The sequence below is a fragment of the Actinosynnema sp. NPDC091369 genome, from assembly GCF_044757065.1.
GTDB lineage: Bacteria > Actinomycetota > Actinomycetes > Mycobacteriales > Pseudonocardiaceae > Actinosynnema.
Map to the genome: position 1 here is coordinate 1 of NZ_JBIVUG010000020.1, position 56,778 is coordinate 56,778.

Below are 56,778 nucleotides of genomic sequence, written 5' to 3' on the forward strand. Positions count from 1 at the left end.
TTTCGTTCTGGCTGAAGCTTAGCTCGTTCGTTTTCGCGGTGTCAAATCGGCCGGTTTCGGCTTCTCGGCTCCGCGACAAACTCGCTTCGCATTCACTTTGTCTTACCGTCCGGAACCGAGGCAGCACTCTGTGCTGCTGATTCTGTCCCGGGGGCTTGTGTTCGCCGCGCTCCGTTCCGGTCTCTCTCCGGCCCGTTCCGCGCTGGCAGAGAGAAAGTTACACCCCGGCCCGCGCGGAGACAAATCGGGGGGTCGCTTACCGCGTCTCCGCAGCTAGGCGTGGTGCGCTTCCCCAGGACGGTGGATGCTGGGCCGGTGCAGCTCTCCCCTCGGCTCGGCCGGTACGCGTTCCACGTCCTCGTGGTCGCGGCTTGCTACTACGTGGGTGCCCAGCTCGGTCTCCTCCAGGCATTGGTCAACGACCAGGTGACGCCGTTGTGGCCGCCGACCGGTGTCGCGGTGCTCGCGCTGCTGCTGGGCGGGCTGAGGATGTGGCCGGGTGTCGCGCTGGGCGCGTTCACGACGAACTCCACGCTGACCGACCTCGGCACCACCGTCCTCATCACGGCCGGCAACACGCTCGCACCGGTGGTCGCCTACCTGTTGTTGAAGAGAGCCGGCTTCCGCCCGGAGATGGACCGCACGCGTGACGCGCTCGCCCTGGTGCTGCTGGGCGGGTTCGTCGGCATGGCGGTCAGCGCGACGATCGGCTCCGGCACGTTGCTGCTGACGGGCGTGATCGGCGGCTCGCTGTTCTGGTCCACGTGGACGGTGTGGTGGACCGGTGACGCGCTGGGCGTGCTGGTGTTCGTGCCGATCGTGCTGGCGCTGCGCTCCCTGCGCCTGCGCCACCACCCGCTGCGCCGGTGGGTGGAGGCGGTCGGGCTGGTCGTGAGCACTGCGGTGGTCATGGCGGTGGCGAGCACGCACGATTTGCGGTTGATGTACCTGGTGTTCCCGTTCCTCATCTGGGCGGCGCTGCGCTTCCAGCACCTGGGCACGGCGCCGTGCGCGTTGATCGCGACGACCCTGGCCGCACGGGGCGCGGCGCGTGCCACGGGTCCGTTCGCGGATCTGGAGCTGGTGGTGCGGATGGTGACGTTGCAGGCGTTCAACGGCACGTCCGTGTTGACGGCGCTGCTGCTGTCGGCGGTGATCGCGGAGCGCAACGCGGCGCGGGCGGCGATCGAGCGCACGGTGGCGCAGCTCGCGGACGTGGTCGCGCAGTACCAGCCGATGGTGCTGGGCGACCTGCTGCCCAAGCCCCCGGAGAAGCGCTGAATGGACGTGGTGGTGGTCGGCGGCGGGCCGGCGGGGCGGGCGTTGGCGCGGGCGTGCGCGGCGCGGGGTCTGGGGACGACGGTGGTCGACCCGAACCCGGCGCGGCCGTGGCGGGCGACGTACGCGGCGTGGGTGGACGAGTTGCCGGAGGACGCGCCGGTCGCGGTGAGCACGTCGAGGGCGCGCGCGGTGACGACGGCGGAGCACGTGATCCCGAGGGGTTACGCGGTGCTCGACAACGTCGGGTTGCGGCGGCTCCCGGACGAGGTGCGGGTGGTCGCGGGTCGGGTGGTCGACCGGACGGCCACGTCGGTGACGTTGGCCGGCGGGCGGGTGCTGACCGGGCGGGTGGTGGACGCGACCGGCGCGATGGGTGGTCGCGCGGCGCAGACGGCGGTGGGTGTGGTGGTGCCCGCGGCGTCGGCGACGCCGTTCGTCGGCCCGGACGAAGCGGTGATCATGGACTGGCGCAGGCCCCCGGCGGCGACGACGAGCGATCCGACGTTCCTCTACGCGATCCCGGTGTCGGCGGACGAGGTGCTGTTGGAGGAGACGTCGTTGGCCCGTCGGCCGGGTCTGCCGCTGGCCGAGCTGCGGCTCCGGCTCCACGCCCGCCTCGCCGCGCAGGACGTCGCGGTGCCGCGGGGTGAGGAGAGGGTGCGCATCCCGTTGGACGGGCGGGCGCGGGACAGGGCGTTCGGCGCGGCGGCGGGGTGGGTGCACCCGGCGACCGGGTACAGCGTGGCGGTGGCGCTGCAGCGGGCGCCGGTGGTGGCGGACGCGCTGGCGCGGGGTCGGGAGGTGAAGCGGTCGGCGGCGGAACGGGCGGTGCGCGCGTTGCGGCTGAGGGGTCTGGCGGCGTTGCTCGCGCTGCCGCCGGACGAGGTGCCGGAATTCTTCAACAGCTTTTTCGAATTGTCCGGCACTCTTCAACGCGCCTACCTCGGCGGGCACGATGACCTGCGCGGAACCGTGCGGGCGATGCTCCGGCTGTTCGGCTCGGCGTCCTGGGTTATGCGAGGTCGCCTGGCATTCCCTGTGCAATCGGCCAAAAGTGCGAGAACAGTCGGTTAACGGTCTCGGCAAAAGAAGATCGACCGGGCACGATCGACCGCGTGCCCGCCTTGCTGGATGACGTTCGCTTCGCCTTCCAGCCGTTGTTCAACCTCCACACCGGAGGGGTCGTGGCGGTTGAAGCGCTGGCCCGACCGCACGACGGCACCGTGCAGGACCTGCTGCGGATGGCGTTCCGCGCCGGGTACCTGGCCAACACCGACGTGGCCCTCGCGTGCCGCGCGGTCCGGCACGCGGCCGACCACGGCCTGGGCGTGCCGCTGCACGTCAACCTGCTCGCGCTGACCATCGCGGACAAGCCCGAGCTGATGGCCCCGCTGTACGGCGCGCTGCGCGAGGTCGGGCGCGGTCCCGCCGACCTGGTGGTCGAGGTCGGCACGCCGTACTCGCGCGCGCCGCGACGGCTGCTGGTCAAGGGCATCGAGCGGCTGCGGCGGGACGGGTTCCGGATCGGCCTGGACGGCGTCGGCGAGGGCGATTCGCCGTTGTCGCTGCTGGCCGAGGTGCGGCCCGAGGTGGTCAAGCTGGACCGCGAGGTGGTGGTGGCGCTGCCCGCCGACGCCGCCCGGTACGCGATGGTGCAGGCGTTGCAGCACCTGTGCGAGCACACGGGCACGCAGGTGGTGGCCGAGGGCGTGGAGACGGAGGCGGAGCTGGCCGCGCTGCGGCGGCTCGGGGTGCGGCTCGCGCAGGGCAACCTGCTGGCGAGCCCCCAGCGCCGGCCGAAGGTGGACGCGACCATCGCGGCGGTGTTGAGCGAGGTCAACGACCCGGAGGCGGTCACCAGCACGATGACCGCGCCGTTGCGCCGCCAGGCGGGGCCGAGGGTGACCGACTTCCTGCACCCGGCGACCACGCTGCCCGACTCGGCGACGTCCGAGGAGGTGCGCGACGTGCTGGCGAACCAGCCGACGGTCAGCGGCGTGGTGCTCGTGGACGGCGAGGGCAGGCCGCGGTGGACGGTGGACCGCAACCGGTTCCTGCTGGCGGTGACGGGGCCGTTCGGGCACGCGCTGCACGCCAAGCGGGAGGCGGCGCGGTTGGCGGACAGGCCGAAGCTGATCGGGGCCGAGTCGAGCGCGTTGGAGCTGCTGGACGTCGTCGCGCACGCCAACCGGGAGCGCACCAACGACGACTTGGTGGTGGTGGACGACGATGACCGCTGCCTGGGCGTGGTGCGGGTCGCGGACGTGGTGCGCGGGGTGGCCGAGATGAAGGTGGAGCAGGCGGCGGCGCTGAGCCCGTTGACCAGGCTGCCGGGCAGCGACTCGATCGCGCGCGAGGTGGACCGGCGCATCCTGGGCGGCGAGCTGTTCGCGGTGGCGTGGCTGGACGTGGACGCGTTCAAGCGGGTCAACGACTCGGTGGGGTTCGCGGCGGGTGACGACCTGATCCGGGCGATCGGGCGGGCGCTGACCGACGGCGCGGCGTTGCACCCCGGTGTGCAGGTGGGGCACGTCGGCGGGGACGACTTCCTGGTGGTGGCCGGGTTGAACGAGATCGTGCCGTTCGCCGCGGGGGTGCTGGACGCGCCGTTCGAGGCGGAGGGCCGCGGGGTGACGTTGTCGTTGGCGACGTTGATCTGCGCGGCCGGGTCGGTGGGGTCCTACCGCGAGGTGTCGCGGCTGCTGGCGCCGTTGAAGGAGCACGCGAAGTCGCTGCGGGGCACGAGCTGGGTGCTGGGGCGGCCGGGCAGCGACCACGTCGACGTGCTGCGCGGCGGTCCGCATCTGGCGGTAGGTTAGGAAAGTTCACCGCAAAGCCGCATGTGCGGCCCGTTTGGTTACTCATAGCATCAGGCGGACTACCCAGCGTCGGGAGGTCCCTGGTGAGCGAGGTCACCGCCCTACCGCTTCCCCGAGCCGTCTCGGACCTGCCGCTGTCGGTGGGGGTCGAGGAGGAGTTCCTGCTGGTCGACGCGGACACCGGCGTGCTGGTGCCGCTCGCCGGCTCGGTGCTCGGCGGCGTCCGTTCCGCGTTGGACCTCCAGCAGGAGATGACGCTGTACCAGGTGGAGAGCGCCACCGGGGTGTGCCTGAGCATGACCGAGGTGCGGGAGCAGCTGCTGGCGGCGCGGCGGGCGCTGGCGGCGCTGGCCGGCCCGCACGGCGCGCGGATCGTGGCGACCGGGACGCCGGTGCTCGGTGGCCTGCACCCGCCGCCGCTGACCGAGTCCGACCGCTACCGGACGATCGCCGCCGAGTACGGGTCGCTGATCGACGGGCTGACCATCTGCGGGTGCCACGTGCACATCGGCATCCCGGACGAGGACACCGGGGTGCTGATCAGCAACCACCTGCGGCAGTGGCTGCCGGTGCTGCTGGCGATCAGCGCGAACTCGCCGTTCTCGGACGGCCGCGACTCGGGGTACGCGAGCTGGCGCTACCTGGCGTGGAGCCCGTGGCCGTCGGCGGGCGCGCCGCCGTGGTTCGAGTCGGCGGAGGACTACCACCGGTGGGCGCGGGTGCTGCGGACGGGCGGGGCGGCGCTGGACCCCGCGATGGTCTACTGGGACGTGCGCCTGTCGGCGCGTCACCCGACCGTGGAGCTGCGGGTGTGCGACGTGGCGGCGACCGTGGACGAGGCCGTGGTGCTGGCGGCCCTGGTGCGGGCCATCGCGGTCACGGCGCTGGCCGGTGCGCCCGCGCAGCGCGTGCCCGACCTGGTGCTGCGGACCGCGTTGTGGCGGGCGGCCCGCGACGGGTTGGACGGCGCGGGGATCGAGCCGCGCAGCGGCCGGCTGGTGCCCGCGGCGGACATGGCGCGGGCGTTGGTGGACTGGACCCGGCCGGCGCTGCGCGCGGCCGGCGACGAGGACCTGGTGGTCGACGGCGTGGACCGGGTGCTGCTGGACGGCACGGGCGCGGTGCGGCAGCGACGGGCGTTCCGGCGGCGCGGTTCGCTCGTGGACGTGGTCGAGATGCTCGTGGCGCAGACCTGAGGTGTGGGCCCGGCGGGCAGGGGCACCCTTGTCGTACGCGAACGAAGGAGGTTCGGTATGACCACCGCACGGGAGATCATGAACTCCGGTGTCCAGTGCATCAAGGAGGACCAGAGCCTGCTCGACGCGGCGACGATGATGCGCGACCTGGGCGTCGGCTCGTTGCCGATCTGCGGCAAGGACGACCGGCTGCACGGCATCATCACCGATCGCGACATCGTGCTGCGCTGCGTGGCCGAGGGTCGTGACCCCGCGTCCATGAGGGCCGGTGACATGTCCGGTCACCTGCACTGGGTCGAGGCGAACGACGACCTGTCCCACGTGCTGCGGACGATGGAGGACAACCAGATCCGCAGGCTCCCGGTGATCGAGGACCACCGCCTGGTCGGCATGGTGTCGGAGGCGGACCTCGCCCGTCACCTGGACGAGTCGCAGATCGCGGAGTTCGTGGAGCGCGTCTACGCCCGGTGACGGTCCCGGGTTCGACACGGGTCGGAAGCGGGAAAAGCGTCCTCGCCGGACCGGCGAGGACGCTTTTCCCGCTTTGTGCCCGGTCCGGGTCAGACCGTGAACCCCAGGGCGCGCAACTGCTCGCGACCGTCGTCCGTGATCTTCTCCGGGCCCCACGGCGGCATCCAGACCCAGTTGATGCGGAAGTCGTTGACGATCCCGCCGCCACCGCCGCCGACCAGCGCCGACCGCGTCTGGTCCTCGATGACGTCGGTCAGCGGGCACGCGGCCGACGTCAGGGTCATGTCGATGAGCGCGACGTTCTCCTCGTCCACGCGGATGTCGTAGACCAGGCCCAGGTCCACGACGTTGATGCCCAGCTCGGGGTCGACGACGTCGCGCATGGCCTCCTCGACGTCGTCCACCGCGGCCACGTCGGCCTTCGGCGCGGGCGGTTCGGGCATGCCCTCGATGCCGCGCACCACGTCCTCTTCGGCGGTCATGCCTTTGCTCCCTCGCTGCGTGCCACCGCGTCCTTGAACGCCATCCAGCCCAGCAGCGCGCACTTCACGCGCGCCGGGTACTTCGCCACGCCCGCGAACGCGATGCCGTCCTCCAGGACGTCCTCGTCGGGCTCCACCTGACCACGGCCCTGCATCAGCTCGACGAACGCGTCCATCTTCTCGAACGCCTCCCCCAGCGGCCGACCCACCACCAGGTCGGTCAGCACCGAGGTGGACGCCTGGCTGATGGAACAGCCCTGCCCGTCGTACGACACGTCGCGCACGGTGTCGCCGTCCAGGGACACCCGCAGCGTCACCTCGTCGCCGCACGTGGGGTTGATCTGGTGCGACTCGGCGTCGTACGGGTCGCGCAGGCCGCGGCCGTGCGGGTTCTTGTAGTGGTCCAGGATGATCTCCTGGTACATCTGCTGCAACTGCATCAAGCCCACCCGTGAGTCATCGAACGCCGAAGAACTTCTGCGCCTCGCGGACGGCGTCGACCAGCGCGGTCACCTCGTCCACCGTGTTGTACAGGTAGAAGCTGGCCCGCACGGTCGCGGCGGCGTCCATCCGCCGGTGCAGGGGCCACGCGCAGTGGTGGCCGACGCGCACCGCGACGCCCAGGCTGTCGAGCACCTGGCCGGCGTCGTGGGCGTGGATGCCCTCCACCACGAACGACACCGCGCCGCCCCGGTCCACCGCGTCCAGCGGGCCGACGATCCGCACGCCGGGGATCGCGGACAGGCCGCGCAGCGCCGCCTCGGTGAGCTGGTGCTCGTGCGCGGCGACGCGGTCCATGCCGATGGCGTTGAGGTAGTCCACCGCCGCGCCCAGAGCCACCGCCTGCGACGTCATGGGCACGCCCGCCTCGAACCGCGCGGGCGGAGGGGCGAACGTCGACTTGGCCATGTGGACCATCTCGATCATCGATCCGCCGGTGAGGAACGGCGGCAGGGCCTCCAGCAGCTCGCGGCGGCCGTACAGGACCCCGATGCCGGACGGGCCGAGCATCTTGTGGCCGCTGAACACCGCGAAGTCCACGCCGAGGGCCTTGAAGTCGACCGGGCCGTGCGGCACGGACTGGCACGCGTCCAGCACGGTGAGCGCGCCCACCGCGCGGGCCGCGTCCGCGAGCACGCGCACCGGGTTGACGGTGCCGAGCACGTTGGACTGGTGGGTGAACGCGACGACCTTCGTCTTCGGGGTGATCAGCTCGTCGATGCCCGACAGGTCCAGCCGGCCCTCGTCGGTGACGCCGAACCAGCGCAGCGTGGCGCCGGTGCGGGCGGCCAGCTGCTGCCACGGCACAAGGTTCGCGTGGTGCTCCATCTCGGTCACGACGATCTCGTCGCCGGGGCCGATGCGGAACCGCTCGGCCTCGGGACCGGCGGTGGCCGCGTTGCCCATCGCGTACGCGACGAGGTTCACGCCCTCGGTCGCGTTCTTGGTGAACACGATCTCGCCGTACTGCACGCCCACGAAGTCGGCGATCTTCTGCCGCGCGCCCTCGTAGGCGTCGGTGGCCTCCTCGGCCAGCTGGTGCGCCCCGCGGTGGACCGCGGCGTTGGCGGTCTCCAGGAAGGCGCGCTCGGCGTCGAGGACCTGCCTCGGCCGCTGCGAGGTGGCGCCGGAGTCCAGGTAGACCAGCCGCTTGCCCTCCCGCACGGTGCGGCCCAGGATCGGGAAGTCCGCCCGGACGCCTACGACGTCCAGTGGAGTAGCGGTGGTGGTCACTGCTCCGACGCCTCCTCTCGATACGTGTTCACGGACGGTTGCACGACAGGTGCAACGTCAGCCGATGCTGGCGGCTTCCTGCTTGCCGATGTACTTCACGTAACCCTCGGCCTCGAGCTTGTCGGCCAGCTCCGGGCCGCCGGACTCGGCGATGCGGCCTCCTGCGAAGACGTGCACGAAGTCGGGCGAGATGTACTTCAGGATCCGGGTGTAGTGCGTGATCAGCATCACGCCGACCTCGCTGGACCCCTTGTACCGGTTCACGCCCTCGGACACGACGCGCAGCGCGTCGACGTCCAGGCCGGAGTCGGTCTCGTCCAGGATCGCGATCTTCGGCTTGAGCAGGCCGAGCTGCAGGATCTCGTGGCGCTTCTTCTCACCGCCGGAGAAGCCCTCGTTGACCGAGCGCTCCGCGAAGGCCGGGTCGATGTCCAGGTCGGACATCGCCTCCTTGACCTCCTTGACCCAGTGGCGCAGCTTCGGCGCCTCGCCGCGCACGGAGGTGGCCGCGGTGCGCAGGAAGTTCGACATCGAGACGCCGGGCACCTCGACCGGGTACTGCATGGCGAGGAACAGACCCGCGCGGGCGCGCTCGTCCACGGTCATCTCCAGCACGTCCTCGCCGTCCAGCAGCACGCTGCCGGAGGTGATCTCGTACTTGGGGTGCCCGGCGATGGCGTAGGACAAGGTGGACTTGCCCGAGCCGTTGGGGCCCATGATCGCGTGGGTCTCGCCTGCCTTGATCGTCAGGTCGACGCCCTTGAGGATCTCCTTGGCACCGTCGTCGGTGTTGACCGAGACGTGCAGGTCCTTGATCTCCAGAGTGGCCATTGGTGCTTCGTTCTCCTGGTGTTGCGAGCGAAAGTCAGTTCAGAGCCGTGGTGACGTCCACGTAGACGTCACCACCGCGGAGCTCGACGGCGAACACGTCGACCGGCTCGGTGGCGGGCGGCGAGGACGGGCGGCCGGTGCGCAGGTCGAAGCACGACCCGTGCAGCCAGCACTCCACGCCCTTGCGCGTCACCTCGCCCTCGCTGAGCGCGACCTCGGCGTGCGAGCACAGGTCGCGCAGCGCGTGCACGGCGTCGCCGTCGCGGACGAGCACGACCGGGGTGTACTCGTCGCCGACCTCGAACGCCGCGGGCTTGCGGTCGTCGAGGTCGGTCAGCGAGCACACCCTGATCACACGCCCACCGCTTCGAGTTCCGCCTCGATGGCGGCTTCCAGGCGCTCGCGCACCTCGGGGACACCGATCTTGAGCAGGATCTCGTGGAAGAACCCGCGCACGACCAGCCGGCGCGCCTGCTCCTCCGGGATGCCGCGGGCCTGCAGGTAGAACAGCTGCTCGTCGTCGAACCGGCCGGTGGCGCTGGCGTGGCCCGCGCCTTCGATCTCGCCGGTCTCGATCTCCAGGTTCGGCACCGAGTCGGCGCGGGCGCCGTCGGTGAGCACCAGGTTGCGGTTGAGCTCGAAGGTCTCGGTGCCCTCCGCCGCGGCGCGGATCAGCACGTCGCCGATCCACACGGTGTGCGCGTCCTCGCCCTGCAACGCGCCCTTGTAGACCACGTTGCTGCGGCAGTTGGACACCGCGTGGTCGATGAAGGTGCGGTGCTCCAAGTGCTGGCCCGCGTCGGCGAAGTACAGGCCGAGCAGCTCGGCGTCGCCGCCGCGCCCGGTGTAGGTGACGACCGGGGTGAGGCGGACGACGTTGCCGCCGAGGGTGATGACGGTGTGCTTGAACGTGGCGTCACGGCCCAGCTTGGCGTGGTGCGCGGAGACGTGCACCGCGTCGTCGGCCCAGTCCTGGATGGCGACCACGGTCAGGTGCGCGCCGTCGCCGACGACGAACTCGACGTTGTCGGCGTACGCGCCGGAGCCGCGGTGGTCGATGACGACGACGGCCTCGGCGAACGGCTTGGCGTGCACGTGCAGGTGGCCGTAGGCGACCTTGCCCGCGCCCGCGCCGGTCACGGTGATCGTGGTCGGCTCGGACTTCGCGTCACCGGGCAGGGTGACGACGGTGGCCTCGGTGAACGACGACCACGCCTGGGCGGCGATGCGGTCACCGGGGGTGCCCGCGCTGCCCAGCCGCTCGTCGCCGCGCGCCGCGGTCTCGACCGCGACGCCCTCCGGCGCGGTGACCTCGACGGTCGCCGTGCCGGTCGCCTCGGCGCCGTTGTGCAGGTTCGCCAGGCGCTTCATGGGGGTGAAGCGCCAGATCTCCTCGCGACCGCCGGGCACCTCGAACGCGTTCACGTCGAACGACGTGAAGTGGTCCGCTCGGGAGGCCACCGGGGCCGTGCCCGTCTTTTCGGCGCGACCGTGCGAGTGGGCCGTCAGGCCGTGTTGCTGTTGTTCGGTGGTGACGGCCATGTCAGCCGACGGCCCCTTCCATCTGCAGCTCGATCAGGCGGTTCAGCTCGAGGGCGTACTCCATCGGCAGCTCGCGCGCGATGGGCTCGACGAACCCGCGCACGATCATCGCCATGGCCTCGTCCTCGTTGAGACCGCGGGACATCAGGTAGAACAGCTGGTCCTCGGAGACCTTCGAGACCGTGGCCTCGTGGCCCATCGACACGTCGTCCTCGCGGACGTCGACGTAGGGGTAGGTGTCCGAGCGGCTGATGTTGTCCACCAGCAGCGCGTCGCACTTGACCGTGGACTTCGAGTGGTGCGCCCGCTTGTTGACCTGCACGAGGCCGCGGTAGGAGGTGCGGCCACCGCCGCGCGCCACCGACTTCGACACGATCGTGGACGACGTGTGCGGCGCCATGTGGACCATCTTCGCGCCCGCGTCCTGGTGCTGGCCCTCGCCCGCGAACGCGATCGAGAGGACCTCGCCCTTGGCGTGCTCGCCCATGAGGAACACGGCCGGGTACTTCATGGTGACCTTGGAGCCGATGTTGCCGTCGATCCACTCCATGGTCGCGCCCTCTTCGGCCTTGGCGCGCTTGGTGACCAGGTTGTAGACGTTGTTCGACCAGTTCTGGATGGTCGTGTAGCGGCAACGACCACCCTTCTTGACGATGATCTCCACGACGGCGGAGTGCAGCGAGTCCGACGAGTAGATCGGCGCGGTGCAGCCCTCGACGTAGTGCACGTAGGCGCCCTCGTCGACGATGATCAGCGTGCGCTCGAACTGACCCATGTTCTCGGTGTTGATCCGGAAGTAGGCTTGGAGCGGGATGTCGACGTGCACGCCCTTCGGCACGTAGATGAACGAGCCGCCCGACCACACTGCGGAGTTCAGCGCGGAGAACTTGTTGTCACCCGACGGGATGACGGAGCCGAAGTACTCCTTGAACAGCTCCGGGTGCTCGCGCAGGCCCGTGTCCGTGTCGAGGAAGATGACGCCCTGCTCCTCGAGGTCCTCGCGGATCTTGTGGTAGACGACCTCGGACTCGTACTGGGCCGCGACGCCGGACACCAGGCGCTGCTTCTCCGCCTCGGGGATGCCCAGGCGGTCGTAGGTGTTCTTGATCTCGTCGGGCAGGTCGTCCCAGGTCGCCGCCTGCTTCTCGGTCGACCGGACGAAGTACTTGATGTTGTCGAAGTCGATGCCCGACAGGTCCGAACCCCAGGTGGGCATCGGCTTGCGGTCGAACAGGCGCAGCGCCTTCAGCCGGAAGTCCAGCATCCACTCGGGCTCGTTCTTCTTCGCCGAGATGTCCCGAACGACTTCCTCGTTCAGGCCCCGGCGAGCGCTCGCGCCTGCCACGTCCGAGTCGGCCCAGCCGAACTCGTAGTTGCCGATGCTCGCCAGGGTCTCTTCCTGGGTGAGCGGGGCTGTGGTGGTGCGCTGCTCGGCAGCGGCAGTCATGCGGGCTCCCCTCCATCTGGGATCCGGGGTGTGTTCGGGATGTGCGTCGTGCACACGGCATCGCCGCGGGCGATGGTGGCCAGGCGCTGGACGTGCGTGCCGAGCAGGTCGGCGAACGCCGCCGTCTCGGTCTCGCACAGCTGCGGGAACTCCGCCGCTACGTGCGCCACCGGGCACAGGTGCTGGCAGAGCTGCTCGCCCGCCCCCACGTGGCGCGCCGAGGCAGCGTAGCCCTCCCTGGTCAGCGCCACCGCGAGGGCCTTGGCCCGGTCCGCGGCGTCGGGCTGGGTGACGATGGCCGCGCGGTGCCGGTCGACGAATGCGGACACCCGTCGTTCGGCGAAGGTCCGTACCGCCTCCTCCCCGCCCTGTTCGGCGAGGAACCGCAACGCGGCCACGGCGAGGTCGTCGTAGGCGTGCCCGAAGCGGGCCCGCCCCTGCTCGGTCAGCAGGAACAGCTTGGCCGGGCGACCCCGACCGCGCTGGCCCCGGCGCGGGGCCTCCCTGCTGCTCGCCTCACCGTCGGCCACCAGCGCGTCGATGTGCCGGCGCACCGCCGTGGGGCTCAGGCCCAGCTGCTCCGCGACCGAGGCCGCGGTCACCGGGCCCTGCTCCAGGAGGAGCCGTGCGACGGCGTGCCGGGTACGGCCGTCGTGCCCGGACGGCACAGCGGTCGATTCGATCCCGGCGTTTTTCACAACACCAGTGTTGCGTATTTCGCGTGCGGTCGCAAAGATCGGCCCGTGTCGGGTGACCCGAGTCACGCGACCAGGCCGGTCGCTACCCTTCGGGACGTGGCGGCGGGCGGAATGGTGATGGCGAACCGGAGCGAGATCGGCGAGGCAGCACCCCTCGACGCGCCCGAACGGCGACAACTCGACGTCATCCGCCGCTGGGGCACCGTCGGGGCGCTGCTGGTGGCCGTCGGCTCCCTCGGGTCCGGCGCGGCGCCCGTGTTCAGCCCGTTGCCGGGCACGCCGCTGCTGGGGCTGTTCGTGCGCATGCCCAGCGCGTCCATGGGCGCGGTGTGGACCGGCATGTTCCTCATCGTGTCGGCGTGGCTGTGGCTGGGCCGGTTCGCCCGGCCGGGCCGCCCCCGGCTGGTGACGCGCAGCCAGCTCGACCGCACGCTGCTGATGTGGATCACGCCGCTGGTGTTCGTGCTGCCCATGTTCAGCCGTGACGTCTACAGCTACCTGGCGCAGTCGCAGATCGCGGCCAACGGGCAGGACCCGTACGAGCTGGGCCCGGCCACGGCGCTGGGCGTGGAGCACGACCTGACCAAGAACGTGCCGAACATCTGGCGCGAGACGCCCGCGCCGTACGGGCCGCTGTTCCTGGCCGCCGGGCGGGTCATCTCGATGGTGACCGGCGACAGCGTGCTGCCCGGCATCTTCCTGCACCGGCTGCTGGGGCTGCTGGGGCTGGCGATGATCGTGTGGGCCCTGCCGCGGCTGGCGCGGCGGTTCGGCGTGCCGCCGGTGAGCGCGCTGTGGCTGGGCGCGGCGAACCCGCTGGTGCTGTTCCACCTGGTCGTGGGCGTGCACAACGAGGGTTTGGCGATCGGCCTGATGCTGGTGGGGCTGGAGCTGGCGCTGCGGAAGATGCCGGTGACGCCCGGCGCGCCGACGACGCGCGAAGAGCTGCTGTGGATCGTGCTCGGGGCGACCATGATCACGATGGGCGCGGCGGTGAAGATCCCGGCCGCGCTGGCGCTCGGGTTCCTCGGCGTGATGATCGCGCGGCGGTGGGGCGGGCGGTTCTCCGACCTGGTGCGGGCGGCGCTGTTGTTGCTGGTCATCTCGGGTGTGGTGATGGTCGGGACGTGCGTGGGCACCGGGCTCGGGTTCGGCTGGGTGGAGACGCTGAACGTCGCCGGGACGGTGAAGAGCTGGATGTCCCCGCCGACCGCGATGGGGTTCATGGGCGGCGGGCTGGGGCTGCTGCTCGGGCTGGGCAACCACACCGAGTCGGTGATCGTGCTGATGCGGATCGTGACGCAGGCCGTGTCGGTGGTGATCGTGGCGACGCTGCTGTGGAAGGCGTTCCGGGGCCGGATCAAGGCGATGAACGGCCTGGGCGCGGGCTTGGGCGCGGTGCTGGTGCTCGGGCCGGTGTTGCAGCCGTGGTACGTGCTGTGGGCCGCGTTGCCGCTGGCCACGGCCGTGCTGGCGCGTCGGTTCCGGGTCTTCGCCACCACCGCGAGCGCCGTGATCGCGGTCATCCTGCCGCCGACGGGCTCGGCGTTCGACGGCCGCGCCTACATCGTGCCGCAGGCCGTGACGGCCGCCCTGATCGCGTTCGGCGTGTGCCTCTTCGTCGCCCGCAAGCAGGTCGTCCCCCTGATCAAGCGCGACCCCCTCCCCGGCTCCGCCTGACCCGCGAGAGTCCCACGTTCGGAACGCGAGAGTCCTACGTTCAGAACACCCGAGTTCAACACTCAGAACGCTGCGGCACTTAGCCCGGCCTGCGCTGAGCGTTGAATTCGGGGGTCGCGAACGTAGGACTCTCGCGCGTTGGGTGTAGGACTCTCGCGGGGTGTAACTGGGGAGGGGCGGTGGGCGAGGTAGGGGGTGCGGGAGGATCGGGGGCCGCGGGGAGGAGGGCGTGATGGTGGACGTGCCCAGGGAGCAGATCCGGTTCGCCGTCGTGCTCAACGGGGGTGTCAGCCTCGCCGTGTGGATGGGCGGGGTCGTGCTCGAGCTCGACCGGCTGACCAGGGGTGACGGCCCGTACGCGGACCTGTTGGACATGGTCGGCAGCACGGCGCGCGCGGACGTCATCACGGGCACGTCGGCAGGGGGCATCAACGGGGCCGCGCTGGCGTTGTCCCAGGTCAACGCGAACGCCCGGCTCGAACGGCTGCGTGACCTGTGGGCCGAGCAGGGGCGCATGGAACAGCTGCTGCGCACCCCGTTCCGCGGCCAGCCGGTGTCGCTGCTGCGAGGTGACGAGTTCTTCCTGCCCCGGCTCCGGGAAGCCCTCGAACGCCTGACCACCGACTTCGCCCCGCAGGAGGACCGCCCGGTCGACCTGCGCATCACCACGACGCTGCTCGCGGGCGTGCCCACGGTCCACCACGACGACCTCGGCCAGACCCTCGTGCAGGCCACCCACCAGGGCAGCTTCTCGTTCCGCCGCGACCCCGACGGCCGGGACGACTTCGCCGCCGACCGGCTCCCGACGCTGGTCGACCGGTTGGCGCTGGCCGCGCGCTCGTCCGCGTCCTTCCCGTTCGCGTTCGAGCCGTCGTTCATCCCGGTCGCACCCGGCGCGCCCGACGGCGACAAGCCGAACATGGCCGACGTCGCCTCCTGGGCCAACGACACCGACAACCGGTCGCGCTACGCCGTCGACGGCGGCGTCCTGGTCAACACGCCCACCAAGGAGGCGTTGGAGGCCATCGACCGGATGCCCGCCGAGGGCCCGGTGCGGCGGGTGATGCTGCTGGTGTTCCCGCACGCCCCCGAGGCGGTCGTGGAGCCGGTCGCCCCGGTGGACGGCGCGCTGCCCAGCACCATCGCCACCGGCGGCAAGCTGCTCGGCGCGTTGACCAGCCAGAGCGGCCGCACCTACGTCGACCGCATCGAGGAGCACAACCGCAACGCCGCCTCACGCCGCGGCGGGCGCAACGCCCTGCTGGACCGGCTGGCGTCGGGCGGCTCGGTCACGGGGAAGCTGTACGCGCTGGCCGAGACCCTGCACGACCACTACGAGGACGTGCGCATCCGGCACGCCGCCCGCGACGTCACGACCCGCCAGTTCGAGGTGCCGGGCGCGAACGCCGCCGGCTGGACGTTCGAACGGGTCCGCGCGGCCGCCGAGGCCGCCCAGCGCGAGTACCGCGCGCAGCACAGCAAGCTGCCGTACGTGCCGACCCGGCCCCAGCCCGCCGCGCTGCCCGAGCACGGCTGGCCGTGGGGCGTCACGATGGCCGAACGGCTCGCCTCCGCCGCGATGGACGTGCTCAAGCGCCTGGTCTGGGTGATGCCGGACGCCCAGCGGCTCGCGCTGGCCCGCACGAACCTGTTCGACGTGCGGGCCAAGCTCCGCGCCGCCCGGATCGAGCTGGACGAGCACTGGACCACCGGCCGCGCGGAGGAGCTGGACCAGGAGTACTGGGAGCGGCGGGTCCGCCGGTTCGCCGCGAAGATGCTGGACGAGCCGGACGGCGTCGGCCGGCGGGTGCGGGAGCAGGTGGACCGGATCGCGGGCGTCCTCGGTGACGCGCACGACATCCTCGACCAGCTCGACGACGAGCAGCTGCGGGTGGGCGAGCTGCGGTCGTGGCACCGGCTGCTGACCGAGCCGCGCACCGACGCCGAGGCCGACGCGGGGCTGGTGGCGGGCGAGCTGCTGCTGTCGCGCGCGCTGGCTCTGGAGGTCGCCACGACGTGCCTGGCCGACGACACCCGAGGCGGCCTGGACCAGGCCGTGGAGCTGGTGCAGATCAGCCTCCAGACGCGCAACGCGTTCGCCGAGTACAGCCTCACCGCCGAGGACAAGGCCGGCGGGGCGTCGCTGAACCGGTTCTCCGGGTTCCTCAAGCGGTCCTGGCGGGTCAACGACTGGATCTGGGGCAGGCTCGACGGCGCGACCATGCTGTGCAAGGTGGTGTTCGACCCGAAGCGGCTGCTGCGGGTGGACCGCCTGACCGGCGGTGGCGGCGACCCCGTCGAACGGGCCGCGGCGAAGGTGGACGAGCTGGTGCTGGCGCTGTTCGGCGACGGCGTGCCGGACGAGCTGGCGCCGTACGTGCGGCGGGCGAAGGACGAGCTGGGCGCGGTCTACGCGAACCCGGACGGCGACCACCCGCCGACGTGCGCGGCGCTGGCCGAGCTGGCGGCGTGGGGCCTGCACACCCGGATCATCTGCGAGGAGCTGCCCGCGTTGCGCGCGGCGATCCTGGCCGACCGGCACGAGGGCGCGGACCGGCGTTCGCGCGGCGAGCTGTTCCTGGAGGAGCAGGCGGCGCTGCTGTCCCGGCTGCCCGTGCGCACGGACGCGGAACGGGTCGAGGTGGGCGTGCGGGGGCTGAGCGCGTTCGACCGGGCGGGCATCGGGCGCGAGCCGCTGGTGCAGGAGGCGAGCAGCGACCAGGTGATCCGGACGGCGGCGACGGCCGCGGCGGTGGCGATCACCGTGGCCGACAGCGACAACTCCGGGCTGGGCACGGCGAAACCGCTGACCAGGACGTTGCGCGGGGCGGCGCTGCTGCCGTACTGGACGATCACCGGGCTGACCAGGGGCGGGCGGCTGGCGCAGTTCCTGGGGCTGCTCGGGTTCGCGCTGGGCGGCGCGCTGCTGGTGCTGTCGCTGTTCGACCTGCTGCCGCCGTGGGCGGTCGGTCCGGCGGCGGCGTTCGGCGGCGGCACGCTGCTGGCCGCGTTCGGCTACGCGGCGCTGCGGTCGGGCACGCTGCTGCACGGGCTGGTGCTGCTGTCGCCGGTGATCCCGCTGGTGACGGTGGCGATCGACCGGACCCGGGACGCGTTGGCGTCCGGGCAGACCGGCGACCAGGCCGTGACGGGCATGGTGGCGGTCGGTGGCGTGCTGCTGGTCGTGGTGGGGTTGCTGGTCATCGGCAGCCTGCCCGCGCCGGTGGGCACGCCGCTGGCCGTGCTGGGCAAGGTGCGGCTGAAGCCGCGGCTGCTGCTGCGGGTGCTGGTGGCGGCGGCGATCGTGGCCGGTGTGTGGGCCGTGGTGCGGTACCGGCTGTACGACCTGAGCCCGGCGCTGGTGGTGATCGGGACGGCCGTCGCGATCCTGTTCGGCGGGGTGACGTCGTACGTGCTGGGCAGTTCGCTGCGGCGGTGGCGGCAGGTGGACGGGGTGTGGGACACGGAGGCCGCCGAGCCGCCCGCGTCCGCGACCGCCGGGTGGGCCGCGGTGTACGGGTCCGTGCTGTTGATCGTCGCCGCGGTGGTGCAGGTGTTCTCGCTGCGGTTCACCGGGTGGGAGGCGGTGCTGGGCACGGCTTTGGCGTTCGGCTTGGTGCTGCTGCTGGTGACGACGTGGTGGGTGCCGTTGCGGGCTCGTCGGACCATCGCGACGTCGTTGGTGGAGCAGCTGTCCATCCTGGACTTCGACCCGGACGACGTGGGCGCGGTGCTGCTGAAGCGGCTGGAGGGCCACGGGATGCTGTTCAAGTTCCTCACCGACCTGGACGACTCCGGCCACCCCCGCCTGACCACCACCGGCCACCGCGTCGCCCACCGCGCGGCCTACCGCTCCACCACCGGCTCCGACCTCGACTAACCCGAGAGTCCTACGTTCGCGCCGCGAGAGTCCTACGTTCAGGACCCCTGAATTCAACGCTCAGCAGAGCTGCGGCCTCGGGCTCGCGTTCTGAGTGTTGAATTCGGGTGTTCTGAACGTAGGACTCTCGCGACCTGAACGTAGGACTCTCGCGGGGGGGTGTCAGGCGGCGAGGGCGGGGGTGCGGGAGGGGGTCGGCAGGCCGAGGGCGCGGGAGTAGAGGGATTCGAAGGTCTCCAGGGTGGTGTCGATGGCGTGCGCGGCGATCATGTCGCTGGACGCGGCGCCCATGCGGGCGGTGACGGTCGGGTCGACGGTCACGGCGTGCAGGCGGTCGGCCAGGCCGCGCACGTCACCCGGCGTGAACAGCCAGCCGTTGCGGCCCGGCTTGCACAGGTGCGGCAACGCCATCGCGTCCGCCACCACCACCGGCTTGCCCGCGGCCATCGCCTCCATCGTGGCCAGGCTCTGGAGCTCGGCGATGCCCGGCATGCAGAACACGTCGGCCGAGGCGTAGGCGTCGAGCAGCTCGGACTCGCTCACGAAGCCGCGGAAGCGGACCCGGTCGGTGATGCCGAGGTCACGGGCCAGCAGCTCCCACTCCGCCCGGCACGAGCCGTCGCCCACGATCTCGGCGTGCAGCCGCGGCACGAGCGCGAGGGCGCGCAGCAGCTCGTCCACCCGCTTCTCCTCGTCCAGCCGCCCCACGAACAGCACGGTCGGCGCGTCGGTGTGCCGCACGGGACGCCGCGACCGGTACCGGTCGATGTCGATGCCGCACGACACCGGCACGGCGCGTTCGGGGAAACCGTTGTCGTGCAGCAGCTGCACGGCCCGCGGCGTCGGCGCGGTCACCACGTCGGCCACGCCGAACACCCGCCCCAGGTCCCGCCACGCCCACCGCGACGCCATGCCCTGCAACCACGCCGGCACGTGCGCGTGCCCGAACAGGTTCTCCGGCATGAAGTGGTTCGTCGCCACGGTCGGGATGCCCGACGCCGCCGCCTGCCGCAGCACGTGCCGGCCGACCACGAAGTGCGCCTGCACGTGCACCAGGTCCGGCCGCAGCTCCTCCAGCAGCAAGCCGACGTCCTTGCGCACCTGCCACGGCAGCCCCACCCGGAACGTGCGGTGGAACGGCGTGCGGTGCGACCGCACCCGGTGCACGGCGATCCCGTCGGCGCGCTCGGTGCGGGCCGCGCCGTCCGGCGACACGCAGATCACGTGCACGTCGTGGCCGCGGCCGGCGAGCCCGGTGGCGAGGCGGTGCGCGAACCGGGCCGCGCCGTTGACGTCCGGGGGGAACGTCTCCGCGGCGATCACGATCCGCATGGCGCGTCCGTTGGTCACTGTCGTCTCCGATCTGGTGGGTACTGCGGGAAGAGTTCGGGTGCGGGCCAGCGCGACGACACCGCCGACGGCGATCACGGCGCACCCGACCTGGGCGGCGCCGACGAGCGGGCTGGTCCGGGTCGCCTCGCCGAGCAGCCCCGCGCCGATGCCGACGGCCACGAGCGGGTCCACCACGGTGAGGCAGGCGACCGCCACGTGCGGCGGTCCGCTGGCGTAGGCGTGCTGGATGAACCAGCCGCCGACGACGAGGGCGGCGGCGATGCCCGCCGCCGAGAGCGCGGTCGACCACGCCAGGCCGCCCTGCTGGACGTCCTGGGACACCGACCGCATGAGCACGGACACGAAGCCGTAGGCGACACCGCCCGCCGCGCCGAAGCCGAGGGCGCGCACCGCCGGGCGGGTCGACAGCACGCCGACCAGGCCCGGGACCGCGATCAGGCCGAGCGCCAGCAGCGCCGCTTTCACCTCGGCCTCCGGCACGACCGCGGTGGACGTGGCGCTGCCCGCGGCCAGGAGCACGAACGCGCCCACGCCGAACGTGGTCCACGCGACCGCGGGCAGCTCGCGGCGGCGACCGTCGAGGACCGCGGTGATGCCGATGGCCACCACGCCGACCGGCTGCACCACGCTCAACGGCGCCATCCCCAGCGCCGCCGCGTGCACACCGGCGCCGAGGACGAGCAGCACCAGGCCCAGCAGCCACCGCGGCCTGCGCAGCAGCTCCAAGACCTTCAACGCGCCTTCACTCGCCCGCACGGCGTCGTGCTGAAGGCGTGCGGCGAAGGCGAAGAACACGGCGCCGAGCACCGCGAGCAGGACGGCGAGCCACGTCATGACGCCTCCTCGCGGCGCAGGACGGCGGAGGCCAGGGCGAACAGCAGGCCGTACAGCAACGCGAACAAAACGCGTTCGAAAAGACCCAGCACGACCGCGCCGTCACCCGGGTACACCACCGAGACGTGACTGACCATGAATGCCACGGAAGTGATGCCTGCGGCGACGGAAATACGACGCAGAGCGGTATTGGAGAGGAACGTCCGGGAAATCAGCCACCCGGCCAGCGGCAGGCTCGCGAACATCACCGCGCCCGCGTACCGGTGCACCGCGCCGGAGAACGACGTGGGCGTGCCGGTCGGGTCGGTCGGGAACACCGCGGCCACCGCCAGGCCCGCCGACCACAGCCCCATCAGCACCGCCACCGGCCCCCGCCTGGGCAGACCCGACCGCACCAGGGCGACGAGCAGGCCGATCGACGCCGCCGCCAGCGTCAGCGCGGTCACGGCCAGCAGCCCGCTGCCGTTGTCCACGAAGATGTAATCGCTGATCGTGTGCGCGACCGGGCTGAGCTCACCGACCGACGACACGTGCAGGTAAACAATCGGGAACAGCGACAGGACCAACCCCACGACAACCAGCGGCAACACCGCCGTCCGCGTTTTCCCCCGGATCTCCACCACGAGGAAAATCTTCGTCCGCAATGACGACCGAAGATATCGGGAACACCCCCGAGACGACCCTGAAGCCACCCGGAGAACCCTGGTGGGGCTGACCCCACCACCGGGGTGGGGCAGGCCACGCCCTAGGCTTCCCCGTCGTGAGCCCGCACCCCCAGCACCCTGCCGTGGAAGTGTCGGGGCTGGTCAAGCGCTACGGCTCCACCGTCGCGGTGAACGGACTCGACCTCACCCTGGACACCGGCACGGTCCTCGCGCTCCTCGGCCCCAACGGCGCCGGGAAGACGACGACCGTCGAGGTGTGCGAGGGGTTCCGGGCGGCCGACGGCGGCGAGGTCCGCGTCCTCGGGCTCGACCCCCGGCGCGACGGCGACCGGCTGCGCCCCCGCATCGGCGTGATGCCGCAGGGCGGCGGCGGCTACCCCGGCGTGCGGGCCGACGAGATGCTGCGCCTCGTGGCCGCGTGCGCCGCCAACCCCCTCGACCCCCGGTGGCTGCTGGACGTGCTCGGGCTCTCGTCGGCCGTGCGCACCCCGTACAAGCGGCTGTCCGGCGGGCAGCAGCAACGCCTGTCGCTGGCGTGCGCGCTCGTCGGGCGGCCCGAGCTGGTGTTCCTGGACGAGCCGACCGCCGGCATGGACCCCCAGGCCCGCCGCCTGGTGTGGGAGCTGGTGTCGGCGCTGCGCGCGGACGGCGTCAGCGTGCTGCTCACCACGCACCTCATGGACGAGGCCGAAGCGCTCGCCGACCACGTCGTCATCGTGGACGCGGGCCGCGTCGTCGCCCAGGGCAGCCCGGCCGAGCTCACCGAGCACCAGGCCGACGACCGGCAGCTGCGCTTCCGCGCCCGGCCCGGCCTGGAGCTGACGTTGCTGCGCGCCGCCCTGCCCGAGGGGTTGCAGGTGCGTGAAGCCAGCCGCGGCACCTACCTCGTGCAGGGCCACATCGACCCGCAGGTCCTCTCCACGGTCACCTCGTGGTGCGCCCAGCAGGGCGTGCTGGCCGAGGAGCTGACCGTGGCCAGGCGCAGCCTGGAGGACGTGTTCCTGGAGCTGACCGGCAGGGAGCTGCGCTCGTGACCGACTCGCCTTCGTTCGCGCCCGGCACGTTCACGCCCGCGCCCGGCCGCGGGAAGCTCGGCCGGATGCTGCTCGCCCAGGCCCGCACCGAGGCCGTGCTCACGCTGCGCAACGGCGAGCAGATCCTGCTGACCGTGCTCATCCCGGTGGCGCTGCTGGTCGCGATGAGCCTCATGGACGTCATCCCGGTGCCCGACCCGCGCGTCGGCTCGGCCACCGCGCGCATCCTCGCGCTGGCCGTGATCTCGTCCGCGTTCACCGGGCAAGCGATTGCGCTGGGTTTCGACCGTCGTTATGGCGTGCTCAAGCGCCTCGCCGCGACCGCGCTCCCCCGCTGGCTGCTCGTCGCCGGGCGGGTCGTCGCGGCGCTGGCCGTGGTCGCCGTGCAGGTCGCGATCATCGCCGTGGTCGCGCTGCTGCTCGGCTGGCGGCTACCGCCGGTGACCGGTCTGCTGTGGGCGGTGCTGCTGATCGTGCTCGGCACGTTGTCGTTCGGCGCGCTCGGCGTGCTGCTCGGCGGCGCGCTGCGGGCGGAGATCGTGCTCGCGCTGGCCAACATCGTGTGGTTCGCGCTGCTGCTCATCGGTGGCGTCGCGCTCGGCGTGGACGCGCTGCCTGGGTGGCTGGCGACCGTCGTGGACGCGCTGCCGTCCGCCGCGCTCGCGCTCGCCCTGCACGACGCCGTGGTCGAGGGGACCGCGCCGAGCCCCGGTCACGTCGCCGTGCTGGTGGTGTGGGGCGTGGCCGCCGGCGCGCTGGCGATGAGGACCACCAAGCTCAGCTGACCCCCGGGCGGCGGTTCTCAGCTAGTGGTACCTACCATCGGGACGTGTCCGTTCCATCCTGGTTCACCGCCTTCCTGAGCACGTTCCAACGCGCGTTCGCCATCGCCGTCGTGATCGCCCAAGGCGGCATCGCGGTGACCGGGTCGATCGTGCGGGTGACCGGGTCGGGACTCGGCTGCCCCACCTGGCCCCAGTGCTTCGAGGGCAGCCTCGTGCCGGTCGAACACCCCGAGGTGGCGTCGCTGCACCAGTGGGTGGAGTTCGGCAACCGCACGCTCACCGGTGTGGTCGGCGTGATCGCCGGGCTGTGCGTGCTGGCGGCGTGGTTCCACCGGCCGCGGCGCAAGCGGGTCGTGGTGCTGGCGCTCGTGCAGTTCGGCGGGGTCGTGGCGCAGGCCGTGATCGGCGGGTTCACCGTGCTCACCGGGCTGCTGTGGTGGACGGTGAGCGTGCACTTCCTGGTGTCGATGCTGCTGGTCTGGTTCGCCGTGCTGCTGGTCGCGGCGCTGGGCGAGGGTGACGAGCCCGCCCGGCCGCTGGTGCCGCGCGGGCTGCTGAAGCTCCAGGTCGTGCAGGCCGTGACGCTGGGGTTCCTGCTGCTGGCGGGGACGTTCGTGACGGCCGCCGGGCCGCACGCCGGTGACGCGGCCACCCCGCGCCTGGACCTGCCGGTGGACACGCTGTCGCAGCTGCACGCCGACCTGCTGTTCCTGTTCCTCGGCATGCTCATCGCGCTCGGCTTCGCGTTGCGCGGGCACCCCGTGCCGCGGCGGCCGTACTACGCGCTGGTGGGCGTGGTGCTGGCGCAGGGCGCGCTGGGCATGGTCCAGTACTGGACCGGTGTGCCCGAGGTGCTGGTCTCGCTGCACGTGCTGGGCGCGGGCGCGGTGGTCGTGGCCACCGCCGCCCTGTGGGTGTCGACCCGGGAACGGGGTCAGGTACCGGCTCAGCGCGACGACGAGGGCCTGCGCTCCCAGACCGCGGGCAGCTCCGTCGCCAGCCACGTGTAGAGGTCGTCCACGGTCCGCAGCCGCATCGCGCGTTCCGGGTCGCCGCTCATGAGCCGCATCCCGGACTCGGTCAGCTCGCGCACGCTCACCAGGGCGTCCAGCTTCCGCTGGATCAGGTCGACCCACCGCTTCTCGTTGATCCGGTACTGCGCCGCCTGCCGGCCGCGCCGGGTGCGCTTGGTCACCAGACCGGCGTTGACCAGGAACTTCAGGTTGGTGCTGATCGAGCCGCTGCTCGCCTCCAGCTCCTGGGACAGCTCGGCGGCGGTCCGCTCCGTCGGCTGGCACACCAGCAGGTAGCCGAGGATGCGCCCGCCGATCAGCGGGATGCCCTCCTCGGCGAAGTGCGCCGCGAACCGCTCGATCCACGCCGACAGCCGCGTTTCCCGTCCGACGCTCATCCGACCCCCTCGGCTCGACGCCGACACTTCGGTCGGCACTGAAGCCACGATAGGTCGTGTGCTGATCATCACGCAAAGGCGGCGCGCCGTGCACGAGCGTTCAACTCGGGTGTTCCGAAGGTAGGACTCACGCGTTCCGAAGGTAGGACTCTCGGGTCCTGAGTGTTCGACTCTCGGGTCCTGAGTGTTCGACTCTCGGGGTCAGAGGCGGCGGAGGCCGGCGAGGACGCGTTCCATCAGGCCCAGGTCCGGTTGGGCGCCGTCGGTGGACGCGGTGTCGTGGACGTCGATCAGGCCGCGTTCGGCCATGTCGCCCAGCAGCACCTTGGCCACGCCCAGCGGCAGGCGCAGCAGCGCGGCGATCTCCGCCACCGACCGCGGCCTGGCCACGAGGTTGATCACCTCGTGGTACTCGGACTTCATCGCGCCCGGGTAGTCCCAGTCCACCGCCGACACCAGCGTCTCGATCTCCAGCTGGAACGACGAGGTCGTGCGGCCACCGGTCCACGAGTAGGCGCGGACGATCGAGGCCGCCTCCTCGCGCGGGTACTCGAAGTCGTCCTCGTCGTCGAAGACCGGGCGGTGGGGCTTGGTGTCCCCCGCGTCCCGGTCGTCCCGGCTGTCGCCGGTCGGGGCGGAGGGTCGCTCGGACCTCGGCTTCTCCTGCTTGCGACGGCGGGAGGAGTCGAGGCTGAACCCGTTGAGCAGGGCGGCGAACGTCTCGTCCGACGCCCCTGGCTCCTCGTTCCGGTCCATGACCACCTCACGCAGACGGGCGGGCCATCATCCGCTTCACGCCGTGGAGCTGGGCGCGCAGCTCCGGGGTCAGGAGCTGGCCTACCTGGTCGACGACCACGGTCATCTCGTAGGCGACCTGGCCGACGTCGGCGTCCGGGGCGGCGAGCACCGCGAGGCACGAGCCGTCCCGGATGGACATCAGCAGCATGATCCCGTACTGCATCTCGATCACCGAGCGCAACACGCCGCCGCCGTCGAAGCACCTCGCCGCCGACTCGGTCAGGCTCGCCACGCCCGCCGCGATCGCGGCCAACTGGTCGGCCCGGTCGTCGGGCAGTCCGTTGGACGCGGTCAGCAGCAGGCCGTCCACCGAGATCACCACGGCGTGGGCCACCCCGGGCACGCGATCGGCGAAGTTGCTCACCAGCCAGCCGAACTGGTCGACCTGTCGCGACTTCTGCGTGCTCATCCGTTCTCCTGCCCAGCTCGATTCTCTCCGGATCCCCGGACACCTTGCCGGATACCGGTCTGGTAGCTGGCGAGGAACCCGCGTGTCGCCTGCGGATCCCTCCGTACGGGTGCCACCGCGTCGGGTGCACTCGGCCGTTCGGCCACCAGATTGGTCCGCGGCTGCCTCTTGGGCAGTTCCGCAGGGATGTCGTTCACGGGCTTGTCGTTCACGGGCGCCTCCCCGCGCGCGTGGGTGTCCGCGGCGCGGTGCCGCGCCGGTTCCGCCGGTGCGGGCGGCACCGGTGCACCGCCGAACCAGGTCGAGGCCGTCCGCCGCGGCGCGGGGGCCGGGGTGGCGGGCGGTGTGGTGGCGGGCGGGTCGATCGTGCGCCCGCGGAACGGGCTCCACCCGTCCTCTTTCAGGGGTACGGCGGGTGGCAGGACCGGCTGCGGCGGCAGGCCGGCGCGCGGCAGGGCGGGCTGCGGGCCGGTCGAGGGCGACGCGGGGTGCGGCACGCCGGTGGGCGGCAGGGCCGGTTGCGGGCCGGTCGAGTGGTGCGGCACGCCGTTCGGCGGGAGGACCGGCTGCGGGCCGGTCGAGTGGTGCGGCAGGGCCGGCTGCGGGCCCGTCGACGGTGACGCGGGGTGCGGCACGCCGTTGCGCGGCGGTGCGGGCTGTGGACCGGCGGTCGGGATCGAAGCCTGGGCGGGCACCGGGCGGGCCGACAGCGGGCCGGTCGCGCGGACCAGCTCGGCGGGCAGCGCCACGACCGCGCGCAGGCCGTCGCCCTGCTCGCGCAGCACCACCTCGATGCCGTGCCGACCGGCGAGCCGGCCGACCACGTACAGGCCGAGCTGGCGGGACACGGGCAGCTCGCCGCTGTCCTCCGACGCGGCCAGCGTGATCCGGCGGTTGGCCTGCGCCAGGTCCTCCTCGGACATGCCGACGCCGAGGTCGACCACGTCGACCAGCACGCCGCCACCGGTCCGGGGCCGGCCGCCGACGATCACCTGGGTGCGCGGCGGCGAGAACGTGGTCGCGTTGTCCAGCAGCTCGGCGACCAGCCGCACCAGGTCGCCCGCCGCGTAGCCGACGACCTCCACCGACGGCGTGGTCTGCACGACGACCCGCTGGTACTGCTCGATCTCCGACGCCGCGGCGCGCAGCACGTCGCCCAGCGGCACCGGCCGGGTGAAGCGGCGGGCCACGTCGCTGCCGGACAGCACCATCAGGTTCTCGTTGTTGCGGCGCATCCGGGTGGCGAGGTTGTCCAGCTTGAACAGGTTCGCCAGCTGCTCGGGATTCTCCTCCTGCCGCTCCAGCTCCTCCATGAGCTTGAGCTGCCGCTCCACCAGGCCCTGGCTGCGGCGGGACAGGTTGATGAACGCGTTGCGCATGCCGGTGCGCAGGTCGGCCTGCTCGGCGGCGGAGCTGACGGCCTGCCGGTGCACCGCGTCGAACGCGCGCGCGAGCTGGCCCAGCTCCTCCTTCGTGTCCACGGGCACGGGCTCGACGGTGACGTCGTGCGCGGCGTTCTCCCGCAGTTGCGCGACCAGGGTCGGCAGGCGGTGCTCGGCGACGTCCAGCGCGGCGGTGCGCAGCGCGCGCAGGGACCGCAACAGGTAGTTGCCGACGACGAAGCCGACCGCGGCGGCGGCGAACATCGACGCCAGCAGGATCACGGCCGCCGCGCCCGCGCGGTCGCTGGTGGCGTCCTGCAACCGGCCGGCGGCGGAGGTCAACTGGCCCTCCAGGGACCGCAGCACCACGCCCAGCTGCTTGAGGGTGGCCTCCGAGCCGCTGTTCCACGCGTCGGCCTTGACCAGCAGCTCGACCGCGCCGGAGTTGGTGCGGACCTGCTGGAACAGGCTGTTGCGCAGGTCGACGTCCTGGCCGGAGACGGTGCTGCGGTAGTCGGCCTGCTGCTGGGGCGTGGCGACGGCGGAGAAGTCGGCCAGCTTGTCCTGCTGGCGGGTGTAGGACTGCTCCAGCGCGGTGACCTCGTTGTCGGTCAGCCTGCCGCGGCTGATGCCGGCCAGCACGGTGGCGTGCTGCCAGGACACCTGCTCACCCGCCATGGCGAGGTTGTGCAGCGCGGTCGCGGTGCCGGACAGCGCCGGGTCGCCGAAGTCGCCGACCATGGCCTGGTCGAAGTCGAGCAGGGCGCGCGCCACCACCGTGTAGCCGCCGATGGCGCCTTCGAGGTCGACGCTGCCCGACACGACGCGTTCGCGCAGCTGGGGCAGGCCGTCGAGCTGGACGGCCGCGTCGCGGAACCGGGCGTTGGCGACCTCGCCGAGGGTCGTGGTGCGCTCCATCAGGTTGCGCACGCCGGCGGCGGCGTTGTCGGTGACGCGGGTGAGCTCGCGGAACTCCTTCTCGGCCACCCCGGAGCCCTCGGCCCGCTGCGCGGCGAACGCGCGCTCGGCCTGCACGCCCGCGATCAACGGGTCCATGCCGGCACGCAGCGTCACGACGCGCTGCATCGAGGCGTAGGCGTCGGCGCTCTTGACGTAGCCGCGGATCTGCACCACGCCCGCGCCGACGGCGACGAGCACGGGCACCGCCAGCACGGCGGCGAGCTTGACCGGCAGACGCCAATTCCGCCAGTCGGCGACGGCACTCCACCACTGCCCGCGCGCGTTGTTGTCGCCAGTCACCAGACAAGCCCCGGAAAGTCCGTAGTTGTTTCGAAGTTGAACGACGTCGACGTATTGATGACCGACGAGCGTGGATGTTGCTGGGCGGATAGTAGGTGGTGGACAGGCGCGGGACAACGACCTTGCGGTAGGTCCTCATCCGATCGGCGCAGCGTGACGACCAGGGGTGTCCGGGACGTCGCCGGAGGCAACGGTCCGGCATCGACTGAGCAGCGGTGACACGACCGTTGGCGGCACGTCGTTGACTGGCGGCGCAACGCGGTTACGCTGAGCGCTCGCCGCCGGCCCGCGCATCCGCGTGCGCGGCGAGGCAAATCCCCGTGGAGGATTGATGACGAAGGCGATCCTGCCTCCGACGGATTCGAGACCCGCCCGCGGCGGGCGCGGCTTCGCCACTTTCGACGACCCGGGCACGCCCCTGTTGGTCGACGAAGCGGGCGACCCCGACTTCGTCGCGCTTCAGGCGAGCGCCGATTTCCGCGAGCTGCGCCGGCGGATCACGATCTTCGTGGTGCCCGTCACGTGCGGGTTCCTGCTGTGGTACCTGGGGTACGTCGCGCTGTCGGCGTACGCGCCGGACCTGATGGGCACGCCGGTGTGGGGCGTGATCAACCTCGGCCTGCTGTTCGGGCTGCTGCAGTTCGTCACGACGATCGCGCTGACGCTGGCGTACGCGCGCTACGCGCGGAACAAGCTCGACCCGCAGGTCGACGCGGTCCGCTCGCTCACCGCGGAGGACCGGGCCTGATGGGCGGCAACACCGCGATCAACCTGGGCGTCTTCGGCGTCTTCGTGCTGATCACCCTCTACATCGTGTACCGGGCGGGCAGCCGCAACGCCACCGCGTCGGACTACTACGCCGCGGGCAGCAGCTTCACCGGACCCCAGAACGGCATCGCGCTGTCGGGTGACTTCCTGTCCGCCGCGTCGTTCCTCGGCATCTCCGGCAGCATCGCGGTCAACGGCTACGACGGGTTCCTGTACTCGATCGGCTGGGTCGTGTCCTGGCTGCTCGGCCTGATGATCATCGCGGAGCGGTTGCGCAACACCGGCCGGTTCACCCTCGGGGACGTGCTGGCGTTCCGGATGCGGCAGCGCCCGGTGCGCGCCGCGGCGGCCAACGTGACCTTGGTGATCTCGCTGTTCTACATGATCGCGCAGATGGCGGGCGCGGGCGCGCTGATGGCGCTGCTGCTGGACGTGCACAGCAAGGTCGGGCAGTCGATCATCATCGCGGTGGTCGGCATCGTCATGGTGCTGTACGTGCTGCTGGGCGGCATGAAGGGCACCACGTGGGTGCAGATCATCAAGGCCGTCTTCCTGATCATGTGCGTGACCCTGATGTCGGTGTTCCTGCTCGGCAAGTTCGGCTTCAGCCTGTCGGCGATCCTGGAGACGGCGTCGCGGAACACGCCGCTCGGGCCGGAGGTGCTGGAGCCGGGCGTGCGCTACGGCGGCACGCCGACCAGCCGGCTCGACTTCATCTCGCTGGCGCTGGCCCTGGTGCTCGGCACGGCGTCGCTGCCGCACGTGCTGATGCGGTTCTACACCGTGCCGAACGCCCGCGAGGCGCGCCGCTCGGTGGTGTGGGCGACGTGGATGATGGCGACGTTCTACCTGTGCACCCTGGTGATCGGGTTCGGCGCGTTGGCGCTGGTCGGGTCGAAGGAGATCGCGGCGGCGCCGGGCGGCGAGAACTCGGCCGCGCCGCTGCTGGCCTACGAGGTCGGCGGCGCGGTGCTGCTGGGCGTGGTGAGCGCGGTGGCGTTCGCGACGATCCTCGCCGTGGTGGCCGGTCTGACGTTGACGGCGTCGGCGTCGTTCGCGCACGACGTGTACGCGAACGTGATCAAGCGCGGCCAGGCCGACCCGCGGTCGGAGGTGCGGGTCGCCCGGTTGACCGCGATCGTCGTGGGTCTGCTGGCGATCGCGGGCGGCATCGCGGCGAACGGGCAGAACGTGGCGTTCCTGGTCGCGCTGGCGTTCGCGCTGGCGGCGTCGGCGAACCTGTCGACCATCATCTACTCGATGTTCTGGAAGCGGTTCAACACGCCGGGGACGCTGTGGGCGGTCTACGGCGGGCTCGGGTCGTGCATCTTCCTGCTCGCCTTCTCCCCCGCCGTGTCCGGCGCGAAGTCCTCGATCTTCCCGGACGTCGACTTCGCCTGGTTCCCGCTGAGCAACCCGGGCCTGGTCTCGATCCCGTTCTCGTTCCTGTGCGGCTACCTGGGCACGGTCCTGAGCAAGGAGAAGTCCGACCCGGTCAAGCAGGCCGAGATGGAGGTCCGGTCGCTGACGGGCATCGGCTCGGGCCTGAAGTAGCGCGGTGACGCGTCGAACGCCGGAGCACGCGTCGTGCTCCGGCGTTCGTCGTTCGTCGGTGACCTACCGCCGGGCGAGGGCGGCGCGGACCGCCGAGGCGAAGCGGAGCGGGGCGGTGGCGTCGGTCTGGCGGAAGCCCAGGGACGGTTCGACCAGTTCCAGTTCGAGCAGCAGCGGCGCGTCGTCGGCGCCCGGGATCAGGTCCACCCGCGCGTACAGGAAGTCGTGGCGGCGCAGGCCGGTCAGCTCGGCGGCGGCGTCCACGACGTCCTCGGCGACCCGCCGCTGAGCCGGTGACGGCGTCGCGCCGGACAGGCGTTCCACCAGGTACAGGCCGGACTCGTCGTACTCCGCGTCCGGGGTGAGCATGGCGCCCTTGGTGAACGCGTGCGAGTACTGGCCGCCGAGGAACACCATCGCGGTCTCGCCGGCCGAGTCGACCCGCGACTGGTACGGCTGCACGAGCGCGGGCACGCCGAGGGCGGCCAGGTGCGCGGCGGCGGTCCCGTGGTCGCCCGCCGCGACGCGCAGCGCGCCCCGGGAACCGGCGCCGACGGTCGGCTTCACCACGAACTCGCCGTCGGGCCAGTCGGTGAAGCCCGGCCCGGCCACCGCCGTCGGCACGACCGGCACGCCGTGCCGCGCCAGGTCGACCAGGTAGGTCTTGTCCGTGTTCCACCGCACCACCGGTGCCGGGTTCACCAGCGCGGGCTCGGCGTCGCACCACGCCAGGAACTCCGGCAGCCGCTCGGTGTAGTCCCACGTGGACCGCAGCACGACCAGGTCGGCCTGCACCGGCGTGCCCCACGCCGTCCACGACGCCTGCACGCCGACGTCGGCCAGCGCGTCCAGCAGGGCGTCGTCGTCGCCGTCGCCGGCGGGCAGCGAGTCGCAGGTGGCGAAGAGGACCTTCACCGGCCGGCCATCTTGCGCCGGTGCGCCGGGCCGATCTTCACCGCGGCCGTGGTCTCGCGGTCCCACTCGTGCCGCTCCAGGTCCGCGACCGCCTCGACCACGGCCTCCGCCGACGCCACGTCCGGCAGCACCACGTCGCCCATGGCGCCGTCGTCGCCGACCAGCACGACCCGCGCGCCCGCCCGCCCGACGTTCTCCACGACGGCGCGGGCGGGCTTGCCGTGCGCGGCCACGAACGCCGTCGCCGTCTTCACCGCACGCCCGATCTTCTTGTCGTCTGCCACGTCGGCCAGACTAGAACCTGTCGGTAACTTGCGCGCACGTGACGGCACTCACGACCTTCGGTCAGGCCGCCGACCACACCGTCGACCACACCGACTCGTAGGCTTCGACCAGCCACTTGTCGGCGCGGGCCTGGTCGGGCCGCTCGGGCAGCGACGAGGTCAGGACCAGCTCCTCCAGCCGGGCCTCCAGCGACGCGGCCGCGTCCATCGCCTCCTCCTGCGTGTGCTTGCCCTGCCGCAGGTCGCGGATCCAGGTCAGCCACGGCTCGGGCATCGGCAGCGTGATCCGGCCGGTCTCCAGCAGCTCGACGCCCTGCACGCCCAACCGCACCATGTGCGCGGCGTACTTGGTGTCGTAGCCGTGCCGCGCGACCAGCTCCGGCCGGTTGACGCGCCGGGCCACCGTGCCGTCGACCATGCGCCTGCGCTGGCCGCGCAGGTAGCCGATGAACCGCCGCCCGGCCAGCCGCGACACGATCATGTCCGCGTTGTCGCGCAGCTCACGCCCGAGGTCGGTGATCGAGACGATCTCGTGCTCGGGCGCGAACAGCGGCAGCAGCACGGTCGGGTTGCCCTGCAACGCCAGCCGCAGCCACTTGCGTAGCGAGTAGGTCACCAAGTCGAGGTCGCCGGGGCCGGACGGGGTGTTCACCACACCGGTGCGCTCCTCGGCGCTGCGGTGGATGTACTGCTCGAAGCGGCGCAGCCCGATCACGAACTCCGGCGGTTCGACGCACACACCCATCTCGTCGCGGTCGTCGGTGCCCTCGATGGCGGTGCCGTGCACGCCCGAGCCCACCTGCGTGCGCAGGATCGTGGCGCGCCGGGCGATCTCGGCGAATTCCGGGCTGTTGTGCTTCACGACCATTACCTCCCCCTGTGACGGGGTGAACTTAAAGCGTCAACAGGCAACTCCCAACGGAATTTGCGGCGGCTCCCGGGTCGACCGGTCGCGGGGTAGCTTGCGGGTCGTGACGGATACCCCACAGCTCACCCACCTGGTCGAACAGTTCCTCGCGTGGCACTTCGACCGCAACCCGGGCAGTGCCGCGATGCTCGGCTCGCTCGCCCACGACCACACCCTCGGCGATTTCAGCGCCACCGCGTTCACCGAGTACGAGCGCGGCGCGGACGCGTGGCTCGACCGGTTCGCCGCGGTCGGGGCGGACGACCTCCAGGGCTCGGTGGACCGCGACCTCGTCGTGTCGGTGCTGCGCGGCGTGCGGGCGAAGGCGACGTGGCCCGCGTGGCGCCGTGACCCGTCGACCTACACGACCGCGGTGCTGTACCCGTTGTTCAGCGCGTTCCTCAACCGGCTGCGGCCGGAGCCGGAGCTGGTGGCGAGCGTGGTGAAGCGGCTGGCCGAGGTGCCCGCCGTGCTGGCCGCGTGCCGGGCGAACCTGGACCCGGACCTGGCGGCGCCGAGGATCGTCGAGCGGGCCGCCGACCAGGCGCGCACCGGTCGGGCGTTCCTCACCGCGACGCTGCCCGCCGAGGTGTCCGACCCGGGGCTGCGGGCGGAGCTGGCCGAGGCCGCCGAGCCGGCCGCGCGGGCGTTCGACGAGCTGGCCGCGTTCCTGGACGAGTTCGCCGGGCGCGCCGGGGGCGACTGGCGGATGGGCGAGGCGCTGTACTCGACGCTGCTGCGCGAGCAGGAGGTGCTGGGCTACGGCGCGGCCGAGCTGCACGAGCGGGGCCGGGCCGCCTACGCCGAGCTGGACGCCGAGATGCGCGAGCTGGCCGGCACCGACGACTGGCACGCGGTGATGGCGGCGCTCCAGGACGACCACCCGCCCACGCCGGAGGCGATGCGCGCCGAGTACGAGGCGGAGACGCGGCGGGCCCGGGACTTCCTGGCCGAGCACGGCCTGGTGACCTTCGCCGAGGGCGAGCAGTGCCGGGTGGTGCCCTCGCCGACGTTCCAGCGCCCGGTGCTGGCGGTGGCGTCCTACATGTCGCCGCCGTCGCTGACCGACCAGCGGACGGGCCACTTCTTCGTGCCGTTCCCGCCGGACGGGTTCACCGCCGAGCAGACCACCCAGCGGCTGCGCACGAACTCGCGGGCCCAGCTGGTCTCGATCGCCGTGCACGAGACGTACCCCGGCCACCACTGGCACCTGTCGTGGCTGGCCGCGCAGGACCGGCCGGTGCGCAAGGTGTTCCGGACGCCGTACTTCGCCGAGGGCTGGGCGCTGTACGCGGAGAAGCTGCTGCGCGAGCACGGCTACTTCACGCCCGAGGTCGTCGGCGACGCGGACAAGGCGCGCGCGCAGGAGCTGGCGCACGTCGAGGCGCGGTTGTTCCGGGCGGCGCGGATGATCGTGGACACCGCGCTGCACTGCGGCGACATGGGCGTCGAGGAGGCCGAGGAGTTCATGACCACGAAGGCGTCGCTGACGCCCGGCACGGCCGCCGGCGAGGTCAGCCGGTACTGCGCGTGGCCGACGCAGGCGCCGTCGTACCTGACCGGCGCGTTGGAGATCGAGCGCATCCGGTCGGAGTTCAGCGGGTCGCTGCGCGAGTTCCACGACACCATCGCGGGCGCGGGCGCGTTGCCGCTCGGGCTGGCCCGCAGGGTCGCTCTCGGTGGGTGAGAAGCGGAACAGGCCGGCCGCCGCGGCGGTTGGTGTGCTGACGTAGGGACATCGCGACAGGAGGACGAACACATGCCCAAGGCAGTGGTGGTGCGCGCGACCGGAGGGCCGGAAGCGCTGGAGTTCACCGACGTGGAGGCGAAGTCGCCGGGCTCGGGCGAGCTGCTGGTGGACGTGGCCGCCGCCGGGGTGAACTTCATCGACTGCTACCACCGCGAGGGCCGCTACCCGCTGGCCCTGCCGTTCGGGCCGGGGCTGGAGGGCGCGGGCCGGGTCAGCGCGGTCGGCCCGGACGTCACCGGCTTCGCGGTGGGCGACCGCGTGGCCTGGTCCCAGTCCCTCGGCAGCTACGCGGAGCAGGCCGTGGTGCCGGTCACGGACGCGGTGCCGGTGCCGGACGGCGTGGACGACGACACCGCGAGCGCGCTGCTGCTGCAAGGTCTCACCGCGCACTATCTGGTCGCGTCGACGTACCCGGTGCAGAAGGGCGACACGGTGCTCGTGCACGCCGCGGCCGGTGGCGTGGGTCTGCTGCTGGTGCAGCTGGCCAAGGCGCGGGGCGCGCGCGTGATCGGCACGGTGTCCACCGAGGCAAAGGAGGCGTTGGCGCGCGAGGCCGGTGCCGACGAGGTGATCCGGTACGACCGGGTGGACTTCGCGCCCGTGGTGCGCGAGCTCACCGACGGGGTGGGCGTCGCGGCCGTGTACGACGGCGTGGGCCGCACGACGTTCGACGGAAGCCTGGCCAGCCTCAAGCCGCGCGGCGTGCTGGCGCTGTTCGGCGCGTCCAGCGGCGCGGTGCCGCCGTTCGACCCGCTGCGGCTCAACCAGGCGGGTTCGGTGTTCCTGACCCGGCCGTCGCTGGGTGCGCACGTGGCCACCCGCGAGGAGCTGGAGTGGCGGGCCGGCGAGCTGTTCGAGGCCGTGGTGGCGGGTGCGCTGACCGTGCGGGTCGGCGGGCGCTACCCGCTGGCCGAGGCGCGGCGGGCGCACGAGGACCTGGAAGGCCGTCGCACGACGGGCAAGCTGCTGCTCGTGCCCTGAACCCCCGCGTCCCGAGCTCCGACACGAGGAAGGGCGGTCCCGGTGCGGGACCGCCCTTCCTCACGTCCGGGTGAAGCCGCGGGTGCGGCTCAGCCCTCGACCTTGACCGCGTCGACCACGAAGATCAGGGTCTCGCCGGGCTGGATGTCGCCCTGACCGTTCGGGTAGCCCTTGTCCGACGGCACGACGAGCAGCCGGCGGCCACCCTCCTTGAGCCCGATCAGGCCCTCGTTCCAGCCCTTGATGACGTTGGCCTGGCCGATGTTCTTCAGCTCGAACGGCTGCCCGCTGTCCCAGGACGCCTCACGGGTCTGCTGGTCGCGGAAAGTGGCCAGCACGTAGTGCAGCTGCGCGGTGGAGCCCGGCTTGATCTCCGCACCGGTGCCCTCGGCCAGGTCCTCGACCACCAGGCCGTCCTGCGGCTTGCACCCGGTCGGGACGGTGATCGTGGGCTTCTCGCCCGCCGCGCCGGTCACCTGGTACTGCGCCACCTCGCACGGCGGGCCGCTCGGCTCGGGCAGGTCGGCCTCGGTGGGCTCCTGCGCCTCGGGCTGCGCGGCGGTCGCGGACGGGGTGTTGGTGAGGGTGGACGGCCGGTCGCTAGCGGTGCACGCGGTCAGCGCCAGACCGGCGGACAACAGGGAGACGAGAGCCAGGGCCGTACGGCCGACAGTACGCATGGTTGCCGAGCTTAGGGTTCACGCCCGCGCGGCGCGCCGGGGCCCCACCAGCAGCCCAACGCCGATCACGGTGCGCTGCTGTCGATCTACGAAACAATCCGCAAATGTGCCACTAATTACCGCTACCGCAGTTGCGTACTCGCGCGTACAGTAACTCCGCGCACTTGATCGTATACCGAGAGCATTCGGCCGATCGAGTGCCCACCAAGGAGGTGACCCCGTGTCCGCGGAGCCCAAGGGCGTCCGCAGCAACCTGTTACAGCAATTGTTCTGGACCAGAACAGGTCTGCTCCTGCTGACCCTCGTCGTCACTTCCGGCGGCAGTCTGGCCATTTCCAGCACAATGGATCAAGGAGCGCTGCGCACGTTCCTGACGTCGGTCGGCACCGGCACGCTGATCTCCGCCGTGGTCGGTTTCGGGCAGACGCTGATCACCAGTTCGGCCGCGCAGCGGGCGCTGGTCACACCGGTCGTGGAGGAGAGCCGCAGGGCGCTGCGGGACCTCACCGCCGAGTACCGGGCACTGGACCGCGAGTTCTTCCCCACTCACGTGTTCGAGCCGACCGCGCGACCCGACCCGGCGTTCAACCAGGTCATGATGCAGGACCTGGAACGGACCCGGCTGTACGTGTTCCGGGGCTTCGCGGGCCGGTACGCGGCGGGCAGGCTGCTGCTGTCGCAGTCGGAGTGCGAGCTCAGGGCCGTGCTGGCCGATCCGCGCGACGACGACGCGATCAGCGGCCGGGCGCGCTACCTGCTGCGCAACGAAGGCGCGGACGGCGACTACGACGTGATCGCGGCGAGGCTGCGCGAGCAGATCTCCATCGGCCTGGTCGGCCTGTTCCTGGCCCGCGGCCGGTGCTCGCGGATCGACCTGACGATCGTGTCCGACCCGCCGCTCGACCGGCTGGAGCTGTTCGACGACAGCGTGTGGCTCACCCTCTACAGCAACACCAGCGCGGGCGTCATCCGCCTGTACCCGCGCACGGTGCGGTTCGCGGAGGGCTCGTTCATCTACGGGATGGAACGCGCCGAGTTCCTGCGCATCAGCAATTCCAAGGCAGGGCTCCACGTCGTCATCACACCGGGCACCAGTCGGGCGGACTTCCTCGCCCTGTTCGAGAAGATCACCGGGAACCCGCTCACCGAGGACGGGTTCCGATCCCTCGAGGAGAAGTTCCACCGATTCCGCAAAGAATTCTCCGCCTCCGCTCAGTTGGGGAGCTGATAGTCGTGCTCACCGAGTTCACCGGGTTCTCCGCCCTCGCGGAGCTCGCCACGCTCATCACCGTGGCCGACCCCCCTGTCGTCGACCACTGGGGACACGTCGAGAGGCGTTTCCGGGAGTGGGCGGGCCGACCCGGCCTGCGGGAGAGGCTGCGCGGGCACCTGCGCGCCCTCTCACCGCAGGACGAGATGCGAGTCGTGGCCAGATCCCGCGAGACGACGACCCACTTCGCGTGGTGCCTGCGGGACGAGCCGGCCGAGCCGTTCACGTTCTGGCTGCACGAGTACAAGCCGCAGCGGGACTGGCGACCCGGGTACGCCGACTCCGTCCACAACCACCGCTACCACTTCTGCACCACCATCCTGTCGGGCTCCTACCTGCACGAGCGCTTCACCGCGGACGTCGCCGACGACGGCACGCGGATCGTGTCCGCCACCCTGCTGCGCAGCGCCGAGGCCACCGAGGGCGCTTCGGGCACGATGCTCGCCCACGAGTTCCACCGCATCCCGAAGGCCACGGACGACACGATGACGTTCCTGGTCAAGTCGCGCGCGGTCAGCCCGTGGAGCCTCAGCTACGACCCCGACACCCGGACCAGCCACCGGCACGTGCCGGTCGAGGCGAGGTTGGAGGACCTGACCAACAACCTGTAATCCGCGCCAAGGATCATCGCGCGCGCCTACCATCGGCCCACCCGGCACGGGAGGGTCCAATGAGTACTGTCACGAAGGCAGTCACGGCGCAGGCGATCTCCGAGGTCGAGGGCGAGGTCTGGCGGCTGTGCCGCGACCTGGCCGCGAAACTGCAGTTCCACGGCTGGCACCACGTCAGCTTCGTGCGGGACAAGGCCGTCCACTTCGCCCGGCGCAACTCCTCGGACGTGGCGCTGGTCGAGGTGGCCGCCCTGGTCCACGACGTGAACTACATGGTCCGCCGCAACTCGCTGCCGGTGGACGGGCGGCGGCTGCGGCTGGACATCCTGGCGCGCGCGGGCGTGCCGGACGAGGTCGCGGCGCGGGTGGACGCGATCGTCGAAGAGGCCGAGATGCGCACCCGCCACCGCGACATCTCGCCGGAGGCGCAGGCGCTGTCCGACGCGGACACGCTGTTCAAGGCCCTGCCGGTGACGCCGGTGGTGCTCGCGCCCCGGTACCTGGAGGAGAACGGGATCACGCTCAGGGAGCTGGCGCACAAGATCGTCGGCGAGCAGCGGGGCAAGCACGACGAGGGGTACTACTTCTACGACCCGGAGGCGGCGGCCACCTACTCGCGGTGGGCCACGGCGAACCTGGAGCTGTGGTCGTGCATCGTGGAGTCGCTGGACGACCCGACGGTGAACGAGCTGCTGTCGGCGGTCTCCTAGGCCGGCTTCTCCCAGACGGCCACCTCGAACTTGACCCACCGGTAGGAATCGACGTCCACCACGACGAAGCCGGCCCAGCGGCCCTCCGTCGTCTTCACGCAGAAGGACGCGCCCTCGCCCACCATGTCGCTGTTGATGTAGTCGTCCACGGCCGTGGCGGCCGCGCACTCCTGGTGCGTGGGCGGCAGCTCGGCGAGCTTCTCCTTGACCAGGACGATGTGCGCGGCGCGCAACCCGCCCTCGTACTTCAGGTCGGTCCGCTGCGTCGTCTTGGCGTCGACACCGCCGTTGTCCTCGGTGTTCGGGTCCAAGTCGATGGTGTAGTCGTAGTTGAGGGTCACCTCGCCGGCGCGGACCTGGCCCGCGGCGAGCGAGGTCTGGACGGTGGCGGTCGTCGACGCCGCGGCGGACGTGGTGGTCGTCGTGGGGTCGGTCCCGACCTGCGCCGCGACGGTCGTGGTGGTGGTGGTCGTCGTAGTGGTCCCGGGTTGGGCGGTGCCCGGGGTGGGGCGCAGCTCCAGGCCGCCGAGCACACCGCCCGTGGCGGCGCCCACCACCGTCAGCAGCACCGGCACCACGAAGTGCTTGGTCAACTGCTGGTGTGGCCGGCGGCCCCAGCGGTAGAGCAGCCAGACACCCACGAGGGTGACCACGGCGGCTGCGACCAGGGACAGCGGCACCTGGTCCTTGATGCCGCCGACCACGGACAGCAGCAGGCCGGCGACGCCCGCCATGCCGCCGAACACCTGCCAGCGGTCCACCGTCGCCTTGTCGAACGTTCCCCGATCGGGTGGCGGCCCATCCCCCTGCACGACCATGCGATCAGGCTAGCTATCCGCAAATATGCGGAAAGTGCATCAAGCTCAGAACGGCCAGCCGAGCACCGGCAGCCCGATCACCGCGTCCACGGCCAAGCCGCAGAACACGAGCATCAGGTACAGGTTCGACATGTGGAAGAACTTCATGGTGTTGGTCGACCCGCCGCGCCGCACGACACCGTGCAGCCGGTGCGCGAACACCGCGAACCACACGCCCGACGCCGCCGCGATCGCCACGTAGATCCACGACGTCACCGGGGCCAGCAGCAGCGTGCAGACGACCGTGATCCACGAGTAGATGACGATCTGGCGCGTCACCTGCTGCGCCGTCGCCACCACCGGCAGCATCGGCACACCGGCCCGCGCGTAGTCCTCCTTGAACTTCATCGCGAGCGCCCACGTGTGCGGCGGCGTCCAGAAGAAGATCACGCCGAACATCACCAGCGCGGGCCACGCCACCGTGCCGGTCACCGAGGACCAGCCGATGATCACCGGCATGCAGCCGGCCATGCCGCCCCAGATGATGTTCTGCGAGGTCCGGCGCTTGAGCACCAGGGTGTAGACGAAGATGTAGAACAGGATCGTGGCCACCGCGAACACGGCCGAGATCAGGTTCGTGGTCAGCCACAGGAACCCGAACGACACCACGCCCAGCACGATGCCGAAGATCAGCGCGTTGCGCGGCGGGATGGCGTCCTTGGCCAGCGGCCGGGCGCTGGTGCGCTTCATCACCGAGTCGATGTCGGCGTCGACGTAGCAGTTGAGCGCGTTCGCCGAGCCGGCGGCCAGCGTGCCGCCCGCCAGCGTGCACGCGATCAGCCACAGCGGCGGCAGGCCGCGGGCGGCCAGGAGCATCGCCGGGATGGTGGTGATCAGCAGCAGCTCGATCACCCGGGGCTTGGTCAGCGCCACGTAGGCGCCGACGACCTGCCGGGGCGACCGCGCCGGAGCCTCGGTGACGGCACTCATGGCGTCGCGCTCCTCAACAGGTCGGGGGATGCTGCAGATCGTAACCGCGCGTTCCCCGGGCAGCCCGTTCGGGTACTCCCTGAACGCACTCATCACGCCTGTGCGTACACCCACAGAGCGTGAGTGGTACGAGGGTCCGCTCGGCGGACTAGGCTGGTCGGCGGACCTTGGTAGCCGCGGATCGGGCCTGACGGGATCGATTAAGTTCACGCCGGCCGTCACAACCGCCGCCTAGTGAGTTTGGAGCTGGAAGTCAGTGTCCGTCACCGATGACATCGCCCGGTTGACCGAAGCCCACCTGCCCGAAGATTGGACCGACCTCGACACGCGCGCGGTGGACACCGCCCGCGTGCTCGCCGCCGACGCCGTGCAGAAGGTCGGCAACGGCCACCCCGGCACCGCCATGAGCCTCGCGCCGCTGGCGTACACGCTGTTCCAGCGCGTGATGCGGCACGACCCGGCCGACGCCGACTGGATCGGCCGCGACCGGTTCGTGCTCAGCGCGGGCCACTCGAGCCTCACGCTCTACGTCCAGCTGTTCCTCAACGGCTACGGCCTGGAGCTGGACGACCTCAAGGCGCTGCGCACGTGGGGCTCCAAGACCCCCGGCCACCCCGAGCACCGGCACACCAACGGCGTGGAGATCACCACCGGCCCGCTGGGCCAGGGCCTGGCCTCCGCGGTCGGCATGGCGATGGGCGCGCGCCGCGAGCGCGGCCTGTTCGACCCGGACACCCCGGCCGGGCAGAGCCCGTTCGACCACCACATCTTCGTGATCGCCTCCGACGGCGACATCGAGGAGGGCGTGACGTCCGAGGCGTCGTCGCTGGCGGGCACCCAGAAGCTGGGCAACCTGACCGTCATCTACGACGACAACAAGATCTCCATCGAGGACGACACGACCATCGCGCTGTCCGAGGACACCGCGAAGCGCTACGAGGCGTACGGCTGGCACGTGCAGGTCGTCGAGGGCGGCGAGAACGTCAAGGGCATCCAGGAGGCCCTGGAGAACGCCAAGGCCGAGACCGAGCGCCCGTCGTTCATCCTGCTGCGCACCATCATCGGCTTCCCCGCGCCGAACAAGCAGAACACCGGCGCGGCGCACGGCGCGGCCCTGGGCGCGGACGAGGTCGCCGAGGTCAAGCGCATCCTGGGCTTCGACCCGGAGCAGACCTTCGAGGTCGCCGACGAGGTGCTGGAGCACACCCGCGCGGTGATCAAGCGGGGCGAGGCCGCGAAGTCGGAGTGGCAGCGCTCGTTCGACGCGTGGGCGCAGGCCAACCCGGAGCGCAAGGCGCTGCTGGACCGCCTGGTCGCGCGCGAGCTGCCCGAGGGCTGGGCCGAGGCGCTGCCGTCGTGGGAGCCGGACGCGAAGGGCGTGGCCACCCGCAAGGCGTCCGGCGAGGTGCTCAACGCGCTGCGCGACGTGCTGCCCGAGCTGTGGGGCGGCTCGGCCGACCTGGCCGAGTCGAACAACACCACGATGAAGGGCGTCGACTCGTTCGGCCCGGAGTCGATCTCCACCAAGATGTGGAGCGCCAACCCGTACGGCCGCACGCTGCACTTCGGCGTCCGCGAGCACGCCATGGGCTCGATCCTCAACGGCATCGCGCTGCACGGCCCGACCCGCCCGTACGGCGGCACGTTCCTGGTGTTCAGCGATTACATGCGGCCGGCGGTCCGCCTGGCGGCGCTGATGAAGTCCGCGGTCACCTACGTGTGGACGCACGACTCCATCGGCCTCGGCGAGGACGGCCCGACGCACCAGCCGATCGAGCACCTGGCCGCGCTGCGCGCGATCCCGGGCCTGACCGTGCTGCGCCCCGGTGACGCCAACGAGACGGCCGCCGCGTGGCGTGCCGTGATCGAGAACCCCACCGGCCCCGCCGGCATCGCGCTGACCAGGCAGAACCTGCCGGTGCTGGAAGGCACCAAGGAGAAGGCCGTCGAGGGCGTCGCGCGCGGCGGCTACGTGCTGGAGGGCGACGAGGAGCCCGAGCTGATCCTCATCGCCACCGGCTCGGAGCTGCAGATCGCGGTCGAGGCGCGCAAGGTGCTCCAGGCCGAGGGCGTCGCCGTCCGGGTCGTGTCCATGCCGAGCGTCGAGTGGTTCGACGCGCAGGACAAGGGCTACCAGGAGCAGGTGCTGCCGTCGTCGGTGAAGGCGCGCGTCGTGGTCGAGGCGGGCATCGCCCAGCCGTGGCACCGGTTCGCGGGCGACGCGGGCGAGATCGTCTCGATCGAGCACTTCGGCGCGTCGGCGGACTACCAGACGCTGTTCCGCGAGTTCGGCTTCACGACGGAGAACGTCGTCGCGGCGGCCCGCCGGTCGCTCGGCCGGACCAAGTAGAGACTTCAGGGGAGTTGACGAGATGAGCACCAATCCACTGGCCGCGCTCAGCGACGCGGGCGTGTCGATCTGGCTGGACGACCTGTCCCGCGAGCGGCTGAACACCGGCAACCTGGCCGGTCTGATCGCCGAGCAGCACGTCGTCGGCGTGACCACGAACCCGACGATCTTCGCCACGGCCCTGTCCAACGGCTCGGTCTACGACGAGCAGGTGCGCGAGCTCGCCGCCCGCGGCGCCGACACCGACGCCGCCGTGCGCGAGATCACCACCACGGACGTGCGCAACGCGTGCGACCTGTTCCGCGACCTCTACACCGCCACCGACGGCGTCGACGGCCGCGTGTCGATCGAGGTCGACCCGCGCCTGGCCAACGACACCGAGGCCACCGTCGCCGAGGCGCTCGACCTGGCCAAGGCCGTGGACCGGCCCAACCTGCTGGTGAAGATCCCGGCCACGGTCGAGGGCCTGCCCGCGATCACCCGCGTGCTCGCCGAGGGCATCAGCGTGAACGTGACGCTGATCTTCTCCGTCGAGCGGTACCGGCACGTGATGGAGGCGTTCGTCGCGGGCCTGGAGCAGGCCAAGGCCAACGGCCACGACCTGCGCGGCATCCACTCCGTGGCGTCGTTCTTCGTGTCCCGCGTGGACACCGAGATCGACAAGCGGCTGGACGCGCTGGGCACGCCCGCCGCGGCCGGGCTCCGCGGCAAGGCCGCCATCGCGAACGCGGTGCTGGCCTACGCGGCGTACCAGGAGGTGTTCCGGGGCGAGCGCTGGGAGGCGCTGGCCGCCGCGGGCGCCCGCGCGCAGCGTCCACTGTGGGCGTCCACCGGCGTGAAGGACCCGCAGTACTCCGACACCCGGTACGTGGACCAGCTCGTGGTGGCCGACACGGTCAACACGATGCCGGAGAAGACGCTGCACGCGGTCGCCGATCACGGCAAGATCGAGGGCGACAAGGTCACCGGCCGCGCGGCCGAGGCGCAGGAGGTCTTCGACGGGCTGGTCGAGGTCGGCATCGACCTCGACGACGTGTTCGTCGCGCTGGAGACCGAGGGCGTCGACAAGTTCGAGAAGTCGTGGGCCGAACTGCTCGACACGGTGACCGGACAGCTGAACCAGGCCAAGGGCTGAGACAGCCGAGAACGGGACAGGACTGACATGACCGAGGTGATCTCCGTGGAGATCGTCCGCACACCCAACCAGAACCAGGTCGACACCGTGATCGGCGACCTGGTCCGGGATTCGGCTCCGAGCAGGCTCACCGCGGGGGACGCCACCCTGTGGGGTCCCGACGCGGAGCCGGAGGCGTCGATCCGCCTGGCGTGGACCACGCTGCACGAGACGTCGCGCCCGCTGGTCGCGGAGATCACCGCGCTGCGCGACGAGCTGCTCGCCGAAGGCGTGGACCGCGTGGTCCTCGCCGGCATGGGCGGCTCGTCGCTGGCGCCCGAGGTGATCACGGGCACCGCCCGCGTGCCGCTGGTGGTCCTCGACACCACCGACCCCGGCCAGGTGGCCGAGGCGTTGGCGGGCGACCTCGAGCGCACGGTCGTGGTGGTGTCGTCCAAGTCGGGCGGCACCGTCGAGACCGACAGCCACCGGCGGATCTTCGAGGCCGCGTTCACCGCGGCGGGCATCGACGCGGCGTCGCGCATCGTCGTGGTGACCGACCCGGGCTCGCCGCTGGAGGCGGCGTCCCGGGAGGCCGGCTACCGCAAGGTGTTCCTGGCCGACCCGCACGTCGGCGGCCGCTACTCGGCGCTGACCGCGTTCGGCCTGGTGCCCTCGGGCCTGGCCGGCGCGGACGTCGGCGCGCTGCTCGACGAGGCGGCGGCGGCCGCGCCGCTGGTGTCCGCCGACTCGCCGGACAACCCGGCCGTGGTGCTGGCGGCCACGTTCGCGGTGGCGCACGCGCACGGCGCGGAGAAGGTCGTGTTCGCCGACACCGGCTCGGGCATCGCCGGGTTCGGCGACTGGGCCGAGCAGCTGATCGCCGAGTCGACCGGCAAGAACGGCACCGGCCTGCTGCCCGTCGTGGTGGAGGGTCCGGGCGCGCCCGGTTTCGTGGACGCCCGCACGGACGCCACGACCGTCGCGATCGGACCGGCCACCGGCTCCTCGACGCTCTCGGTCGAGGGCACGCTCGGCGCGCAGTTCCTGGTCTGGGAGTACGCCACCGCGCTGGTGGGCCGGGTGCTGGAGATCAACCCGTTCGACCAGCCCGACGTCGAGGCGGCGAAGAAGGCGGCCCGGTCCCTGCTGGACTCCCCCGCCGCGTCGTCGGCCGAGCCGGCCTTCGTGGACGGTCCGATCGAGGTCTTCCCCAGCGAGGGCTGGCTGCCGTCGGACGTCAAGACGGTCGCCGAGGCGTTGCAGGCGCTCGTCGCCGCCGCGCCCGAGCACGGCTACCTGTCCGTGCAGGCTTACCTGGACCGGGTCGACGACGCGTCGTTCGCCCTCGTCCGCCCGGAGCTGGCGCAGCGCTCGCACCTGCAGACCACGTTCGGGTGGGGCCCGCGGTTCCTGCACTCGACCGGCCAGTACCACAAGGGCGGCCACCAGAACGGCGTGTTCCTGCAGCTGACCGGGGCGTCCGAGCAGAACCTGGACGTGCCGGGCAGGCCGTACGACCTCAGCACGTTGCAGCTGGCGCAGGCGCTGGGCGACGGGCAGGTGCTGGCCGAGCGGGGCCGCCCGGTGCTGCGGCTGCACCTGACCGACCGCGTCGCCGGGCTCGCGCAGCTGGTGGAAGCGATCCAGGAGGACGGTTCGTGACCTCGTCCATCAAGCGCAACCCCCTGCGCGACGCGCGGGACAAGCGGATGCCGCGCATCGCCGGGCCCTCCGGCCTGGTGATCTTCGGCGTGACCGGTGACCTGTCGCGCAAGAAGCTCATGCCCGCCATCTACGACCTGGCCAACCGCGGCCTGCTGCCGCCGGGCTTCGCGCTCGTCGGCTTCGCCCGCCGCGACTGGGCCGACCAGGACTTCATGCAGGTCGTGCACGAAGCGGTCAAGGAGCACGCGCGCACGCCGTTCCGGCAGGAGGTCTGGGACCAGCTCGCCGAGGGCATCCGCTTCGTGCAGGGCACGTTCGACGACGACGCCGCGTTCGACTCGCTCGCCGCGACGCTGTCCGACCTGGACCGCGAGCGCGGCACCGGCGGCAACCACGCGTTCTACCTGTCGGTGCCGCCCAGCGCGTTCACCACGGTGGTGAACCAGCTCAAGCGCGCGGGCCTGGCCACGCCGCCCACCGACAAGCCCGACCAGTGGCGGCGGGTGGTCATCGAGAAGCCGTTCGGCCACGACCTGGCCAGCGCCAAGCAGCTCAACAAGACCGTCAACGACGTCTTCCCCGAGGAGTCGGTGTTCCGCATCGACCACTACCTCGGCAAGGAGACGGTGCAGAACATCCTGGCGCTGCGCTTCGCCAACCAGCTCTACGAGCCCATCTGGAACGCCAACTACGTCGACCACGTGCAGATCACCATGGCCGAGGACATCGGCCTCGGCGGTCGCGCGGGCTACTACGACGGCATCGGCGCGGCGCGTGACGTGATCCAGAACCACCTGCTCCAGCTCCTCGCGCTCACCGCGATGGAGGAGCCGGTGTCGTTCCGGCCGAGCGACCTGCGCGCGGAGAAGGTCAAGGTGCTCTCCGCGACCCGGTCGATCGGGCCGTTCGACGAGACCACCGCCCGCGGCCAGTACACCGGCGGCTGGCAGGGCGGGCAGAAGGTGCCCGGCCTGCTGGAGGAGGGCGGGTTCGCCAAGGACTCGGTCACCGAGACCTACGCGGCCATCACCTGCGAGGTGAACACGCGCCGCTGGGCGGGTGTGCCGTTCTACCTGCGCACCGGCAAGCGCCTGGGCCGCCGCGTCACCGAGGTGGCCGTGGTGTTCAAGCGCGCGCCGCACCTGCCGTTCGACGACACCTCCACCGAGGAGCTGGGGCAGAACGCCCTGGTGGTGCGGGTGCAGCCGGACGAGGGCGTGACCATCCGGTTCGGGTCCAAGGTGCCGGGCAACTCGATGGAGGTCCGGGACGTCACGATGGACTTCGGCTACGGCCACGCGTTCACCGAGTCCTCCCCCGAGGCTTACGAGCGGCTGCTGCTGGACGTGCTGCTCGGCGAGCCGTCGCTGTTCCCGAAGAACGACGAGGTCGAGCTGTCCTGGGAGATCCTCGACCCCGTGATCAAGCACTGGAGCGCCACCGGCGCGCCGGAGAAGTACAAGGCAGGCACCTGGGGGCCGGCGTCGGCGGACGAGATGCTGGCCCGCACCGGCAGGCACTGGAGGCGTCCGTGATCATCGACCTGCCCTCGACCACCACGTCGCAGGTCAACAGCAAGCTCGTGCGGCTGCGCGAGGAAGGCGGCGCGGTCACCCTCGGCCGGGTGCTGACGCTGGTCATCGTGACCGACGACGGCACCAAGACCGAAGAGGCGATCGACGCGGCCAACGACGCCAGCCGCGAGCACCCGTGCCGCGTGATCGTGGTGGCGCGCGGTGCGCGCAAGGCCGCACCCCGGCTCGACGCGCAGATCCGCGTCGGCGGTGACGCGGGCGCGTCCGAGGTCATCGTGCTGCGCCTGTACGGCGAGCTGGCCAACGAGGGCGCTTCGTGCGTCGTGCCGCTGCTGCTGCCGGACACCCCGGTGGTGGCGTGGTGGCCGAACGAGGCGCCCGCCGTGCCCGCGCAGGACCCGATCGGTCAGCTCGCGCAGCGCCGGATCACCGACGCGGCGGCGGAGAAGAACCCGATCAAGGCGTTGGAGCAGCGCCGCACCGGCTACACGCCCGGTGACACGGACCTGGCGTGGACGCGGTTGACGCTGTGGCGGGCCATGCTCGCGTCGGCGTTCGACCTGCCGCCCTACGAGAAGGTCACCGAGGCCGAGGTGAGCGGCGAGAGCGACTCGCCGTCGACCGACCTGCTGGCCGCGTGGCTCGCCGGGTGCCTGCGGGTGCCGGTGAAGCGGGCCCGGGCCACGCGCGGCGAGGGGATCGTGGACGTGCGGCTGGAGCGCCGGTCCGGCGTGGTGGAGCTGTCGCGCCCGGACGGCAAGGTCGGCACGTTGACGCAGCCGGGCCAGCCGGAGCGGCGGGTGGCGTTGCAGCGCCGCCAGGTGCGGGACTGCCTGGCCGAGGAGCTGCGCCGGCTCGACCCGGACGAGGTGTACGAGGCGGCGCTGCGGTCGCTGGGCAAGGTGGTGCGCGGTCGGACGCCGGCCAAGGCCGCCACCGCGACCCGCAAGCCCGCGCGCGCCGCGTCGGGTGCCGCGTCCGGTGCCGCCAAGGCGAAGTCCGACGGTGGTGCCGGCGCTCCGGCTTCGACCTCGGCTCCGGTTTCGGCTTCGGCTTCGGTGGAGGGCAAGGCCGCCGCGGACGGCAAGGCGGACGCCAAGCCCGCGAAGGCCCCGGCGAAGACGTCCGCCGCCGCGAAGGCCGCGGGTCCGAAGGCCGCCAAGGCTTCGACCGCCAAGGGCTCGGCTCCCAAGGCTTCGGCTCCCAAGGCCGCATCGAAGGCGCCGAAGGCGAAGGCGGGCTCGTGAGCCGTCCCGAGGTGGTGGTGCACCGTGACGGCGTGCTGCTGGCCGCCGCCACGGCCGCCCGCCTGGTGACCAGCCTGGTGGACGCGCAGACCGCGCGCGGGTCGGCGTCGCTCGTGCTCACCGGCGGGCGGACCGGCATCGCCGTGCTCGAGCAGCTGCGCGCCACGCCCGCCCGCGACGCGGTGGACTGGAGCCGGGTCGACCTGTACTGGGGCGACGAGCGGTTCCTGCCCTCCGGGCACCCCGAGCGCAACGAGACCCAGGCGCGCGAGGCGTTGCTGGACCACGTCCCGGTGCCGGCCGAGCGCGTGCACGTGATGGAGCCGTCGGACGGGCGGTTCGGCGACGACCCGGAGGCGGCCGCCGCGGCGTACGCCGACGTGCTCGCCGCCGCCGCGGGCCCGGACGGCTCCGTGCCGTCGTTCGACGTGTGCCTGCTCGGTGTCGGGGAAGAGGGGCACGTGGCCTCGATCTTCCCCGAGTCGCCTGCCGTGCGGGAGCGGGAGCGGTCGGTCGTCGCGGTGCGCGACTGCCCCAAGCCGCCGCCGACCCGGGTGAGCCTCACCCTGCCCGCGATCCGCGCGGCGCGGGAGGTCTGGCTGATCACGACCGGCGCCGCCAAGGCCGCCGCCGTGGCCACCGGCCTGACCGACGAGGACGAGTCCGCGCTGCCCGCCGCCGGCGCTCGCGGCCTGCGCCGCACCCTGTGGCTGCTCGACACGGCCGCCGCCGCCGAGGTGCCGGACCCGCTCGCCCCGCCCTCGGCCTGACCGCCCACGGGTTCCACTGCCGCCGTCGCCCTCCCGGGCGCGGCGGCAGTCGGCGTTCCGGGGTGAGTTGGCGCACTCGGGTCCGGTCTCCACGCACGTTGTCCGCTGACCGGACGTTCGCGCTCGCAATTTTGTGCGGCGCCGGGCGTCCCTTTCCGGTAGTCAGAGCATCTCGAAGGGTGAGCGGGTGGATCGACGCACGTCGGGGCGGAAAGGCGGGTCATGCCAAGCGTGATGACAGCGCAGTACGGTGAGGACCGGCGGATAGCTGACACAGGAGGTCGGGCCCTGGCCGGCAACGCTGTCGAGAGGCTGCCGAGCGGTCGGGTCAACGGCGTTCCGACCGAACGGGTGCGGCGTGCTGCCTTCCTCGGGTCGTTCGGGCGGGTGCTCGGCCGGCTGTCCGGGCGGCACCGGCGGCTGGCGTTCGACGTGGCGGCCGTCGGGATCTCGGCGCTGGACGTGTGGCTGCGGGTCGTGCCCGAGGCCGAGGGCTACAACTACGTGCTGTCGGCCATCTCGGTGGTGGCCGTGGCGCTGTGCCGGCGGTTCCCGTTCCTGGTCGTGCTGATCACCGTGCCCGGGTTCCTGGCCGGATGGGCGCAGTTGGCCGCGATGATCGCCCTGGGGGTGCTGGCGCGGCAGAAGCTGCTGTCGGCGCAGACCTACGTCGGGGCCGCGCTGGTGTGGCTGAGCCGGTTCTTCGTGTGGCCGCCGGACGAGTTCATGGGGCTCGACTGGAAGACGCACGTGCACAACGCGATCTACGGGTGCATCGTCGCGGGCATGCCGATCGCGATCGGGTTGCTGGCGCACGCGCGGGAGGAGTTGTCGGCGCGGATCTCCGAGCTGGCCGCGAGCCGGGAGCGGGAGCGGATGCTGCACGCCCACGCGGTGCGGGCGGACGAGCGGGCGAGGTTGGCGCGGGAGATGCACGACGTCGTGTCGCACCAGGTGAGCCTGATCGCGATGCAGGCGGGTGCGCTGCGGGTGGCGGCGGCCGATCCGAACGCCAAGCAGGTCGCCGGGACGATCCGGATGTTGAGCACGAGGACGTTGGACGAGCTGCGGCAGCTGGTCAGCGTGCTGCGGACGACGAACGGCGACGACTCACCGCAACCCCGGATCGAGGACCTGGCGCAACTGGTGAGCTCCGCGGGCATCCCGGCGACGCTGACCGTCCAGGGTCCGGTGGCCGACCTGCCGGCCCCGGTGTCGGGCGCGGCTTACCGGACGGTGCAGGAGGCGTTGACGAACGTGCGCAAGCACGCGTGCGGCGCTCCGACGGCCGTGGTGGTGGTCGCTGATGCCGATCACCTGTGCGTGGAGGTGCGCAACGAGGCTCCGAAGGGGTCGGTGGACGGCGTGACGCTGCCCAGTGGCGGTCATGGCTTGGTGGGCCTGCGCGAACGCGCCGCACTGCTGGACGGCGAACTCGAAGCCGGCCCGACGGACAGCGGCGGCTTCGCCGTCAAGGTAACGTTCCCCCTGGTCAGACCCCTGGAACCCTGACCCGCCCGGTCCCCCTATCGGGTCAGCCGCCAGGTCGACGCCAGGCTCAGGATCAGCCGTCAGGTCCAACACCAGCGGTCAGGGTCGACGCGAGCCGCCGAGCCGGGAGCCTGCCGTCAACGCAACGCCGACCGCCGGGCCGCCACCGCCGTGCACACCGCTGCCACCGCACCCAGCCCGCCGCAGACGAGCGCCGGCCACAGGTCGGGCGTGTGGCGCAGCAGCACGGACGGCAGGAGCCACACGGCCACGCCGAGCCCGAACCCCAACGGCGCTGCCACGACCACCGCGCCGGTGCCTGCCCTCGATCCCGCCCCCGATCCCGCTGCCGCGCTCACCGGACGCCGCCGCAGCGATCGCAGGATCGACTCGAGGTACGCGAGCGTGAACAGCAGCAGCACCGCGCTGCCCGCGCCCATGATGCTGATCAGCGGGTGGGTGAGTGGCTGGAGGGAGTAGTCGGCGGACTGGCCGTCGGACGTCACCGTCGCCACCGCCGCGCCGCCCACGATCCACCGACTCGCGCCCGGAAGCTCGAACGTCAGCGGTGACGGCGGGGGTGTGGGGGCGTCGGGAGAGGTGGCGTCGGGGGATGTCGGCGCGGTGGTGACGGCGGGTACGTCGGCCAGGGTGATGCCGGCGGCGGTCACGGTCAGGTGGGCGGTGGTGGGGTTGCCGTGGCCCAGGGAGAGCGGCTTGGTCAGGTCGGCGGCGTGGACTGGCAGGGCGCGGCCCGGGACGGTGAAGGGCAGGGCGAGCATCAGGGCCCCGGTCAGGGCGGCGGCCAAGGCGAGCCAGCGGGTCGGTTTCGGGGCGGTCAGGAGTTGGGCGGCGGGGACGAGGGTTTGTGCGCCCAGGTGCACCGGCGGGGGTGGAGTGTCGGTGAGGGTTGCGCGGACGGGGAGGTTGAGGGTGTCCCGGGGGAAGTGGTGGTTGGGCGAGGCGAAGGTCGGGGAGGAAGAACCGGGAGAGGGGAGGGTGGTGGAAGGAACGGTGAGGGAGGTGGGGTGGGGGCGGGTGGTGGCGGCGGCGACGTGCGGGGTCAGGTGGATCGGGGTGCCCAGGCGCAGCAGCCAGTCCCGGCCGAAGACCTCCGCAGCGGCGGTGGCCAGGTCGACGGCGAAGGTCTCCGCGTTGCGGTAGCGGGATTCGGGGTCGCGTTCGATCCCCCGCATGATCACCCGGGCGAGTGGATCCGGTACCTCGGTCAGGGGGCGGGGTTGGTGGTAGACGTGACGCTGGATCATCGCCAGCGCCCCACCCCCGCTGTCGAACGGCAACCGGCCGCTCAGCAGCTCGTACAGCACCGTCGCCGCGCCGTAGACGTCGGCCGCCGGGCTCAACGGGTTGCCCAGCGCCTGCTCCGGGGCCAGGTACGCGGGTGTCCCGAGCACCTGCCCGCCGTGCGTCACGAGCGTCGCCCCCTCGCTCACCACCTGCGAGATCCCGAAATCGGCGACCTTCAGCACCCCGCCGGCGGTGAACAGCAGGTTCTTCGGCTTCACGTCCAGGTGCAGCACCCCGGCCTCGTGCGCCGCGTGCAACCCGGACAGCATCGCCAGCCCGTAGGCACACGACGTAGCCGGGGTGACACCTGAACCGGTGAACTTCGACCACACCGTGCCACCGTCGAGCTTCTCCATCACCAGCAGGTGCTCGCCGCGGTCCTGGACGTAGTCGTACACGGGCACGATGTGCGGGTGGTCGAGCCGCGCCAGCAGCCGCGCCTCGTGCGCGAACCGGGCGCTCATCCGCTCGTCCGACGCGAGCACGCCGGGCAGCCGCTTCACCGCCACCGCCCGTCCCAGCGGCCGGTGCACGGCCGCGTACACGACCCCCATCCCGCCGCGCCCGACCTCGGCGCCGACGTCGTACTGCGGCAGCGCCGCGACCACGTTCGCCGACACCGTCACGCGACACCGCCGGGCAACGGCCGCGTGATGCGCTGCGTGCTCTCGGGGTCGCGGGGGAAGTCGTCCACGTCCGGGTGCGGTGTCAGGTAGCCGAGGGCGAACGCGGCCGCCGCCGCGCCGAGGATGAACGGGATCTCCGCGGCGGGTGAGGGCGGCATGATCCGCAGCACGGACAGCGAGATCACCGCGACGAGCCCGGTGCCGACGCCGGCGGGCAGGAACCGCATGGCCCGCTGCCACCGGTTCGCGGGCAGCCGCCGGCGGGCGAGCGCGACCAGCGCGCCCGCCCACGCCAGGACCGTCAACCCGAACACGGCCAACCCGAACACCCCGTACACCGACCACATCGACCCGCGGACGTCACCGGTGACGCCGATCGCCGCGACCAGCTCCCGGTTGGTGTCGAGCACTTCCAGCTCGGTCGGCAGCAGGCCGGTCGCCTGCCCGCCGAGCTGCCCGAGGTCGAGCACGAACCCGCGGGTGACGCTCTGCTTCGCCGGCACGTCGAACGGAACGGTCGTGTCGTAGGAGAAGAACGTCAACGCCAGCGCCGTGCCGGACAGCCGGATCGTCTTGATGTGGCGCACCGTGTTCGTTCCGTTGTGGACGGTCACGGTGATGAGGGAGGAGCGGGCCGGGTCGAGCAGCAGCTCGTCGTCGCCGATCGGGGTTCCGTCCACCGTGGCGTCGATGGTGACCGCGCCCTCGGCGGCGTGGGCGGGGACGACGCCGAGGAAGATCCCGCACAGGAGCAGTAAACCGACGCTGCTCATAATGCGTCTCACAGGGGCACCTCGTCGGTGGGTAGCGGACTGGTCCGGGAGTCGGTATGCGATCGGCAGGAACACTAGCTCTACTCGGTGCCTTGACGTGTGCCGTTACGGCGCTTGTCGCGGCACCGGTATCGGCGCAGCAGCAGGGCGTCGCGACGGCGAACCCGGATTCGGGTCCGCCGGGGAGCTCGTTCACGGTGAGCTGGACCGGCGTGTACCTCGACCCGGACTGCTCGGACTACACCGTGCGCATCCTGTGGGACGGCGGCACGGTGGTCGGCAGCGGCCGGCACTCGGGGCGCGGCGCGGGGTCGGCCACGGCGACGGTGCCGGCGAACGCGGGTGTGGGCGGGCACCGGGTCACGGCGCGGCCGGTGTGCGCGGCGACGTCGAACCCGTCGGACAGCTTCACGGTGACGTCGAGGCCGACCACGACCACCACCGCTCCCCCGGTCACCACGACCACCGACGCCCCGGTGACCACGACGACGACGCGCCCTCCGGTCACCACGACGACCCGGCCGACCACCACGACCACTACCACCACCACGACGACGACCACGACGACGGACAGCTCCGCGCCGGCCACGACCACGTCGGTGACGCCGTACGACGGTGACGGCGCGTTGACGTTGGACAAGGACAACATCCAGCCGGGTGACCCGTTGACCGCCACGGGCACGGGCTGCGACCCGGGTTCGCCGGTGCGGCTCAGCGCGTTGGGCGAGGACGTCGGCACGGCGACGGCGAACGACTCGGGCACGTTCAGCACCAGGGTCGAGTTCACCATGATCCAGCCGGGCCGCCACGTGATCCGGGCGGACTGCGGTGTGGTGCTGGTGGGCAGCGTCGACGTGGCGCTGACCAGTTCCACGGGCGGCTCGTCGTCCACCCTGGTGATCCTGGTGTTCTTCGTGCTGGTGGGCGCGATCCTGGTCCGGCGCCAGTTCGCGGGCCTGTTCGCCAAGCGCTAGGTCGCACCGAGCCGGCCGAGGCGCGAAACGTGCGAGGAGCAGAACGTGCGACGGCCCCCGCGGGAGTTCCGCGGGGGCCGTCGTGCCGTTGTCGCCAGAGCCTGACTAGGGCTCTTCGCGCTGCTTGCGCAGCTTGGTGAGCGCCTCTTCGAGGATCGCTTCACCGTCCGCGTCGGAGCGCCGCTCCTTCACGTACGCCAGGTGCGTCTTGTACGGCTCGTTGCGCGGCGGAGCAGGTGGAGCCTGCTCGTCGCGCCCGGCCGGCAGACCGCACCGGGGGCAGTCCCAGTTCTCCGGGATCTCGGCTTCGACCGCGAACGACGGCCGAGACTCGTGCGCGTTCGCGCACCAGTACGACACCCGACGTCGGGGCGCGGACTCGCCGCGCTCCGATTCGCCCATCGGGCCTGCGCCGACGCGGGTACCGCGAATCGCGTTACCACCAGCCATCGACCCTCACACCCCCACCACGTGGTTTCCCTGTGTCCGTGTCGGCCGACGCCGTCGGCGCCCGCCGACCTGTGTCAGTTGACCTTCATCAACAGCCCGATGCCCACGATGGCGATGACCCAGACCGCGCCGACGAACAACGTCAGCCGGTCGAGGTTCTTCTCCACCACGCTGGAACCGGACAGGCTGGACTGCATACCGCCGCCGAACAACGAGGACAGACCGCCGCCGCGCCCGCGGTGCAGGAGCACGAGCAGGATCAGCAGCAGACTGGAGACGATCAACAGGATCTGCAGGAACAGGATCATTTCTTCCTCGCTGTCAGGCAGGTGACGCCACAGAGTACCCGGTCGACTGCCGACCGTGGACCACCGCGGGTAAGGTGCGTGTCAATCACATCAGGGTAGAGGGCCGCCCGCGGCGAGCGCGCACAGCTTGGCGAACTCGTCCGCATCCAGGCTCGCACCACCCACAAGGGCGCCGTCGACGTCCTTCTGCGCGATCAACTCGGCGATGTTGCCCGACTTGACCGAGCCGCCGTAAAGCACTCGAACGGCCGAAGCGACGTCCTCGCCGTACAGCTCGGCGAGCTTGACCCGAATGGCCGCGCAGACCTCCTGCGCGTCGGCCGACGAGGCGACCTTGCCGGTGCCGATCGCCCACACGGGCTCGTAGGCCACGACGACGTCCCGCACCTGCTCGGCGGTGAGGCCCTTGAGGCCCGCGACGAGCTGCTCGGTGCAGTGCTCGACGTGCCCGCCTGCCTCGCGCACGTCCACCTGCTCGCCGAGGCAGAAGATGGGCGTGATGCCGTGCTTGAGGGCGGCCTTGACCTTCTTGTTGACGGTCGCGTCGTCCTCGTTGTGGTACTCGCGGCGCTCGGAGTGGCCCACGGTGACGTAGGAGCAGCCGAGCTTGGCGAGCATCGGGCCGGACACGTCACCGGTGTAGGCGCCCGAGTCGTGCGGCGAGAGGTCCTGCGCGCCGTACTTGAGCAGCAGCTTGTCGCCGTCGACGAGGGTCTGGATGGACCGGATGTCGACGAACGGCGGCAGCACCGCCACCTCGACCTTGGCGAAGTACTTCTCCGGGAGGGAGAAGGCGATCTTCTGCACCAGGGCGATGGCCTCGAGGTGGTTGAGGTTCATCTTCCAGTTGCCCGCGATGAGGGGCTGACGCTGGGCCATCACGCCTCCAACACAGACACGCCGGGCAGTTCCTTGCCCTCCAGGTACTCCAGGGACGCCCCACCGCCGGTGGAGATGTGCGAGAACCCGTCCTCGGGCAGGCCCAGCGCGCGCACGGCCGCGGCCGAGTCGCCGCCGCCGACCACGGTGAACGCGTCGCTCTTGACCAGCGCCTCGGCCACCGCGCGGGTGCCGCCGGAGAAGGCTTCGAACTCGAACACGCCCATCGGACCGTTCCAGAACACGGTCTTGGCGTCGGCGAGCTTGGCCGCGAACAGCTCGCGGGTGGCCGGGCCGATGTCCAGGCCCTGCCGGTCGGCGGGGATGGCGTCGGTGGCCACGACCTCGAACTCCGCGTCGGGCGCGAAGTCGGTGGCGGCGAGCACGTCGACCGGGAGCACGAGTTCGACGCCGCGCTTCTCGGCCTCGGCGAGGAAGCCGCGGACCTGGTCGAGCTGGTCTTCCTGGAGCAGCGAGCCGCCGACCTCGTGGCCCTGGGCCTTGAGGAAGGTGTAGGCCATGCCGCCACCGATGAGGAGCCGGTCGACCTTGGTGAGCAGGTTCGCGATGACGCCGAGCTTGTCGGAGACCTTCGCGCCGCCGAGCACGACGACGTACGGGCGCTGGAGGTCGTCGGTGAGCTTGCGCAGCACCTCGACCTCGGCCAGCACGAGGCCGCCCGCGTAGTGCGGGAGCTTCTGGGCGACGTCGTAGACCGACGCCTGCTTGCGGTGCACGACGCCGAACCCGTCGGAGACGAACGCGTCGGCCTTGGCGGCCAGCTCGTCGGCGAGGGCGGCGCGCTCGGCGTCGTCCTTGCTGGTCTCGCGGGCGTCGAAGCGGATGTTCTCCAGCAGCACGACGGTGCCGTCACCGGCGGCCTCGGTGCCGATCTCGACCGGCAGGCCGAGCAGCTCGCCGAGCCGCGTGGCCACGGGAGCGAGGGAGAACTTGGGGTCGGGCTCGCCCTTGGGGCGGCCCAGGTGGGCGGCGACCAGGACGCGGGCGCCCGCGTCCACGAGCGCCTTGAGGGTGGGGACCGACGCGCGGACGCGGCCGTCGTCGGTGATCCGGTC

52 protein-coding genes (1 of these 52 only partly in view) are annotated in these 56,778 nt (G+C 71.7%); 25 read left to right on the plus strand and 27 right to left on the minus strand.

The annotated features are described in order from the left end of the window. The first annotated feature begins 315 nt into the window (after positions 1 to 315). The 5 genes from ACIQMJ_RS38410 (at position 316) to ACIQMJ_RS38430 (ending at position 5,767) form a co-directional block, all read left to right on the plus strand. Complete coding sequence (locus ACIQMJ_RS38410) at positions 316 to 1,281, plus strand: MASE1 domain-containing protein (RefSeq protein ID WP_499765943.1); 966 nt, start codon at positions 316 to 318, stop codon at positions 1,279 to 1,281. Then, on the plus strand, positions 1,282 to 2,355 hold the full coding sequence (locus ACIQMJ_RS38415; protein WP_499765944.1) for a lycopene cyclase family protein: 1,074 nt from the start codon (positions 1,282 to 1,284) through the stop codon (positions 2,353 to 2,355). It begins immediately after the preceding gene. 41 nt (positions 2,356 to 2,396) lie between these two features. Next, a complete protein-coding gene (locus ACIQMJ_RS38420; RefSeq protein ID WP_499765945.1) occupies positions 2,397 to 4,100 on the plus strand; it encodes an EAL domain-containing protein in 1,704 nt (567 codons plus the stop codon). Positions 4,101 to 4,183: 83 nt separating this feature from the next. Continuing rightward, positions 4,184 to 5,296, plus strand: coding sequence for a carboxylate-amine ligase (locus ACIQMJ_RS38425; protein WP_499765946.1), 1,113 nt, complete (start codon positions 4,184 to 4,186; stop codon positions 5,294 to 5,296). Between the two features lie 57 nt (positions 5,297 to 5,353). Then, positions 5,354 to 5,767 carry a CBS domain-containing protein gene (locus tag ACIQMJ_RS38430; protein WP_499765947.1) on the plus strand — a complete coding sequence of 138 codons (414 nt, stop codon included), beginning with the start codon at positions 5,354 to 5,356 and terminating at the stop codon, positions 5,765 to 5,767. An 89-nt stretch (positions 5,768 to 5,856) separates the two neighbouring features. Here the strand turns inward: ACIQMJ_RS38430 and ACIQMJ_RS38435 are convergent, their stop codons facing one another. From ACIQMJ_RS38435 to ACIQMJ_RS38470, 8 genes are read right to left on the minus strand one after another with little or no spacing between them, the layout of a single operon-like run. Then, positions 5,857 to 6,249: a metal-sulfur cluster assembly factor gene (locus ACIQMJ_RS38435; protein WP_073894741.1), complete on the minus strand. Its 393-nt coding sequence runs from the start codon at positions 6,247 to 6,249 to the stop codon at positions 5,857 to 5,859. Continuing rightward, positions 6,246 to 6,689 carry a Fe-S cluster assembly sulfur transfer protein SufU gene (gene sufU, locus ACIQMJ_RS38440; RefSeq protein ID WP_141982468.1) on the minus strand — a complete coding sequence of 148 codons (444 nt, stop codon included), beginning with the start codon at positions 6,687 to 6,689 and terminating at the stop codon, positions 6,246 to 6,248. Before sufU ends, ACIQMJ_RS38435 begins: the two co-directional genes overlap by 4 nt. Before the next feature lie 16 nt (positions 6,690 to 6,705). Next, positions 6,706 to 7,983, minus strand: a complete 1,278-nt coding sequence (locus ACIQMJ_RS38445) for a cysteine desulfurase (RefSeq protein WP_499765948.1) — start codon at positions 7,981 to 7,983, stop codon at positions 6,706 to 6,708. A 57-nt stretch (positions 7,984 to 8,040) separates the two neighbouring features. Continuing rightward, positions 8,041 to 8,814, minus strand: coding sequence for a Fe-S cluster assembly ATPase SufC (gene sufC, locus ACIQMJ_RS38450; protein ID WP_499765949.1), 774 nt, complete (start codon positions 8,812 to 8,814; stop codon positions 8,041 to 8,043). 34 nt (positions 8,815 to 8,848) lie between these two features. Further along, on the minus strand, positions 8,849 to 9,169 hold the full coding sequence (locus tag ACIQMJ_RS38455) for a non-heme iron oxygenase ferredoxin subunit (RefSeq protein ID WP_499765950.1): 321 nt from the start codon (positions 9,167 to 9,169) through the stop codon (positions 8,849 to 8,851). Further along, positions 9,166 to 10,356 (minus strand): Fe-S cluster assembly protein SufD, encoded by a 1,191-nt coding sequence (gene sufD / locus ACIQMJ_RS38460; RefSeq protein ID WP_499765951.1) that lies wholly within the window; start codon positions 10,354 to 10,356, stop codon positions 9,166 to 9,168. Before sufD ends, ACIQMJ_RS38455 begins: the two co-directional genes overlap by 4 nt. A 1-nt stretch (position 10,357) precedes the next feature. Further along, a complete protein-coding gene (gene sufB / locus ACIQMJ_RS38465; RefSeq protein WP_141982463.1) occupies positions 10,358 to 11,803 on the minus strand; it encodes a Fe-S cluster assembly protein SufB in 1,446 nt (481 codons plus the stop codon). Next, the gene (locus tag ACIQMJ_RS38470) at positions 11,800 to 12,501 is read right to left on the minus strand and encodes a helix-turn-helix transcriptional regulator (protein WP_499765952.1); all 702 of its coding nucleotides are present in this window, start codon (positions 12,499 to 12,501) and stop codon (positions 11,800 to 11,802) included. Before ACIQMJ_RS38470 ends, sufB begins: the two co-directional genes overlap by 4 nt. Before the next feature lie 111 nt (positions 12,502 to 12,612). Between ACIQMJ_RS38470 and mptB the strand changes: the two genes are divergently transcribed. Further along, positions 12,613 to 14,181 (plus strand): polyprenol phosphomannose-dependent alpha 1,6 mannosyltransferase MptB, encoded by a 1,569-nt coding sequence (gene mptB / locus ACIQMJ_RS38475; protein WP_499766009.1) that lies wholly within the window; start codon positions 12,613 to 12,615, stop codon positions 14,179 to 14,181. A gap of 232 nt (positions 14,182 to 14,413) precedes the next feature. Then, entirely contained in the window at positions 14,414 to 18,061 is a 3,648-nt protein-coding gene (locus tag ACIQMJ_RS38480) for a patatin-like protein (protein WP_499765953.1), read from the plus strand. 162 nt (positions 18,062 to 18,223) lie between these two features. On the opposite strand, the gene ACIQMJ_RS38485 is transcribed toward ACIQMJ_RS38480, so the two are convergent. Beyond that, positions 18,224 to 20,248 (minus strand): glycosyltransferase, encoded by a 2,025-nt coding sequence (locus ACIQMJ_RS38485; RefSeq protein ID WP_499765954.1) that lies wholly within the window; start codon positions 20,246 to 20,248, stop codon positions 18,224 to 18,226. Continuing rightward, positions 20,245 to 20,892: a DUF998 domain-containing protein gene (locus ACIQMJ_RS38490; protein WP_499765955.1), complete on the minus strand. Its 648-nt coding sequence runs from the start codon at positions 20,890 to 20,892 to the stop codon at positions 20,245 to 20,247. The genes ACIQMJ_RS38485 and ACIQMJ_RS38490 overlap by 4 nt, the downstream gene beginning before the upstream one ends. Before the next feature lie 116 nt (positions 20,893 to 21,008). Here ACIQMJ_RS38490 and ACIQMJ_RS38495 point away from each other — a divergent pair, with 116 nt between their 5' ends. The 3 genes from ACIQMJ_RS38495 to ACIQMJ_RS38505 all read left to right on the plus strand — a co-directional run bounded on the left by ACIQMJ_RS38495 (position 21,009) and on the right by ACIQMJ_RS38505 (position 23,742). Beyond that, a complete protein-coding gene (locus ACIQMJ_RS38495) occupies positions 21,009 to 21,947 on the plus strand; it encodes an ABC transporter ATP-binding protein (protein WP_499765956.1) in 939 nt (312 codons plus the stop codon). 65 nt (positions 21,948 to 22,012) lie between these two features. Then, entirely contained in the window at positions 22,013 to 22,732 is a 720-nt protein-coding gene (locus ACIQMJ_RS38500; RefSeq protein ID WP_499766010.1) for an ABC transporter permease, read from the plus strand. A 44-nt stretch (positions 22,733 to 22,776) separates the two neighbouring features. After that, positions 22,777 to 23,742, plus strand: a complete 966-nt coding sequence (locus ACIQMJ_RS38505; protein ID WP_499765957.1) for a COX15/CtaA family protein — start codon at positions 22,777 to 22,779, stop codon at positions 23,740 to 23,742. Here the strand turns inward: ACIQMJ_RS38505 and ACIQMJ_RS38510 are convergent. The 4 genes from ACIQMJ_RS38510 to ACIQMJ_RS38525 form a co-directional block, all read right to left on the minus strand. Further along, positions 23,679 to 24,143 (minus strand): GbsR/MarR family transcriptional regulator, encoded by a 465-nt coding sequence (locus tag ACIQMJ_RS38510; RefSeq protein WP_499765958.1) that lies wholly within the window; start codon positions 24,141 to 24,143, stop codon positions 23,679 to 23,681. The two genes, ACIQMJ_RS38505 and ACIQMJ_RS38510, sit on opposite strands and share 64 nt — an antisense overlap. Before the next feature lie 201 nt (positions 24,144 to 24,344). After that, the gene (locus tag ACIQMJ_RS38515; protein ID WP_499765959.1) at positions 24,345 to 24,899 is read right to left on the minus strand and encodes a DUF742 domain-containing protein; all 555 of its coding nucleotides are present in this window, start codon (positions 24,897 to 24,899) and stop codon (positions 24,345 to 24,347) included. A 7-nt stretch (positions 24,900 to 24,906) separates the two neighbouring features. Then, positions 24,907 to 25,350, minus strand: coding sequence for a roadblock/LC7 domain-containing protein (locus ACIQMJ_RS38520; protein WP_141982454.1), 444 nt, complete (start codon positions 25,348 to 25,350; stop codon positions 24,907 to 24,909). Continuing rightward, positions 25,347 to 27,992, minus strand: coding sequence for a nitrate- and nitrite sensing domain-containing protein (locus ACIQMJ_RS38525; protein ID WP_499765960.1), 2,646 nt, complete (start codon positions 27,990 to 27,992; stop codon positions 25,347 to 25,349). The genes ACIQMJ_RS38520 and ACIQMJ_RS38525 overlap by 4 nt, the downstream gene beginning before the upstream one ends. 331 nt (positions 27,993 to 28,323) lie before the next feature. Here ACIQMJ_RS38525 and ACIQMJ_RS38530 point away from each other — a divergent pair, with 331 nt between their 5' ends. Both ACIQMJ_RS38530 and ACIQMJ_RS38535 read left to right on the plus strand, forming a co-directional pair. Next, positions 28,324 to 28,740 (plus strand): DUF485 domain-containing protein, encoded by a 417-nt coding sequence (locus ACIQMJ_RS38530; protein ID WP_499765961.1) that lies wholly within the window; start codon positions 28,324 to 28,326, stop codon positions 28,738 to 28,740. Continuing rightward, the gene (locus ACIQMJ_RS38535) at positions 28,740 to 30,314 is read left to right on the plus strand and encodes a monocarboxylic acid transporter (RefSeq protein ID WP_499765962.1); all 1,575 of its coding nucleotides are present in this window, start codon (positions 28,740 to 28,742) and stop codon (positions 30,312 to 30,314) included. The genes ACIQMJ_RS38530 and ACIQMJ_RS38535 overlap by 1 nt, the downstream gene beginning before the upstream one ends. 63 nt (positions 30,315 to 30,377) lie before the next feature. On the opposite strand, the gene ACIQMJ_RS38540 is transcribed toward ACIQMJ_RS38535, so the two are convergent. The 3 genes from ACIQMJ_RS38540 to ACIQMJ_RS38550 all read right to left on the minus strand — a co-directional run bounded on the left by ACIQMJ_RS38540 (position 30,378) and on the right by ACIQMJ_RS38550 (position 32,375). Next, positions 30,378 to 31,229 (minus strand): ATP-grasp domain-containing protein, encoded by an 852-nt coding sequence (locus tag ACIQMJ_RS38540; protein ID WP_499765963.1) that lies wholly within the window; start codon positions 31,227 to 31,229, stop codon positions 30,378 to 30,380. Next, a complete protein-coding gene (locus tag ACIQMJ_RS38545) occupies positions 31,226 to 31,513 on the minus strand; it encodes a hypothetical protein (protein ID WP_499765964.1) in 288 nt (95 codons plus the stop codon). Before ACIQMJ_RS38545 ends, ACIQMJ_RS38540 begins: the two co-directional genes overlap by 4 nt. Before the next feature lie 61 nt (positions 31,514 to 31,574). After that, on the minus strand, positions 31,575 to 32,375 hold the full coding sequence (locus ACIQMJ_RS38550) for a nucleotidyltransferase domain-containing protein (RefSeq protein WP_499765965.1): 801 nt from the start codon (positions 32,373 to 32,375) through the stop codon (positions 31,575 to 31,577). 109 nt (positions 32,376 to 32,484) lie between these two features. Between ACIQMJ_RS38550 and ACIQMJ_RS38555 the strand changes: the two genes are divergently transcribed. Together ACIQMJ_RS38555 and ACIQMJ_RS38560 are read left to right on the plus strand one after the other, a co-directional pair. After that, positions 32,485 to 34,107 carry a DUF885 domain-containing protein gene (locus tag ACIQMJ_RS38555; RefSeq protein WP_499765966.1) on the plus strand — a complete coding sequence of 541 codons (1,623 nt, stop codon included), beginning with the start codon at positions 32,485 to 32,487 and terminating at the stop codon, positions 34,105 to 34,107. Between the two features lie 72 nt (positions 34,108 to 34,179). Beyond that, positions 34,180 to 35,151, plus strand: coding sequence for a quinone oxidoreductase family protein (locus ACIQMJ_RS38560; RefSeq protein ID WP_499765967.1), 972 nt, complete (start codon positions 34,180 to 34,182; stop codon positions 35,149 to 35,151). An 89-nt stretch (positions 35,152 to 35,240) separates the two neighbouring features. On the opposite strand, the gene ACIQMJ_RS38565 is transcribed toward ACIQMJ_RS38560, so the two are convergent. After that, positions 35,241 to 35,831, minus strand: a complete 591-nt coding sequence (locus ACIQMJ_RS38565; RefSeq protein ID WP_499765968.1) for an FKBP-type peptidyl-prolyl cis-trans isomerase — start codon at positions 35,829 to 35,831, stop codon at positions 35,241 to 35,243. Positions 35,832 to 36,051: 220 nt separating this feature from the next. Here ACIQMJ_RS38565 and ACIQMJ_RS38570 point away from each other — a divergent pair, with 220 nt between their 5' ends. From ACIQMJ_RS38570 to ACIQMJ_RS38580, 3 genes are read left to right on the plus strand one after another with little or no spacing between them, the layout of a single operon-like run. Next, on the plus strand, positions 36,052 to 37,059 hold the full coding sequence (locus ACIQMJ_RS38570) for a hypothetical protein (protein WP_499765969.1): 1,008 nt from the start codon (positions 36,052 to 36,054) through the stop codon (positions 37,057 to 37,059). Between the two features lie 5 nt (positions 37,060 to 37,064). Next, a complete protein-coding gene (locus ACIQMJ_RS38575; RefSeq protein ID WP_499765970.1) occupies positions 37,065 to 37,712 on the plus strand; it encodes a hypothetical protein in 648 nt (215 codons plus the stop codon). Positions 37,713 to 37,771: 59 nt separating this feature from the next. Next, on the plus strand, positions 37,772 to 38,422 hold the full coding sequence (locus ACIQMJ_RS38580) for an HD domain-containing protein (protein ID WP_499765971.1): 651 nt from the start codon (positions 37,772 to 37,774) through the stop codon (positions 38,420 to 38,422). Here the strand turns inward: ACIQMJ_RS38580 and ACIQMJ_RS38585 are convergent. After that, positions 38,419 to 39,240, minus strand: a complete 822-nt coding sequence (locus ACIQMJ_RS38585) for a hypothetical protein (RefSeq protein ID WP_499765972.1) — start codon at positions 39,238 to 39,240, stop codon at positions 38,419 to 38,421. The two genes, ACIQMJ_RS38580 and ACIQMJ_RS38585, sit on opposite strands and share 4 nt — an antisense overlap. Positions 39,241 to 39,285: 45 nt before the next feature. Continuing rightward, on the minus strand, positions 39,286 to 40,209 hold the full coding sequence (locus ACIQMJ_RS38590) for a heme o synthase (RefSeq protein WP_499765973.1): 924 nt from the start codon (positions 40,207 to 40,209) through the stop codon (positions 39,286 to 39,288). Between the two features lie 256 nt (positions 40,210 to 40,465). Here ACIQMJ_RS38590 and tkt point away from each other — a divergent pair, with 256 nt between their 5' ends. From tkt to ACIQMJ_RS38625, 7 genes are all read left to right on the plus strand, one after another. Further along, a complete protein-coding gene (gene tkt / locus ACIQMJ_RS38595; protein ID WP_499765974.1) occupies positions 40,466 to 42,559 on the plus strand; it encodes a transketolase in 2,094 nt (697 codons plus the stop codon). A gap of 22 nt (positions 42,560 to 42,581) precedes the next feature. Beyond that, positions 42,582 to 43,694, plus strand: a complete 1,113-nt coding sequence (tal, locus tag ACIQMJ_RS38600) for a transaldolase (RefSeq protein ID WP_499765975.1) — start codon at positions 42,582 to 42,584, stop codon at positions 43,692 to 43,694. A gap of 27 nt (positions 43,695 to 43,721) precedes the next feature. Continuing rightward, the gene (locus ACIQMJ_RS38605) at positions 43,722 to 45,338 is read left to right on the plus strand and encodes a phosphoglucose isomerase-related protein (protein WP_499765976.1); all 1,617 of its coding nucleotides are present in this window, start codon (positions 43,722 to 43,724) and stop codon (positions 45,336 to 45,338) included. A 47-nt stretch (positions 45,339 to 45,385) separates the two neighbouring features. Next, complete coding sequence (gene zwf / locus ACIQMJ_RS38610) at positions 45,386 to 46,876, plus strand: glucose-6-phosphate dehydrogenase (RefSeq protein WP_499766011.1); 1,491 nt, start codon at positions 45,386 to 45,388, stop codon at positions 46,874 to 46,876. Beyond that, positions 46,873 to 48,123 carry a glucose-6-phosphate dehydrogenase assembly protein OpcA gene (gene opcA, locus ACIQMJ_RS38615; RefSeq protein WP_499765977.1) on the plus strand — a complete coding sequence of 417 codons (1,251 nt, stop codon included), beginning with the start codon at positions 46,873 to 46,875 and terminating at the stop codon, positions 48,121 to 48,123. Before zwf ends, opcA begins: the two co-directional genes overlap by 4 nt. Beyond that, the gene (gene pgl, locus ACIQMJ_RS38620) at positions 48,120 to 48,893 is read left to right on the plus strand and encodes a 6-phosphogluconolactonase (RefSeq protein WP_499765978.1); all 774 of its coding nucleotides are present in this window, start codon (positions 48,120 to 48,122) and stop codon (positions 48,891 to 48,893) included. Before opcA ends, pgl begins: the two co-directional genes overlap by 4 nt. Positions 48,894 to 49,127: 234 nt before the next feature. Continuing rightward, positions 49,128 to 50,405, plus strand: coding sequence for a sensor histidine kinase (locus ACIQMJ_RS38625; RefSeq protein ID WP_499765979.1), 1,278 nt, complete (start codon positions 49,128 to 49,130; stop codon positions 50,403 to 50,405). A 116-nt stretch (positions 50,406 to 50,521) separates the two neighbouring features. Here ACIQMJ_RS38625 and ACIQMJ_RS38630 read toward each other — a convergent pair whose 3' ends face one another. The 3 genes from ACIQMJ_RS38630 to ACIQMJ_RS38640 form a co-directional block, all read right to left on the minus strand. Then, positions 50,522 to 52,318, minus strand: coding sequence for a serine/threonine-protein kinase (locus ACIQMJ_RS38630; RefSeq protein WP_499765980.1), 1,797 nt, complete (start codon positions 52,316 to 52,318; stop codon positions 50,522 to 50,524). Next, the gene (locus ACIQMJ_RS38635; protein WP_499765981.1) at positions 52,315 to 53,103 is read right to left on the minus strand and encodes a hypothetical protein; all 789 of its coding nucleotides are present in this window, start codon (positions 53,101 to 53,103) and stop codon (positions 52,315 to 52,317) included. The genes ACIQMJ_RS38630 and ACIQMJ_RS38635 overlap by 4 nt, the downstream gene beginning before the upstream one ends. A 226-nt stretch (positions 53,104 to 53,329) precedes the next feature. Beyond that, complete coding sequence (locus tag ACIQMJ_RS38640; RefSeq protein ID WP_499765982.1) at positions 53,330 to 53,731, minus strand: hypothetical protein; 402 nt, start codon at positions 53,729 to 53,731, stop codon at positions 53,330 to 53,332. On the opposite strand from ACIQMJ_RS38640, the gene ACIQMJ_RS38645 reads away from it, so the two are divergent. After that, positions 53,718 to 54,065, plus strand: a complete 348-nt coding sequence (locus ACIQMJ_RS38645) for a hypothetical protein (RefSeq protein WP_499765983.1) — start codon at positions 53,718 to 53,720, stop codon at positions 54,063 to 54,065. The genes ACIQMJ_RS38640 and ACIQMJ_RS38645 overlap by 14 nt on opposite strands. A 105-nt stretch (positions 54,066 to 54,170) precedes the next feature. Here ACIQMJ_RS38645 and ACIQMJ_RS38650 read toward each other — a convergent pair whose 3' ends face one another. The 4 genes from ACIQMJ_RS38650 to ACIQMJ_RS38665 all read right to left on the minus strand — a co-directional run. Further along, positions 54,171 to 54,515 (minus strand): RNA polymerase-binding protein RbpA, encoded by a 345-nt coding sequence (locus tag ACIQMJ_RS38650; RefSeq protein WP_015103628.1) that lies wholly within the window; start codon positions 54,513 to 54,515, stop codon positions 54,171 to 54,173. Between the two features lie 74 nt (positions 54,516 to 54,589). Further along, complete coding sequence (gene secG, locus ACIQMJ_RS38655) at positions 54,590 to 54,823, minus strand: preprotein translocase subunit SecG (RefSeq protein ID WP_360449807.1); 234 nt, start codon at positions 54,821 to 54,823, stop codon at positions 54,590 to 54,592. 90 nt (positions 54,824 to 54,913) lie between these two features. Further along, positions 54,914 to 55,702, minus strand: coding sequence for a triose-phosphate isomerase (gene tpiA, locus ACIQMJ_RS38660; protein WP_141982432.1), 789 nt, complete (start codon positions 55,700 to 55,702; stop codon positions 54,914 to 54,916). Further along, positions 55,702 to 56,778: the 3' portion of a phosphoglycerate kinase gene (locus ACIQMJ_RS38665; protein WP_499765984.1), read on the minus strand. 87 nt of this gene lie beyond the right edge of the window; the window shows 1,077 of its 1,164 coding nt (coding positions 88-1,164); the start codon falls outside the window, past its right edge; it ends in the stop codon at positions 55,702 to 55,704. Before ACIQMJ_RS38665 ends, tpiA begins: the two co-directional genes overlap by 1 nt.

Excerpts from the sequence above, each read along its gene's own strand:
- ACIQMJ_RS38415 (WP_499765944.1), top strand. The coding sequence starts at position 1,282 with ATGGACGTGGTGGTGGTCGGCGGCGGGCCGGCGGGGCGGGCGTTGGCG.
- ACIQMJ_RS38430 (WP_499765947.1), top strand. The coding sequence starts at position 5,354 with ATGACCACCGCACGGGAGATCATGAACTCCGGTGTCCAGTGCATCAAG.
- ACIQMJ_RS38435 (WP_073894741.1), bottom strand. The coding sequence starts at position 6,249 with ATGACCGCCGAAGAGGACGTGGTGCGCGGCATCGAGGGCATGCCCGAA.
- sufU (WP_141982468.1), bottom strand. The coding sequence starts at position 6,689 with ATGCAGTTGCAGCAGATGTACCAGGAGATCATCCTGGACCACTACAAG.
- sufC (WP_499765949.1), bottom strand. The coding sequence starts at position 8,814 with ATGGCCACTCTGGAGATCAAGGACCTGCACGTCTCGGTCAACACCGAC.
- sufD (WP_499765951.1), bottom strand. The coding sequence starts at position 10,356 with ATGGCCGTCACCACCGAACAACAGCAACACGGCCTGACGGCCCACTCG.
- sufB (WP_141982463.1), bottom strand. The coding sequence starts at position 11,803 with ATGACTGCCGCTGCCGAGCAGCGCACCACCACAGCCCCGCTCACCCAG.
- mptB (WP_499766009.1), top strand. The coding sequence starts at position 12,613 with ATGGTGATGGCGAACCGGAGCGAGATCGGCGAGGCAGCACCCCTCGAC.
- ACIQMJ_RS38480 (WP_499765953.1), top strand. The coding sequence starts at position 14,414 with ATGGTGGACGTGCCCAGGGAGCAGATCCGGTTCGCCGTCGTGCTCAAC.
- ACIQMJ_RS38485 (WP_499765954.1), bottom strand. The coding sequence starts at position 20,248 with ATGACGTGGCTCGCCGTCCTGCTCGCGGTGCTCGGCGCCGTGTTCTTC.
- ACIQMJ_RS38500 (WP_499766010.1), top strand. The coding sequence starts at position 22,013 with ATGCTGCTCGCCCAGGCCCGCACCGAGGCCGTGCTCACGCTGCGCAAC.
- ACIQMJ_RS38510 (WP_499765958.1), bottom strand. The coding sequence starts at position 24,143 with ATGAGCGTCGGACGGGAAACGCGGCTGTCGGCGTGGATCGAGCGGTTC.
- ACIQMJ_RS38515 (WP_499765959.1), bottom strand. The coding sequence starts at position 24,899 with ATGGACCGGAACGAGGAGCCAGGGGCGTCGGACGAGACGTTCGCCGCC.
- ACIQMJ_RS38520 (WP_141982454.1), bottom strand. The coding sequence starts at position 25,350 with ATGAGCACGCAGAAGTCGCGACAGGTCGACCAGTTCGGCTGGCTGGTG.
- ACIQMJ_RS38530 (WP_499765961.1), top strand. The coding sequence starts at position 28,324 with ATGACGAAGGCGATCCTGCCTCCGACGGATTCGAGACCCGCCCGCGGC.
- ACIQMJ_RS38535 (WP_499765962.1), top strand. The coding sequence starts at position 28,740 with ATGGGCGGCAACACCGCGATCAACCTGGGCGTCTTCGGCGTCTTCGTG.
- ACIQMJ_RS38560 (WP_499765967.1), top strand. The coding sequence starts at position 34,180 with ATGCCCAAGGCAGTGGTGGTGCGCGCGACCGGAGGGCCGGAAGCGCTG.
- ACIQMJ_RS38565 (WP_499765968.1), bottom strand. The coding sequence starts at position 35,831 with ATGCGTACTGTCGGCCGTACGGCCCTGGCTCTCGTCTCCCTGTTGTCC.
- ACIQMJ_RS38580 (WP_499765971.1), top strand. The coding sequence starts at position 37,772 with ATGAGTACTGTCACGAAGGCAGTCACGGCGCAGGCGATCTCCGAGGTC.
- ACIQMJ_RS38585 (WP_499765972.1), bottom strand. The coding sequence starts at position 39,240 with ATGGTCGTGCAGGGGGATGGGCCGCCACCCGATCGGGGAACGTTCGAC.
- ACIQMJ_RS38590 (WP_499765973.1), bottom strand. The coding sequence starts at position 40,209 with ATGAGTGCCGTCACCGAGGCTCCGGCGCGGTCGCCCCGGCAGGTCGTC.
- tal (WP_499765975.1), top strand. The coding sequence starts at position 42,582 with ATGAGCACCAATCCACTGGCCGCGCTCAGCGACGCGGGCGTGTCGATC.
- ACIQMJ_RS38605 (WP_499765976.1), top strand. The coding sequence starts at position 43,722 with ATGACCGAGGTGATCTCCGTGGAGATCGTCCGCACACCCAACCAGAAC.
- zwf (WP_499766011.1), top strand. The coding sequence starts at position 45,386 with ATGCCGCGCATCGCCGGGCCCTCCGGCCTGGTGATCTTCGGCGTGACC.
- ACIQMJ_RS38625 (WP_499765979.1), top strand. The coding sequence starts at position 49,128 with ATGACAGCGCAGTACGGTGAGGACCGGCGGATAGCTGACACAGGAGGT.
- ACIQMJ_RS38650 (WP_015103628.1), bottom strand. The coding sequence starts at position 54,515 with ATGGCTGGTGGTAACGCGATTCGCGGTACCCGCGTCGGCGCAGGCCCG.
- secG (WP_360449807.1), bottom strand. The coding sequence starts at position 54,823 with ATGATCCTGTTCCTGCAGATCCTGTTGATCGTCTCCAGTCTGCTGCTG.
- tpiA (WP_141982432.1), bottom strand. The coding sequence starts at position 55,702 with ATGGCCCAGCGTCAGCCCCTCATCGCGGGCAACTGGAAGATGAACCTC.